The organism is Thauera sedimentorum (assembly GCF_014489115.1).
GTDB classification, from domain to species: domain Bacteria; phylum Pseudomonadota; class Gammaproteobacteria; order Burkholderiales; family Rhodocyclaceae; genus Pseudothauera; species Pseudothauera sedimentorum.
In genome coordinates this window covers 168,234-223,160 of sequence record NZ_JACTAH010000003.1, presented here as the reverse complement: position 1 = coordinate 223,160, position 54,927 = coordinate 168,234, and the positions used below count along the sequence as shown (strand labels likewise).

Sequence of the window (54,927 nt, the reverse complement as noted above, 5' to 3'; positions counted from 1 at the left end):
CGGTGGGCTTGCCGCGGCGCAGGACGTCGTCGTCCATGCAGGGCATGTCGTCGTGCACCAGGGAGTAGACATGGATCAGCTCCACCGCACAGGCGATGCGATCCAGCCGGTCGGGCGCGGCGTCGACCAGATGTCCGGCGGCGTGCACCAGCAGGGGGCGAACCCGCTTGCCGCCGCCCAGCGCGGCATAGCGCATGGCCTCGTGCAGGCGTGTGGGCGCCTGGGAGGAGGGCGGGAGAAAAACGCCCAGCGCCGTTTCGGTGCGTTGCTGCACCGCGGCCATCCAGCGCGGAAAATCGGAATCGGTGCTCATGTGCTGCTGTCGTCCGCCGGCGCCATCGGCTGCAGGGTGTCCGCCTCCAGGATGCGGATGCGGTCCTCGGCGCGGGCGAGGGTCTTCTGGCAGAACTTCAGCAAGCCGACACCTCTCTGATAACGCTCGAGGGCTTGTTCCAGAGGGAGTTCGCCGCTCTCCATGTCGCGCACGATGGCTTCAAGTTCGGAGACGGCGGATTCGAAATTTTCGGGGGCAGGCGCCGCTCGGGCCATGGATCAATACCGTCCTGCGTAAAGGGGGAAAAATAACCGATCGCACTATTGGCGGTCAAACAGCCTCTGGCTTAAACTAGCCCGTTTATTTTTCCGGATTTCTGGCTCACAAGAGGAGGTTCGGGGATGTCCGACATCGCTTCCAAGGCTCGACTCGCCCCGGCTGTTTCGCAACTGCCGGTTTCCTGGTACTTCGACGAGAAGATCTTCGACCTGGAGAAGAAGCTGCTCTTCGATGCCGGCCCGGGGTACGTCGGCCACGAGCTGATGGTACCGGAAGTCGGCAGCTACCGTTCGCTCGAGTGGCTGGATCATTCCAAGCTGCTGTTCCGCACCGGCGCTGGCGTGCATCAGTTGTCCAACATCTGCCGCCACCGCCAGGCCATCATGCTGCAGGGAGCCGGCAAGACCGACAACATCGTCTGCCCGATCCACCGCTGGACCTACGACCAGCAGGGCTCCTTGCTGGGTGCGCCGCATTTTCCGGAGAACCCCTGCCTGAATCTCAAGCGCGATGCGCTGGAGAACTGGAATGGGCTGCTGTTCAAGGGGCCGCGCTCGGCCAACGCCGACCTCGCCGGCATGCAGGTGGCGGGCGAGTTCGATTTTTCCGGCTACAAGCTCGATCACGTCGAGATCCACGAGTGCAACTACAACTGGAAGACCTTCATCGAGGTCTATCTGGAGGACTACCACGTCGTGCCCTACCACCCGGGGCTGGGCAACTTCGTCACCTGTGACGATCTCACCTGGCAGTTCGGCGAGTGGTACTCGGTGCAGCGCGTGGGCATTACCTCGCTGCTCAAGTCGGGCTCCCCGGCGTACGAGAAGTGGCAGAAGGCGGTGCTCGACTACTACGGCGAGAACAAGCCGGCGCAGGGCGCGGTGTGGCTGACCTACTACCCCAACATCATGGTGGAGTGGTATCCGCACGTGCTGGTGGTGAGTACGCTGATCCCGACCGACATCAACAAGACGACCAACGTGGTGGAGTTCTACTACCCGGAGGAGATCGTCGAGTTCGAGCGCGAGTTCGTCGAGGCCGAGCAGGCCGCCTACATGGAAACCGCCATCGAGGACGACGACATCGGCGAGCGCATGGACCGCGGGCGCCTGGCGCTGCTGAAGGAAGGGCGCAACGAGGTGGGGCCCTACCAGTCGCCGTTCGAGGACGGCATGCAGCACTTCCACGAGTTCTACCGCGGGATCATCGAGCCGCATCTCTGATGCGGTTCCGACCCAAGCGAAAAGGCCGGGCACTGCCCGGCCTTTCTTCTTGCGGCAACTGCGCCGGTTACGCTCCCTGCTGCAGTTCCTTCGGCAGCGGAAAGGTGACCTTTTCGGGTACGCCATCGAGCTGACGCACGGATCCGGCCCCGAGTTGCTTCAGCCGCTCGATGACTGCCGCGACCAGCACCTCCGGTGCGGAGGCGCCCGCGGTCACGCCGATGCGGCGTTTGCCGGCCAGCCAGGCGGGGTCAATGCCGCCGGCGTTGTCGACCAGATAGGCCGGCACGCCACGCAGCTCGGCGACCTCGCGCAGGCGGTTGGAGTTGGAGCTGTTCCTGGAGCCGACCACGAAGACCACGTCGGCCTGCGGCACCATGATTTTCACCGCGTCCTGGCGGTTCTGCGTGGCGTAGCAGATGTCGTCCTTCTTCGGCCCGACGATGGCCGGGAAGCGTTCGCGCAGGGCGGTGACGATGGCCGCGGCGTCGTCCATCGACAATGTGGTCTGGGTGACGTAGGCGAGCTGCTCGGGGTTGGCGACCTGCAGGCCGGCGACGTCGGCGGCCGACTCCACCAGGTGGATGCCGTCGCCCACCTGGCCCATCGTGCCTTCGACCTCAGGGTGGCCCTTGTGGCCGATCATGACGATCTCGCGGCCGGCCTCGCGCATGCGCGCTACCTCGATGTGCACCTTGGTGACCAGCGGGCAGGTGGCGTCGAACACGCGCAGGCCGCGGCGCTCGGCCTCGGCGCGCACCGCCAGCGAGACGCCGTGGGCGCTGAAGATCACCGTGTTGCCGGCCGGCACTTCGTCCAGTTCCTCGACGAACACCGCGCCCTTGGCGCGCAGGTCGTCCACCACGAACTTGTTGTGCACCACTTCGTGGCGCACGTAGATCGGCGCGCCGAAGCGCGCCAGCGCGCGCTCGACGATCTCGATGGCGCGCTCCACGCCGGCGCAGAAGCCGCGCGGGTTGGCGAGCAGCACTTCCTTGTCGTTCATTGCCTCTTGCTCTCTCTGGGGTCCGCCGCTTACAGGATGCCGATCACTTCCACCTCGAAGCGGATGGGTTTGCCGGCCAGCGGATGGTTGAAGTCGATCAGTGCGGATTGCGCGTCGATCTCGCGCACCAGGCCGGGGTAGCGCGAGCCGTCCGGGGCGGTGAACTCCATGATGCTCATCGGCTCGATCTCCTCGTCCGGCATGTGCTCGCGGCGCACACGCTCGACCAGCTCGTCGCGGTAGGGGCCGAAGGCCTGCTCGGCGGCGAGTTCAAACACCTTGCGCTCGCCCACCTGCAGGCCGGCGATCAGTGCTTCCAGCGAGGGCAGCAACTCGCCCGCGCCCAGCTGCAGCGTGGCCGGGGTGCCGTCGAAGGTGTTGATCAGCGGCTGACCGTTGTCCAGCGCGATGCGGTAGTGCAGGGTGACGAGGTTGTTGGCTTGGACGGTCTGGGTCACGCGTGGTTCTCCTTGGCGGGGTCGTTGGAGTGCGGTCGGAAGCTGGACCACAGCATCAGGGCCACACCGACGGTGATCGCCGAATCGGCGAGGTTGAAGGCCGGCCAGCTGAAGCGGCCGACGTAGAAGTGCAGGAAATCCACCACCGCGCCGTGCATCAGGCGGTCGACCACATTGCCCACCGCACCGCCGATGATCAACACGAAGGCCGCCGGCAGCAGGCGCTCGTGCTGGTGGCGGCGCAGCAGCACGGTGAGCCAGGTGCAGATCACCGCGGCCAGGCCGGTGAAGAACCAGCGTTGCCAGCCGGGCTGGTTGGCGAGGAAGCTGAAGGCCGCGCCCGGGTTATAGACCAGCACGATGTCGAAGAAGGGCGTGACCGGCACCGCCTCGCCGTAGCGCAGGCTGGCCAGCACCAGCTGCTTGGTGAGCTGGTCGGCCAGCGCCACCGCTGCGGCCAGCGCCAGCCAGCCCGCCATGCGGGCCGACAGCAGGCCTTGCTCAGGCATGGCGGCGCTGCTCGCCCGCGCCGTACAGGTTGCCGGCGCAGCGCCCGCACAGCGTGGGATGTTCGGCGTCGGCGCCGACGTCCGCGACGTAGTGCCAGCAGCGCTCGCACTTGGCGTGGGTGCTGGGTGTGGCGACGATCTGCGGGCTGTCCTCCTCGGCGGCCTGCGCCAGGCTGACGCGCGAGGTCATCATGACGAACTTGAGGTCGTCGCCGAGCGAGGCCAGTGCGTTGTAGGCATCCTCGTGCACCCGCAGGTCGAGTTCCGCCTGCAGCGAGGCGCCCACCTTGCCGTCGCTACGCAGCGCCTCGATGACCTTGAGCGCCTCGGCGCGCACGCTGCGGATGATCTCCCAGCGCGCCAGCAGGCCGGCCTCGCCGCCTTGTTCGGGCAGGGCGTGGAAGGTGTGCAGCATCACGCTGTCTTCCTCGTCGCCGCCGTTCATCACCGCCCAGGCTTCCTCTGCGGTGAAGGAAAGCACCGGCGCCATCAGCCGCACCAGGGTCTGGGTGATGTGCCAGAGCGCGGTCTGCGCCGAGCGGCGCGCAGCCGAGCCGGGCTGGGTGGTGTACAGGCGGTCCTTGAGGATGTCGAGGTAGAAGGCGCCGAGATCCTCGGAGCAGAACACCTGCAGGGCCTGCACCACGCGGTGGAACTCGAACTTCTCGTAGTCGGCCTCGCACTGGTCGGCCAGCTTGCGGGTGAAGGCCAGCGCGTAGCGGTCGATGTCCAGCCACTGCTCGAGCGGCAGCGCATCCTTGCCGATGTCGAAGTCGGCGGTGTTGGCGAGCAGGAAGCGCAGGGTGTTGCGGATGCGGCGGTACACCTCGACCACGCGGTCGAGGATCTCCTTGCTGATCGACAGCTCGCCCGAGTAGTCGGTAGAGGCAACCCACAGGCGCAGGATCTCGGCGCCCAGTTTGCCGGTGACTTCCTGCGGCACCACGACGTTGCCGAGCGACTTGCTCATCTTGCGCCCGGCACCGTCCACCGCGAAACCGTGGGTCAGCAGACCCTTGTAAGGCGCGTGGCCGTCGATCGCGCAGCCGGTGAGCAGCGAGGAGTGGAACCAGCCGCGATGCTGGTCCGAGCCTTCCAGGTAGAGGTCGGCGCGCGGGCCTTCCGCATGGCCGTCCGGGTGCGAGCCGCGCAGCACGTGCCAGTGGGTGGTGCCGGAGTCGAACCACACGTCCAGGGTGTCGGAGATCTTGTCGTAGTGGGCGGCCTCGTCGCCGAGCAGCTCGGCGGCGTCGAGCTTGAACCAGGCTTCGATGCCTTCCTGCTCGACCCGTTTGGCGACCTCTTCCATCAGTTCGACGGTGCGCGGGTGCAGTTCGCCGCTCTCCTTGTGCAGGAAGAAGGGGATGGGCACGCCCCAGTTGCGCTGGCGCGAGATGCACCAGTCGGGGCGGTTGGCGATCATCGCGTGCAGGCGGGCCTGGCCCCAGGCAGGGTAGAAGCGGGTGGCCTCCACGCCGCGCAGCGCGCGCTCGCGCAGCGTGGAACCGTCGGTGACCTGCTTGTCCATGCCCACGAACCACTGCGCCGTGGCGCGGTAGATCAGCGGCGTCTTGTGGCGCCAGCAGTGCATGTAGCTGTGCGTGATCTTCGCGTCGGCGAGCAGGCAGCCGACCTCGCGCAGCTTGGCGAGGATCTCCGGGCCGGCCTTCCAGATGTTCATGCCGCCGAAGAAGGGCAGGTCGGCGGCGAAGTGGCCGTCGCCGGTGACCGGGGTGAGGATCTCGTCCATGGCCATGCCGTTGGCGCGGCAGGACTGGAAGTCCTCCAGGCCGTAGGCCGGCGCGCTGTGCACGATGCCGGTGCCGGCGTCCAGGGTGACGTAGTCGCCCAGATAGACCGGCGACTGGCGGTCGTAGAACGGATGGTGGAAACGTACCTGGTCCAGCGCCGCGCCCTTGACCGAGGCGACGATGCGCCCGGTCAGGCCGTAGCGCTCCAGGCAGGCGCCGACCAGGTCGTGGGCGAGCAGCAGGTAGCGCTCGCCGGTATCGACCAGCGCGTAGTCGATGTCCGGATGCAGGTTGAGCGCCTGGTTGGAGGGGATGGTCCACGGGGTGGTGGTCCAGATCACCGCCAGCACCGGGCGGGTCAGGGTGCCGACGCCGAAGATGTCGGCCAGGCGTTCGGGTTCGTCACAGGGGAAGCCCACGTCGATCGCCGGCGACTGCTTGTCGGCGTACTCGACCTCGGCTTCGGCCAGCGCCGAGCCGCAGTCGAAGCACCAGTTGACCGGCTTCAGGCCCTTGAACACGTAACCGGCCCTGACCATCTCGGCGAGCGCGCGGATCTCACCGGCCTCGTTGGCGAAGGCCATGGTCTTGTAGGGATTGTCCCAGTCGCCCAGCACGCCCAGGCGGATGAAGTCGGTCTTCTGGCCCTCGATCTGCTCGGCGGCGTAGGCGCGGCACAGCTCGCGCACCTTGTCGGCCGGCAGGTTCTTGCCGTGGGTGACTTCCACCTTGTGCTCGATCGGCAGACCGTGGCAGTCCCAGCCCGGCACGTAGGGCGCGTCGAAGCCGGCCATGGTGCGCGAGCGCACGATGATGTCCTTGAGGATCTTGTTCAGCGCGTGGCCGATGTGGATGTTGCCGTTGGCGTAGGGCGGGCCGTCGTGCAGGATGAACTTGGGACGGCCGGCGGAAGCCTGGCGGATCTTCTGGTAGAGCTTCTTCTGCTGCCACTGGGCGATCCAGCCCGGCTCCCGCTTGGCGAGATCGCCGCGCATCGGGAAGGGGGTGTCGGGCAGGTTCAGGGTCTTGCGGTAGTCAGCCATGGCGGTCTTCTTTCAGCCTTGGGGAGCGGTGGAGTTCGGATGGGCGGCAAACCAGGCGCGTGCCGCCTCGGCGTCGCGGCTGATCTGCGCAGTGAGCGCTTCAAGCGAGTCGAAGCGCACCTGGTCGCGCAGCTTGTGCAGGAAGTGCACCCGCAGGTGGGCACCGTAGCAGTCCTGTTTCCAGTCGAAAAGGTGCACTTCCAGTGTGGGGCGGCCGGCATTGGTCACCGTGGGGCGCACGCCGACGCTGGCCGCGCCGGTGACCGGGTGGTCGGCCAGGCCTTCGACGCTGACTGCGAACACGCCCGACAGGGCGGGCTTGCGGTGCTTCATCTGGATGTTGGCGGTGGGGTAGCCCAGGGTGCGCCCCAGCTTTTCGCCGTGGATCACCCGCCCGGCGATGTTGTAGGGGCGGCCCAGCAGGCGCTCGGCATGGCGCATGTCGCCGTCGGCCAGTGCGGCGCGTACCGCGGAGCTGGAGACGCGTTCGCCCGCGACATCCAGGGTGGGCATGGATTCGACGCCGAAGCCGTTGTGCGTGCCGGCTGCCGCGAGCATGGCGAAGTCACCCTGGCGGCGGGCGCCGAAGCGGAAATCGTCACCGATGAACAGGTGGCGTACGCCCAGGCCGGCGATCAGGATGTCGTCGATGAAGGCCCTGGCGGACAGTGCGGCAAAGCGGGCATCGAAGCGGCAGACGTGGACGCGGTCGACACCGGCCGCGGCCAGCAGCAGCAGTTTTTCGCGCAGGGTGGACAGGCGTGCGGGGGCGTCGGCGGGCGAGAAGAACTCGCGCGGATGCGGCTCGAAGCTGAGCACGACCGCGGGCAGGCCGAGCGCCCGGGCCTTGGCCGTGAGCAGCTGCAGCAGTGCCTGATGGCCGCGGTGCACGCCATCGAAATTGCCGATGGTGAGAACCGAAGCCTGCGATGCCAGGGGCGGAATCCCGCGAAAAACCTGCATAACCGCCTGATAAAAAAGCCGCAATTATAGCGGCAAAGGCGGGGCGGCGGCGATCCGCCTTACGCCGCCGCGGCGGTTCAGTCCAGACGGGCCACGCGGGTGCGGGTGACGCCCGGATTCTCCTCGAAGTAGCGCTTGATGCCGCGCAGGATGGCGTCGGCCATCTTGTCCTGGTAGGCGTTGTCGTTGAGGCGGCGCTCTTCCTCCGGGTTGCTGATGAAGGCGGTCTCGACCAGCACCGAGGGAATGTCCGGTGCCTTGAGCACCGCGAAGTTGGCCTGCTCCACCTCGGCCTTGTGCAGGGTGTTGATGCCGCCCAGCTCGCCGAGTACGGCACGGCCGAGCTTGAGGCTGTCGTTGATGGTGGCGGTCTGCGAGAGGTCGAGCAGGGTGCGGGCGAGGTGGCCCTCCTGCTTGGCGAGATTCACCCCGCCGATCAGGTCGGCGTCGTTCTCCTTCTGCGCCAGCCAGCGGGCGGCGGAGCTCGTGGCGCCACGCTCGGAGAGCACGAACACCGAACTGCCGCGCGCCTCCGGGCGGACGAAGGCGTCGGCGTGGATGGAGACGAAGAGGTCGGCCTGCACGCGCCGGGCGCGGGACACGCGCTGGTACAGCGGAACGAAGTAATCGCCGTCGCGGGTGAGAACCGCCCGCATGCCGGGGTCGGCGTCGATCTTGCGCTTGAGGCGGCGGGCGATCGACAGGGTGACGTTCTTCTCGTAGCTGCCACGCCGCCCGATGGCGCCGGGGTCTTCGCCGCCATGTCCGGGGTCCAGGGCGACGGTGTAGATGCGGTTGGCCTGCGGGGGGCGCCGGCGCGGCGCGGGCGACTCGTCGGTGGCGACCGTGCGGGGGGCCTCGCCGCTGCCCTCGGTGCCGTCGCTGCCCGAGGCGGCCTCCATCGGGGACGATTTCTCGATCAGCGCGAGCAGCGGGTCCACCGGGCGTGCCGGGTACAGGTCGAGCACCAGCCTGTGGCCGTAGTCGCCGACCGGCTGCAGGGTGAACACCTGCGGATTGATCTCCGCCTTCAGCTCGAGCACCACGCGGACCACACCCGGACGGTTCTGGCCGGCGCGCACCAGGCCGATGTAGGGATCGCTCTCGAGCACCTTGGACGGCAGGCTCTCGAGCACGCTGTTGAGCTCCACGCCCTCCAGGTCGATCACCAGGCGCTCGGGGTTCTGCAGGGTGAGGTACTTGTAGCGCAGTTCGCGCCCGGCTTCCAGCGTGACCCGGGTGTAATCGGGCGCCGGCCACACGCGCACTGCCAGCAGGCTGGTGCTCGCCGCATAGCCGACCGGGCTGACCAGCAGGGTCAGCGAGGCACCGGCGAACTTCAGCAGGGCGCGCCGGCTCAGCCGGGCGGCCGGCTGCCCTGCAGGGCTGTCATCAATTCGTTCAGACATGTTCGTCCCGCCTCCGTCCGCGCGGTCAGTTCGGCCTGCCGGCCGGAGCCGGCCAGGGTGAGTGACACTTCGAGGTCGGGCGGCGCCAGATAGGGCTGCGCCTTGTCCGGCCATTCGACCAAACAAGCCCCTTGTCCTGCGAAGTATTCGTCCAGCCCAGCATCGATGAATTCGTCGGGTGAGGTGAAGCGATAAAAATCAAAGTGATATAAGTCTAATCTAGAAACTACGTAAGGTTCAATCAAGGTGTATGTCGGGCTCTTCACGCTGCCTGCGTGACCGAGTGCGCGCAGCAGCCCGCGCACCAGGGTGGTCTTGCCCGCACCGAGGTCGCCTTGCAGGTAGATCACCAGCCCGGGGCGCAGCGCTGCCGCCAGCGCGGCGCCCAGCGCGGTGGTGTCGGATTCGGCCGGCAAGTGCAGTTTCGGGCCGGCCCCGCTATCATCGGCGGGGTGCACAAGGTCGATCATCGGAACCTCTCGGAACAGCCGCCCGCGGATGCCGCCGCGCTGCAGACTCTCAAGCAGCGCATCCAGGCTTGGGGCAGGGAACTCGGGTTCGACGCCATCGGGGTGAGCGGCGTCGATCTGGGCGCGGCCGAGCCTGGCCTCGCGGCCTGGCTCGAAGCCGGTTTTCACGGCGAGATGGATTATATGGCGCGCCACGGCATGAAGCGCGCCCGTCCGGCCGAACTGCTGCCGGGCACGCTGCGGGTGATCAGCGCACGGATGAACTACTGGCCCGAGGCCGCCGACGCCGCGGAGAACCTCGCCGATGGCCGGCGTGCCTACGTGTCGCGCTACGCCCTGGGGCGCGACTACCACAAGGTGCTGCGCAACCGCCTGCAGAAGCTCGCCGAGCGCATCGGCGCCGAACTGCCGCATGGCTACCGGGTGTTCGTCGATTCGGCGCCGGTACTGGAGGTGGAAGTCGCCACCCGTGCGGCGCTCGGCTGGCGGGGCAAGCACAGCCTGCTGCTCGATCGCGAGGCGGGCTCATGGTTCTTTCTCGGCGAGATCTTCACCGACCTGCCGCTGCCGGAGGATGAATCCCCGGCGCCGCACTGCGGGCGCTGCACCGCCTGCCTCGACGCCTGCCCGACCGGTGCGATCGTCGCGCCCTACCAGGTCGATGCGCGGCGCTGCATCTCCTATCTCACCATCGAACTGCACGGGCCGATTCCCGAGGCGCTGCGCCCGGCCATCGGCAATCGCATCTACGGCTGCGACGACTGCCAGCTGGCTTGCCCGTGGAACCGCTTCGCGCAACTCGGCGCGGAGATGGACTACGCCCCGCGGCACGGGCTGGATCGCGCGAGCCTGGTGGAGCTGTTCGCCTGGTCGGCGGAGGATTTCGCCGCCCGCATGGCCGGCAGCCCGATCTATCGCATCGGCTACGAGCGTTGGCTGCGCAACCTGGCGGTGGCGCTGGGCAACGCGCCGCATTCGCCGGAGGTGGTCGCCGCGCTGCGCGCGCGGGCGGACGATGCCTCGGCGCTGGTGCGCGAGCACGTGGCCTGGGCGCTGGCCCGGCACGCCGCGTGAGCGGCCTCGTCGAGGACGGCAAACGGCGTAGAATGCCGGCCTTTCCACCGCAGCCCGCGAGCCCGTGTCCATGGATGCTTCCCGCCCGATAGGCGTATTCGACTCCGGCGTCGGCGGCCTGACCGTGGTCAGGGCGCTGATGGAGCGCCTGCCGCTGGAGAACATCGTCTATTTCGGCGACACCGCGCGGGTGCCCTACGGGGTCAAGTCGGTGGCGACCATCGAGCACTTCACCGGGCAGATCGTCGACTACCTGCTCGGCCAGCAGGTGAAGATGCTGATCGTCGCCTGCAACACCATGGCAGCGGTGGCGGCCCACGTGGTCAAGGCGCGGGCGGGCGACATCCCGGTGCTGGACGTGATCGAGGCCGGGGCGCAGGCTGCGGTGCGCGACTCCGGCCTGCGCGGCATTGGCGTGATCGGCACGCCGACCACCGTCAACAGCAACGCCTACGCGCGCCGCATGCACCAGCTCGACCCCGGCGTGCGGGTGTATTCACAGGCCTGCCCGTTGTTCGTGCCGCTGGTCGAAGAGGGCTGGCTCGACCATCCCGTGACCCGGCTGACCGCGCAGGAGTATCTCAAGCCGGTGCTGGCCGAGGAGGTCGACAGCCTGGTGTTGGGCTGCACCCACTACCCGCTGCTCAAGCCGCTGCTCAAGGACGTGGTCGGCGAGGGCGTGCGGCTGGTGGATTCCGCCACCACCACTGCCGAGCTGGCCGCATTGCGGCTGCATGAACTGGGTCTTGCCAGCCGCGGGGAGCGGCCGGCGGATTACCGCTTCGTGGTCACCGACGTGCCGCTGCGCTTCCAGACCATAGGCGAGCGCTTCCTGGGCCGTTCGCTGGGCCGCGTCGAACGCCTGGAGTGGTAGGCGCGGCTACTGCGCGCCGGTGGCCACCGGGCGCGCGGGGTCGGCGCACCACTCGCTCCAGGAACCCGGATACAGGCGCGCGCCGCTCAGGCCCGCGCTCTCCATGGCCAGCAGGTTGTGACAGGCGGTCACCCCGGAGCCGCACTGGTGCACCACCTTGCGCGGGTCGCGCCCGCGCAGCAGGTTGCCGAACTCCTCGCGCAGTACCGAAGCCTGCTTGAAACGGCCGTCCGGCCCGAGGTTGTCCTTGAAGAAGCGGTTGATCGCGCCGGGAATGTGGCCGGCGACCGGGTCGAGGTTCTCGTTCTCGCCGCGGAAACGGTCCGGGCTGCGTGCATCGATCAGCACCATGTCCGCGCTGCTCAGGTGCTGCTCGACGAAGGCCGCGTTGACCGCGTTGCCTTGCAGGGCGGGCAGGTAGCGGGTTGGTGTGGCACGCGGCAATTCGGTGGTCAGCACCTTGGCCGCCGCGCACCAGGCCTGGAAGCCGCCATCGAGCACGGCAACCGCCTGGTGCCCCATCCAGCGCATCAGCCACCACAGGCGGGCGGCGTACATCCCGCCCGCATCGTCGTAGGCCACTACCTGGGTGTCGCGGTCGATGCCGCAGGCGCCCAGGCGGTGCGCCAGGCGGTCCGGGTCGGGCAGCGGATGGCGGCCGTTGGTGCCGGTCAGCGGTCCGGAAAGATCCTCGTCGAGGTTGAGAAACCAGGCGCCGGGCAGATGGCCGCGCTCGTAGGCCTCGCGACCGAAGGCCGGATTGGCGAGATCGTGGCGGCAGTCGATCAGGCACCAGCGCGGCTCGCCGAGGTGGCGGGCCAGTTCGTTGGCATCGATCAAGGTGGTGTAGGAGCTGCTCACTGCGCCTGCGCCTCCGCTTCGTTCAGCCAGGCGCGGGCTTCCTCTTCCTCAGGGAAGACGAGCACGTCGGCGTCGACGAAGATCTGCGTCAGCCACGCGCTCCAGGTGAGCCACTGGTCCTCGGTCAGTACCGCGATGCGCCCGAAGTCGTTGGCGTGCTCGCGGGAGAATTTGAGCTCCTCCCAGGCCACGTCCAGGGTGAAGCCGACCATCTCGCGCAGGTCGAAGAGCAGGTTCACCGGGCCTTCGAACTTGACCTTGTAATTGACCAGTTCTTCGAACTCCTTGAAGTCGGCCAGGGTGAATTCCCCGAAGACCGAGACCTCGACGAGGTTCGGACCGTGCTCGATGCTGATCATGGCGGCCTCCCGCTGACGGATGGATCGTGCGGACTACTATATCCCTGGCCGCAGGGGCGTTCAATTGCCGCGCCTTGGCGCGGTGGCGCTGCTGCGTGTGGCGAGACTGGTCATCAGCCCGCTGGCGACGATCAGTGCAATCGCCGCCAGCGCCGAGGCGGGCAGGGTCTCGTCCCACAGCAAGAGGCCGAACAGGCTGGCGAACACCACCGTGGTGTAGGCCAGGCTGGCCGACACCAGGGTCTTGCCCAGCCGGTAGGCGCGGGTCATGGCCAGTTGCGCGCAACCGCCGAACAGCCCGATGCCGAGCAGGATCGCCACCGCGTGCAGATCGAGGCTGGTGGCCAGCCCGCCGCCCAGCGTCCACGGCAGGCCGAGCACCGCGGTCAGCGCGGAGAACCAGAACACCGTGCGCACTTCCGGCTCGCCGGCCCGCCCCAGTTCGCGCACGCTGACGTAGGCCAGGCTGGAGACCAGCCCCGCGCCCAGGCCGACCAGGGCGCCGAACCACTGGTCGGCCTGCAGCGTGGGGCGCAACAGCAGCACGATGCCGACGAAACCCGCGCCGACCGCCAGCAGCGCGCGCAGGCGCAGCGGTTCGCCGAAGAACGCGGCGAGCAGCAGCGCGACGAAGATCGGCGAGGTGTAGGACAGCGTGACCGCGGTGGCCAGCGGCAGCAGGCCGATGGCGACGAAGTAGCAGATCAGCGCGAAGGAGCCGGACAGCCCGCGGGCCAGCTGCAGGCGCCACAGCGGCGTGGCCAGGCGCACCCCTTGCAGGCGGGCGAGCAGCACCATCATCAACACGCCGACGAGACCGCGCGCAAAGACCATCTCACCCGCCGAGAACAGCGCGCTGCCCAGCTTCACGCACACGCCCATGCAGGCGAACAAGAGACTGGCGGCGATCATCCACAGCGATTGCATGGGGTCCGGTTGCGTTGCAGCAAAGCGCCGATCATAGCCGCTCGGGCCGGTGCGGTGTGACACGGCCCATGGAAGGCGGCGACGCTTTCGGGGTAAGCTGAAAACATCCAAGGGAGGAACGCGCATGCGCTATCTGCTGGCCCTGGACCAGGGCACCACGAGTTCCCGGGCGATGGTGTTCGATGCCGACGGCAAGGTCCGCGGCGTCGCCCAGCGCGAGTTCGCCCAGCACTACCCGCGCCCCGGCTGGGTGGAGCACGACCCGCAGGAAATCCTCGATACGCAATTCCATTGCGCGCGCGCCGCGCTGGCCGACGCCGGCATCGCGGCCGCCGAGCTGGCCGCGCTGGGCATCACCAACCAGCGCGAAACCACCCTCCTGTGGGAGCGCGCCAGCGGGCGCGCGCTGGCGCCGGCCATCGTCTGGCAGGACCGCCGTACCGCCGCGGCGTGCGACCGCCTGCGCGACCAGGGCCTGGCGCAGACGGTGCGCGAACGCACCGGCCTGGAGCTCGACCCCTATTTCTCCGCCACCAAGCTCGCCTGGCTGCTGGACCACGTGCCGGGCGCGCGCGCGCGCGCCGAAGCCGGCGAGCTGGCCTTCGGCACGGTGGACAGCTGGCTGGTCTGGCATCTCACCGGTGGTCGCCTGCATGTCACCGATTGCGGCAACGCCTCGCGCACCATGCTCTACAACATCCATGAAGGCTGCTGGGACGAGGCGCTGTGCGCCGCGCTGCGCATCCCCCCTGCGGTGCTGCCGCGGGTGGTGGACAGCATCGGCGTGTGCGGGGAGACCGATACCGCGGTGCTGGGCGCGGCGGTGCCGATCGCCGGCATCGGCGGCGATCAGCAGGCCGCCACCTTCGGGCAGGCCTGCTTTGCACCGGGCATGGCCAAGAATACCTACGGCACCGGCTGCTTCCTGCTGATGAACACCGGCGCCCAGCCGGTCGTCTCGCACAAGCGCCTGCTCACCACGGTGGGCTGGCGCGGCAAGGGGCTGTCGGCCTTTGCGCTGGAAGGCAGCATCTTCATGGGCGGGGCGATCGTGCAGTGGCTGCGCGACGGCCTCGGGCTCATCCGCAGCGCCGCCGAGATCGAGACGCTGGCCGGCAGCGTGGCGGACAGCGGCGGCGTGGTGCTGGTGCCGGCCTTCACCGGGCTGGGTGCGCCGTGGTGGGACTCCTACGCGCGCGGCACCTTGTTCGGCCTCACCCGCGGCAGCGGCGCGGCGCAGATCGCCCGTGCGGCGCTGGAGGCGATCGCGCTGCAGACCGTGGATCTGGTCGAGGCGATGAAGGGCGACGGCGCCGGACCGCTCTCGGAACTGCGGGTCGATGGCGGGGCGGCGGCCAACGACCTGCTGATGCAGATCCAGGCCGACTTGCTGGGCGTGCCGGTGGTGCGCCCGCACATGCTGGAAACCACCGCGCTGGGCGCGGCCTACATGGCCGGCGTGGGCGTGGGTGTGTGGCGCGGGACGGACGAACTGGCCGCGCACTGGCAGGCCGACCGGCGCTTCGAACCGGCGATGGCGCCCGCGCAACGCGAGGCGCTGATCGCCCGCTGGCACCGGGCGGTCGAGCGTACCCGCGGCTGGGCGGCCGACGACGGCGCATGAACACGGCGGCGGCGCTGACCCGCGAGGCCCTGCTCGCCCGCCTGGCCGAGCCGAAGACCTGGGACGTGGTGGTCATCGGCGGCGGTGCCACCGGCCTGGGCTGTGCGGTCGATGCGGCCGCGCGCGGCTATTCCACGCTGCTGCTGGAGGCGCACGACTTCGCCAAGGGCACCAGTTCGCGAGCGACCAAGCTGATCCACGGCGGGGTGCGTTACCTGGCCCAGGGCAATTTGCCGCTGGTGCGCGAGGCGCTTGCCGAGCGCGCGCTGCTGCTCGCCAATGCGCCGCACCTGGTGCATCCGCAGCGCTTCGTGGTGCCCGCCTATCGCTGGCATGAGAAGCCGATGCTGGCCGCCGGGCTGGCGATGTACGACCTGCTGGCCGGCACGCACGGCATCGAGCGCAGCCGCCTGCTCGATGCGGCGCGCACGGTCGCCGCGCTGCCGAACGTCCGCACCGAGGGCTTGCGCGGCGGTATCGCCTACTGGGATGCGCGCTTCGACGATGCGCGCCTCGCGGTGACGCTGATGCGTACCCTGTTCGATTTGGGCGGGCTGGCGCTCAACTACGCTCCGGTCGGCGATCTGCTGATCGATGGGGGCAAGGTGACGGGCGTGCAGGTCGCGGACGCCGAGCGCGGTACCGAATACCGTGTTTCGGCCCGCGTGGTGATCAACGCTACTGGCGTATGGGCCGACGTCCTGCGTCGTCGGGAGCGTCCGCAGGCGGCGGCGTTGCTGCGCCCCAGCCAGGGCGTGCACCTGGTGGTGGGGCGCGAGTTCCTGCCCGGCGATGACGCCATGCTGGTGCCAAAGACCGAGGACGGCCGGGTGCTGTTCGCCATTCCCTGGCAAGGCAGGGTGCTGCTCGGCACCACCGACACCCCGCGCGCCGACTTGCCGCTGGAGCCCGCGCCGCTGGACGACGAGGTCGGCTTCATCCTGCGCACCGCCGCGTGCTACCTGCGTCGCGCGCCTACCGTCGCCGATGTTTCCAGCGTGTTCGTCGGCCTGCGCCCGCTGATCGGCGCGGGCGACGCCTCGCCCACTCGCGGCCTGTCGCGCGAACACCTGATCGAAGTGTCGCCCGGCGGGCTGGTCAGCATCACCGGCGGCAAATGGACCACCTACCGGCGCATGGGCGCGGATGCGGTGGAGGCCGCACGCTCGGTCGCCGGCCTGCCCGCGCGTGCCGAGGCGACCGCCGGGTTGCGCCTGCATGGCGCACCGGCCATGCCGTGCAGCGATGTGTTCGGTGCCGAGCGCGAAGCGGTGAACAGCCTGCCCGGCGCGGGTGAGCGGGTCCAGGACGGGCTGGATCTCACCGCGGCGGAGGTGCGCTTCGCGGTGCGGCATGAACTGGCGCGCACCGTGGAGGACGTGCTCGCCCGGCGCCACCGCGCGCTGTTCGTCGATGCCGCGCTGGCGGTCGCCGCGGCACCGCGGGTGGCGGCGCTGATGGCCGAAGAGCTCGGCTGCGATGCCGACTGGGCGGCCCACCAGGTCGCCGCTTTCGGCGAACTGGCGGCGCGCTACAAGGCGGACTGAGTGCCGGCTGCCGGACGGCGGGGCAGGCTGACGGTCGCCTCCAGTCCGCCGCCCGGAGGGTTTGCGAGGCGCACTTCGCCGCCTTGGGCGCGCACGAGGTTGCGCGCGATCGCCAGCCCCAGGCCGGTGCCGCCGGTCTCGCGGTTGCGCGAGGCTTCGGTGCGGTAGAAGGGTTCGAAAACCCTTTCCAGCTCCGCCTCGGGCAGGCCGGGACCGTGGTCGCGAATGCGCACCACCGCACATGCCGGCGTGTCTTCGATGGCGATATCCACGCGTTCGCCGAACTTGATCCCGTTTTCCACCAGATTCCACAGCGCGCGGCGCAGCGCCACAGGTTGTGCGGGGCAGGGTGCGGCGGCGTGACCGTGGAGCTCGACCGGCCAGCCCATGTCGGCGGCGTCGCTGCGCAGCGCTTCCAGCAGTCCGTTGAGATCCACAGGTTGGAGCGGCGCTGCACTGTCGCGGCTGCGCGCGTAGTCCAGGCCCTCGCGCACCAGCGCCTGCATGGCGTCGAGGTCGGCCTGGAAGCGGGCGCGCAGGGTCTCGTCCTCGACCATCTCGGCGCGCAGGCGCAGGCGGGTGATCGGGGTCTGCAGGTCGTGCGAGATCGCGGCGAGGATGCGGGTGCGCTCGGCGATGTGCTCGCGCACGCGCTGCTGCATGTGGTTAAAGGCGCCGGCGGCCTGGGCCACTTCGGTGGGGCCGCGGGTATCCAGTGGCGGGCTGTGGTCCGGGGCGTCGCCCAGGCGGCGGGCCGCTTCGGCCATGCGCGACAGCGGGCGGGTGGCGATGCGCACCGCCACCCAGGTGAGGCCGAGCACGCCGCCGATCAAGGCCGCGAGCGCGGCGAGCAGGCGGCCGGGCGCAGGCATGGGGAAGTCGGGTGCCGGTGGGATGCCCGGCAGGCGCACGTGCAGCGGGCTGCCGTCGGCCAGCCGCACCGCGATCAGCAGCGCGCCATGGGGGCCTTCGCCGCGGTGATGAACGTAAAGGGCCACCTCGCGTTCCGGCATTGCAGCGCGCAAGGCGGGCAGGAGCGGATGATCGACCGGCAGCGGGCGGGTGCGCTCGGGCAGCGGGCGCAGCGACAGGCGCAGGCGGCGCCGGCCGAGTTCGTCCATCCAGCGCTCGCGCTCGCCCGGGGTGAGACGGTCGAGGACGTCGGCGGTGGCGGCAACCTCCTGGGCAATGCCCTCGAACAGGGCGCTGCGACCGATGCGCTCGCGCTCGCCGACGAACAGCGCGAAGCTCACCGCCAGCACCAGGGCGATGCCGACCAGCCAGATCAGCATCAGGCGGGCGAACAGGCTGCGCGGCCAGGGCAGTTTCATTGCTCGCTCTCGCCCCGGCCCACCGGCGTGACCTCGCAGGCGAGTACATAGCCTTCATTGCGCACCGTCTTGATGATGGCCGGTTCGCGCGCGTTGTCGCCCAGGCGCTGGCGCAGGCGGCTGACCAGCAGGTCGATTGAGCGGTCGAACACGTCCGCCTCCCGCCCCTGGGTGAGCTCCATCAGCTGGTCGCGGCTGAGCACGCGCTGCGGGTGGGCGAGGAACACGCCCAGCATGCGGTACTCGGCGCCGGACAGCGGCACCACGGTGCCGGCGGTGTCGATCAGGTGGCGGTTGATCGTGTCCAGCCGCCAGTGGGCGAAGTGCAGCTCGCGCGCGTTGGCCGGCGGCGCGGCATCCAGATTGGGCGGCAGGGCGCGCGCGCGCCGCAGGATGGCGCGGATGCGCGCGTACAACTCGCGCGGCACGAAAGGCTTGGGCAGGTAGTCGTCGGCGCCCATCTCCAGGCCGAGGATGCGGTCCATGTCCTCGCCGCGCGCGGTGAGCATGAGGATGGGCGTATTGGCCTGGGGGCCGCCGCCGGCGCGCAGGTTGCGGCACAGGGTAAGGCCGTCCTCGCCGGGCATCATCACGTCGAGCACGATCAGGTCGACGCGGTGGCGTTCCAGCGCGGCCTTCATCTCGCGCCCGTCGGCGGCGGTGCTGCAGCGCAGGCCCTGCTTTTCCAGATAGTCGGCGAGCAGGCCGCGGATCTCGCGGTCGTCGTCGACGATCAGCACGTGGTCTTGCTGGTTGCTCATGTGCGCATTCTCCTTGGCCGGCATCTTAAGCCGGGCGCGGGGCGGTTTTGTATCCCAGCGTATCTGTGCGCGGCGCTGAGACACGGCGGTGCAATACGGCCGGCTGGAGACAAATCCGGCTTACATGCGGGTGTTCAAATGGCCTCGTCGCCCGGAAGGCCGGGCACAGGCAATCGACAACGCAAAGGAGAACATCATGAAAACCTGGATGAAAACCACCATCGCCGCCTCGCTGATCGCAGTCACCGGCGTCGGCGCCACCGCCGCGCTGGCACGCGGTGGCGAGTGCGACGGCTTCGGGCCGCAGGGCAAGGCTGGCGTACAGCGCATGGCACCCCAAGACATGCAGGCCCGCATGGCGCAGCGCGCCGACCTGCAACTGGCGCGGCTTGAACTGGCGTTGGCGCTCACGCCCGAGCAGCAGCCCGCCTGGAATGCGTTCAAGAGCGCGATGAGCGAGCGTGCGGGCAAGATGGCCGAGCAGATGCAGCAGCGCTTCAAGGACGGCGCGCCGCAGACCGCGGTCGAGCGCCTGCAGCGCATGGAGGAGATGGGCAAGCTGCGCCAGGCCGAGATGGCCGAGACCCGCAAGGCGGTGGAGCGCTTCTACGGCGCCCTGTCCGATGCGCAGAAGAAGGTGTTCGATGCCGACTTCGGCGCGATGGGACACAAAGGCCGCCACGGTGGCTTCGGCATGGGGCCGGGGCGCGATGACGGCCCGCGCGGCGAACGCGGTCGCGGCTGATCTTCCTGACCTGAAATGCAGAACGGCCACCGCATGCGGTGGCCGTTCTTGTATCGACCGCTTCGGTGCCGGGCGAACCGGCACCGATGTCTTGCCGATTAGTGGAACTGCTCTTCTTCGGTGGAACCGGTCAGGGCCTTCACGGAGGAAGAACCGCCCTGGATCACGGTGGTCACGTCGTCGAAGTAACCGGTGCCCACTTCCTGCTGGTGGGAAACGAAGGTGTAACCCTTCTCGCGAGCGGCAAATTCCGGCTCCTGCACCATTTCCACATAGTGCTTCATGCCTTCGCCGCGAGCGTAGGCGTGGGCGAACTGGAAGGTGTTGTACCAGTTGACGTGGATACCAGCCAGGGTGATGAACTGGTACTTGTAGCCCAGCGCGGACAGCTCTTCCTGGAAGGAAGCGATCTGGGAGTCGTTCAGGTTCTTCTTCCAGTTGAAGGACGGCGAGCAGTTGTAGGACAGCAGCTTGCCCGGGCAGGCGGCCAGAACGGCCTGGGCGAATTCACGGGCGAAGCCGATATCGGGCACGCCGGTTTCGCACCACACCAGGTCGGCGTAGGGCGCGTAAGCCACGCCACGGGAGATCGACTGCTCCAGGCCGTTCTTGACGCGGAAGAAGCCTTCCTGGGTACGCTCGCCGGTGAGGAAGGGCTTGTCGTTGGCGTCGTAGTCGGAGGTGATCAGGTTGGCGGCTTCGGCGTCGGTACGGGCCAGGATCAGGGTCGGCACGCCCATCACGTCGGCAGCGAAACGGGCGGAGATCAGCTTCTCGACCGCTTCACGGGTCGGCACCAGCACCTTGCCACCCATGTGGCCGCACTTCTTGGCGGCAGCCAGCTGGTCTTCGAAGTGAACGCCAGCGGCACCGGCGGCGATCATGTTCTTCATCAGTTCGAAGGCGTTCAGCACGCCACCGAAACCGGCTTCCGCGTCGGCCACGATCGGCAGGAAGTAGTCGATGAAGCCTTCGTCGCCCGGGTTGATGCCGCGCGACCACTGGATCTCGTCAGCGCGCTTGAAGGTGTTGTTGATGCGGCGAACCATGGTCGGCACGGAGTCGTAGGCGTACAGCGACTGGTCCGGATACATGGTTTCCGAGGTGTTGCCGTCGGCGGCGACCTGCCAGCCGGACAGATACACGGCTTCGAGGCCAGCCTTGGCCTGCTGCATCGCCTGGCCGGCGGTGATGGCGCCGAAGGCATTCACGTAGCCCTTCTTGGCACCACCGTTGACCTTTTCCCACAGGACCTTGGCGCCACGCTGGGCCAGGGTGTACTCCGGCTGCAGGCTGCCGCGCAGGCGGACCACGTCAGCTGCGGTGTAGCCGCGCTTGACGTTCTTCCAACGGGGATTTTCGGCCCAATCCTTCTCGAGGGCGGCGACTTGCTGTTCGCGGGTCAGAGTCATGTCTATTCCTTACTGGCTGACGATGGATGGGGAAGGGCGTCGTCGATCCCGGCCGTGGCCGGTGCGAGCGCTCCGTCTCGATGTCGTTGCGGTGCAGGCCGGAGCGGCATCGGATGGATCACAGTATAGGAAGATTCTGGCCCTGCAGCAATAAGTCTTATATAAGATATAAGAAAAAAAGTTTTCTCGAAATTACAGTTACTTGCTTGTGAAATTCCATATTGCGAAAAGAAAACCAGCTTTGTGAAACGTCTTGCTGGTGCACCGCGCAAGACCAAGGCCCGGTCGGTCCTGCGCGGTGGCCGGTTTACAGCAGCGCCTGTTCCGAGACGATCACGCCATCCTCGTCCGCATAGACGTAGTGGCCGGGAACGAAGGTCACGCCGCCGAAGGTGACCGGAATGTCGCGCTCGCCCACGCCCTTCTTGATGCTCTTGAGCGGGTGGGTGGCGAGCGCGAAGGCGCCGATGTCCATCGTGCCGATGGCCTTCGAGTCACGGATGCAGCCATAGACGATCACGCCGGCCCAGCCGTTCTTCACGCCGAGCAGGGCCAGCTGGTCGCCGACCAGCGCGCAGCGCAGCGAGCCGCCGCCGTCGACCACCAGCACGCGGCCCTCGCCGGGGCTCTCCAGCGCACTGCGGACCAGGGAGTTGTCCTCGAATACCTTGAGCGTGGCGATCGGCCCGCCGAACGCACGGCGTCCGCCGTAGCTGCGGAACATGGGCATGACGATGCGCACTCGGCCCTCGTTGGCGTCGCACAGGTCGGCGGTCTGGATGTTCATGGCATCTCCTGGATGGGTTGGAAATGCGCGGATGATAAACCACGCGCGCGCATGAAAAGAAAGAAGGCGGCCCGGTCCGGGCCGCCTTCGTGCGGTGTCCTGCAGGAGGGGAGGGTTCAGGCCGTGGCCACTTCTTTCTCGTCGAACAGCAGCTTCACCTTGCGCTGGTCGTCCAGGTCGATGGTGACCTTGCCGCCGTTCACCAGGCGGCCGAACAGCAGCTCGTCGGCCAGTGCGGCACGGATGGTGTCCTGGATAAGGCGGGCCATCGGGCGGGCGCCCATCAGCGGATCGAAGCCGTTCTCGGCCAGCCAGGCCTTGAGCTCGTCGGTGAAGTGGGCCTCCACCTTCTTCTCGTGCAACTGGGCTTCCAGTTCGATGAGGAACTTGTCCACCACCCGCAGGATGATCTCGTCGTCCAGCGCCTTGAAGGAGATCGTCGCGTCCAGGCGGTTGCGGAACTCCGGCGAGAACATGCGCTTGATCTCTTCCATCTCGTCGCCGGCCTCGCGCTTGGCGGAGAAGCCGATCACCGACTTCTGCATCTGCTCGGCACCCGCATTGGTGGTCATGATCAGGATCACGTTGCGGAAGTCGGCCTGGCGGCCGTTGTTGTCGGTCAGTGTGCCGTGGTCCATGACCTGCAGCAGGATGTTGTAGATGTCCGGATGGGCCTTCTCGATCTCGTCGAGCAGCAGCACGCAATGCGGCTTCTTGGTGATCTGCTCGGTGAGCAGGCCGCCCTGGTCGAAGCCGACGTAGCCCGGCGGCGCGCCGATCAGGCGGCTCACCGCATGGCGTTCCATGTACTCCGACATGTCGAAGCGCACCAGTTCGATGCCCAGGGTGTAGGCGAGCTGGCGGGCGACCTCGGTCTTGCCGACGCCGGTCGGGCCGGAGAACAGGAAGGAGCCGATCGGCTTGGCCGGGTTGCCCAGGCCGGAGCGCGACATCTTGATCGCCTTGGCCAGCGCGTCGATGGCCTCGTCCTGGCCGAAGACCACGTTCTTCAGGTCGCGGTCGAGCGTCTTCAGTGCGGCCTTGTCGTCGTTGGACACGGTGCGCGGCGGGATGCGCGCGATCTTGGCGACGATCTCCTCGATCTCGTTCTTGCCGATGGTCTTCTTCTGCTTGGACTTCGGCAGGATGCGCTGCGCGGCGCCGGCCTCGTCGATGACGTCGATGGCCTTGTCCGGCAGGTGGCGGTCATTGATGTACTTGGCCGACAGTTCGGCCGCGCTGGACAGCGCCGCGGACGAATACTTGATGCCGTGGTGCTCCTCGAAGCGGCTCTTGAGGCCCTTGAGGATCTCCACGGTCTCGGCCACGGTCGGCTCGACCACGTCGATCTTCTGGAAGCGGCGCGACAGCGCGTGGTCCTTCTCGAAGATCTGCCGGTACTCGGTGTAGGTGGTTGCGCCGATGCACTTCAGCTGGCCGGAGGACAGCGCCGGTTTGAGCAGGTTGGAAGCATCCAGCGTGCCGCCCGACGCGGCGCCGGCGCCGATCAGGGTGTGGATTTCGTCGATGAACAGGATCGCACCCTGCTGCTCGACCAGTTGCTTGAGCACCGCCTTCAGGCGCTGCTCGAAATCGCCGCGGTACTTGGTGCCGGCCAGCAGCGCACCCATGTCGAGTGCGTAGACCTGGGCGTTCTCGAGGATCTCCGGCACGCGACCTTCGACGATGCGGCGCGCCAGGCCTTCGGCGATCGCGGTCTTGCCCACGCCGGCCTCGCCGACCAGCAGCGGGTTGTTCTTGCGCCGCCGGCACAGGGTCTGGATGACGCGTTCGACTTCCTTCTCGCGGCCGATCAGCGGATCGATCTTGCCCACCAGCGCCTGCTGGTTGAGATTCTGGGTGTAGTTTTCCAGGGCCCCGCCAGCCGCCTGGGACTCCTGTTCCTGCTCGGCCTGCTCCGCGTCGCCCCGGTTCGGTGCGCCTGCACCCTGCTGGGGCGTCTTGGCGATGCCGTGGGAGATGAAGTTCACCACGTCGAGGCGGGAGATGTTCTGGCGCTGGAGGAAGTACACCGCATGCGAATCCTTCTCGCCGAAGATCGCCACCAGCACGTTGGCGCCGGTGACCTCCTTCTTGCCGGAGGATTGCACGTGCAGGATCGCGCGCTGGATGACGCGCTGGAAACCCAGGGTGGGCTGCGTGTCGATCTCGTCGCTGCCTTCCACCTTGGGTGTGTGCTCGTTGATGAAGCCGGTCAGCTCACGGCGCAATTCGTCGATGTTGGCGTTGCATGCACGCAACACCTCGGCAGCCGACGGATTGTCGAGCAGCGCGAGCAGCAGATGCTCCACGGTGATGAACTCGTGGCGCTTCTGACGGGCCTCGACGAAGGCCATGTGCAGGCTGACTTCAAGCTCTTGCGCGATCATTCAGTTTTCCTCCATCACGCATGCCAGCGGATGCTGGTGCTGGCGAGCAAAGGAGACGACCTGCTCCACCTTGGTCGATGCGATGTCCCTTGGGAAGACGCCGCATACCCCCATGCCCTCTCTGTGGACTTGGAGCATGACCCGCGTGGCACGTTCGCGGTCCATGCCGAAAAATTTCTGCAGAACGATGACGACAAAATCCATGGGCGTGAAGTCGTCGTTCAGCAAAAGCACCTTGTATAACGGCGGAGGTCTGGTGCGTGTACGTTCCGCCTCGAGTACGAACTCGTCCTGCTTGTGCGTGGCCATGCGACCCATTCTAATCAAGTCGAAGCAGAGTGCAACCGAGCTGCCACGGTGGGTATTTGGGGGTGTTGTGCCGAAATACAACAGCGCGTGAACAGGGGTGGCGCTGCAGTGCAAGAACGACCATCCCCGATGAGTACAAGCCAGTCCCGTGCCAGTTCGCCGGGATACCGCTACATGGCGTGAAACCTTGTTGCGGCGCGCAATCCACCGGCGACATGAAATGCTTGACGCTGTCGTTCCAGTTGCGTAAAAGCACTTCCGTATGTCGTGCAAGGTGCAACGCGCTGGCTCTGTCTGGTGTGGCTGCGCAAGCGGCCCGCATCAGGGGGCTGCGTCGGTTTCTCCGTTGCGGCAGTGCTGGTTCCGGGTCCTTCGCATCGACATGCTCGCCGGGTCACCCGGTTTGTTTTGTGCACTCTTGAAGGATTGACGCAATATGGCAACTGGCACTGTTAAGTGGTTCAACGACGCCAAGGGTTTTGGCTTCATTACCCCGGACGACGGCAGCGAAGATCTCTTCGCGCATTTTTCCGCGATCAACATGGGTGGTTTCAAGACCCTGAAGGAAGGCGAAAAGGTCTCCTTCGAGGTCACCCAGGGCCCGAAGGGCAAGCAGGCTTCCAACATCCAGAAGGTGTAAGAAGTCTGACGTAGTCGCGGAGTGCCGTACCGCAGCGCACCAGTTGCCAGGTACGGTTTCCAAAGACAAGAGGCCGCCGGATTTCCGGCGGCCTCTTGTTTTCTGGAGCTGCTGTGCTGCCCGAAACGGGCGGACTGCTTACTTCAGCTTGATTTCCTTGTACAGGACATGCTTTCGCGCAACCGGGTCGTACTTCTTGAACTCGAGCTTCTGCGGCGTGGTGCGCTTGTTCTTCGAGGTGGTGTAGAAGTGACCGGTGCCGGCAGTCGATTCCAGCTTGATCTTCTCGCGAATGCCTTTTGCCATCTTGCTCTCCGTTCAGTGCGTGGCGGGTCCGAGGGGAAGCCTCAGACCTTCTCGCCGCGGGCGCGAAGTTCGGCAACGACTTCGTCAATACCCTTCTTGTCAATGGTACGCAGACCGGCGTTGGAAACACGCAGGCTGATCCAGCGGTTCTCGGCCTCGCTCCAGAACCGGCGGTTCTGCAGGTTGGGGAGGAAACGACGCTTGGTTTTGTTGTTGGCGTGGGAAACGTGATTTCCCACCATCGGTGCTTTACCGGTCACTTGGCAGACGCGAGCCATACGATGCTCCAGGGAATTCGGATTGCGAAAAGCCCCGGAGAATACTCCACTTGACCGGTAAGGCGCAAGTCCTTCGGGAGAAAACTCTTGGAAACGGCCCGGCTGCGAGGGGCTACAGCAGTCCTCGTTCGGCGAAGGACAGTGGCCGGCCATGGGCGGTGACCACGAAATGGTCGAGAACGCGTACGTCCACCAGTGCAAGCGCCTGCTTCAGGTTGCGGGTCAGCAGTTCGTCCGCCTGGCTCGGCTCGCAGGCCCCCGACGGGTGATTGTGGGCGAGGATGACCGCCGCGGCGTTGTGCGCCAAGGCGAGCTTGACCACCTCCCGGGGGTAGACGCTGGTCTGCGTGAGCGTGCCGCGAAACAGTTCGACCGCATCGACCAGACGGTTGCGCGCGTCGAGCAGCAGGATGGTGAACACTTCGTGGGGGAGGCTGCCCAGGCGGAGGCGCAGCCAGTTGCGGACCGCTTCCGGGTTGTCCAGCACGTCCCGCTCGGCCATTTCCTCGGCCAGTGCGCGTCGCGCCAGTTCCATCACTGCCTGCAGTTGGGCATACTTCGCGAGCCCCATGCCGGGAATGCGCGCGAACTCGGCGGCTGGGGCGTTGCACAACCGGTTCAGGGAGCCGAAGTGGCCGAGCAGGTTGCGACCGAGGTCCACCGCGCTGCGGCCGCGTACGCCGACGCGCAGGAACAGCGCCAGCAGCTCGGCATCGCTCAGTACCTGCGCGCCGCGGGCGAGCAGTTTTTCCCGCGGGCGCTCGTCCGCGGGCCAGTCGGTGATCGCCATGCTTGACCTGATTGCCGGAATCCGTTGAATTTGCAGTTGTACCCTAATGTCATGAATGAACTCAAGGGCAGGAAGCTCGTACTCGGGGTAACCGGAGGGGTTGCGGCCTACAAGGCGGCGGAACTGACCCGCCTGCTGGTCAAGGCGGGCGCCGAGGTTCACGTGGTCATGACCGAAGCCGGCACGCGCTTCGTCACGCCGGTGACTTTCCAGGCCCTGTCCGGGCGAACGGTGTGGACCGACTTGTGGGACGGGCGCATGGGCAACAACATGGCGCATATCGACCTGACCCGCGGCGCCGACGGCATCCTGATCGCGCCGGCCTCGGCGGATACCATCGCCAAGCTGGTGCATGGTTTCGCGGACGATCTGCTGTCCACGCTGTGTCTGGCGCGCGAGTGTCCGCTGATGGTGGCGCCGGCCATGAACCGGCAGATGTGGGAGAACCCCGCCACGCAGCGCAACGTGGCGCAGCTGCGGGCCGACGGCGTGGCGGTGTTCGGCCCCGACGAGGGCGACCAGGCCTGTGGCGAGACCGGCCCGGGACGCATGCTGGAACCCGAGGATCTGCTCGAATCGGTGGTCGCGCACTTCCAGCCCAAGTTGCTCGCCGGGTGCAAGGTGGTGATGACCGCGGGGCCGACTTTCGAGCCGATCGATCCGGTGCGCGGCATCACCAACGCCAGTTCCGGCAAGATGGGCTACGCGCTGGCCCGCGCCTGTGCCCGTGCCGGGGCCGAGGTGGTGCTGGTGAGCGGCCCGGTGTCGCTGCCGGTACCGCCGGGCGTACGCCGCGTGGCGGTGCAGAGCGCGCTGCAGATGCGCGATGCCGTGCTGGCCGAAGTGCCGGGCGCGACGGTGTTCATCGGCGTCGCGGCGGTGGCCGACTACCGCCCTGCGCAGACGGCCGAGCACAAGATCAAGAAGTCGGGCGACACGATGCAGCTGGTGCTGACGCCCAATCCGGACATCCTTGCCGAAGTGGCCGCGCTGCCGCAGCCGCCGTTCTGCGTGGGTTTCGCTGCCGAGAGTCGCGAGCTCGATGCCTATGCCGCCGCCAAGCGCGCTGCCAAGCGCGTGCCGCTGCTGGTCGGCAACCTGGTGCAGGACGGACTGGGCGGCGACGACAACGAAGTGGTGCTGTACGACGACAACGGCCGCTATCCGCTCGGTCGGGCGTCGAAGACGGAACTGGCCAAGCGCATCGTCGATCACCTGGCGGACTTGCTGGTCGATGGCGCGAAACGGGAGGAATAGGATGCACAAGATCGACGTCAAGCTCATCGACCCGCGCCTGCGCAGCCATGCGCCGGCTTATGCGACGCCGGGAGCGGCCGGCCTGGACCTGCGGGCCTGCGTGGAGGTGCCGCTGACCCTGCACCCGGGCGAGACCGCGCTGGTGCCCAGCGGCCTGGCCATCCACCTGGCCGATCCGGGTCTGGCGGCGATGATCCTGCCGCGCTCGGGTCTCGGCCACAAGCACGGCATCGTGCTCGGCAACCTGGTCGGCTTGATCGATTCCGACTACCAGGGACAGATCTTCGTCTCGGTGTGGAATCGCGGACGGGAGACCTTCACCATCCAGCCGATGGAGCGCATCGCGCAGCTGGTGGTGGTGCCGGTGCTGCAGGTCGGCTTCAACGTGGTCGATGATTTCGCGCGCAGCGAGCGCGGCGGCAACGGCTTCGGCAGCACCGGCAAGCACTGATGGCGGCAGGGCGGCATGCCGGCATCCCGGTCGGGGTGCACGTGGTGCTGGAGCGTGACGGCCGGGTGCTGATGATGCGTCGCGCGGGGACGGGCTTCTTCGACGGCCTGTTCAGTCTGCCGGGCGGTCATGTGGAGCCCGGCGAATCGATCCGCGCCACCGCGGTGCGCGAGATGGGCGAGGAGATTGGCCTGGCGCTCGATCCCGACGCCTTGCGCACGCTCGGCGTGGTGCATCGGCTGTCCGACTCGAACCGCATCGACTTCTTCCTGGCGGCGACGCGCTGGTCGGGCGAGCCGCGGATCTGCGAACCCCACAAGTGCGACCGGCTCGACTGGTTTCCCCGCGATGCGCTGCCTGCGGATTCGGTGCCCTATGTCCTTCGTGCGCTCGAGGCGGGGGACGGCCCCTGGGTCCTGGAGCTGGGCTGGTGATCCAGCCCGCCGGTGTTCAGCGTATTAACGGATTCTGATAATCTCTTTGCCCTTGCTCACGGCAAGGTTATAGGCAAGAAGAGGAGAGGGGACGTGAAAGGAATCAAGTTCAAGCTGGCGGGACTGGCGATGGCGATGCTCCCGCTCGCGGCGGCGGCCGAGGATTACCCGGATGTCGATCTGGCGCGTGCCGAGGAAATCGTCATGGGGCGCTGCTTCCTGTGCCATGGGGCCGAGGGCGAGAGTTCGACCGCGCTCTATCCGCGGCTCGCGGGCCAGCACTACCAGTACATCGCCAAGCAGCTGGCCGACTTCCAGGCCGGGCGCCGCAAGAGCGACACCATGGTGAGCATGGTCGAAGGGCTGACCTCCGAAGAGATGGTGGCGCTGGGCGTGTTCTTCGAGAAGAAGCCGACCGAGGCGCGACCCGCCACCGACAAGCAGCTTGCGGCGGTGGGCGAATTCATCTTCCACCGCGGCAACGAATACTCTGGCGTGGCAGCCTGTGCATCCTGTCACGGCGACCGCGGGCTGGGTTCGCCGCAGCTGCCGCGGCTGGCGGGGCAGGGGCGCAAGTACACCGAAAGCCAGCTGGCGTCGTTCAACAAGCGCGAGCGTACCAACGACAACGCGGTGATGCATTCGATCGCCTCCAAGCTCACCGAGCTGGAGATCAAGGCGGTGGCGCTCTACATCAGCACGCTGGACTGACGCGTTCGTCGAAGGCGGCCGAGCGCCGCCAGCAAAGAAAACGGGGCCTTGCGGCCCCGTTCTTACATCCGGCGCTGCACGCCGTCAGGCGAGCATGTCGGCCCAGATGTTCTTCGCCCAGCCCAGCGCGTACTTGCCTTCGAGTTCGCTCGCGGCCACCGATACGCCGCCCGCGCCGCTGACCGGCAGGAAGGTCTTCTTCTCGGCATCGTACTGGTGCACCGAGGCCACGTGGATGACGTTCTTGCTGTCGACGAAGCTGTAGCAGGTGTTCATCACCACCGGGGTGGGGCTCGGCGCCTTGCCTTCGAGCAGGTTGAGGACGGCTGCCGCGGCGAGCTTGGCGTGCTGGTTGGCCATGTGCCCGGACTTGGGCATGGTCGGCGCCGGGAAGATGGCGTCGCCCAGCACATGAACCCCCGGCACGCCCTTGGCTTCCATGGTGAGCCAGTCGACGTCCACCCAGCGGTCGTTGATCAGCGGCAGGCCCGCCTTGGTGGCGATGTCGCCGGCACGCATCGGCGGGATCACGTTGAGCACGTCGGCCTTGACGTCGGAGAACTCGAGCTTGGCCACGCGGTTCTTCGCGTCCACCTCCAGGATCGTGCTGTTCGGGCGGTACTCGATGATGTCCTTGTAGGCACCGTTGAAAGCGCGCAGGAACAGCCCCTTCTTGGACTGGATGTCGCCGTTGGCGTCGAGGATGAGGACCTTGGACTTGGGCTTGGCGGTCTTGAAGTAGTTGGCCACCAGGCAGGCGCGTTCATACGGCCCGGGCGGGCAGCGGTACGGCGCCTTGGGGATCTGGATGGCGTACACGCCGCCGTCCTTCATCGACTCGAGTTGCTTGCGCAGCAGCACGGTCTGCGCGCCGGCCTTCCAGGCGTGCGGGATCAGTTCGGTATTGCCGGCGAGCCCGCCGATCTCGTCGTACATGAAGTCGACGCCCGGGGAGAGCACCACGCGGTCGTAGCTGAGCGTGCCGCCCTGGGCCAGGCGCACTTCGCGCTTGGCGGGGTCGAGGCCGACGACCTCGTCCTTGATGACCTTGACGCCCCAGGTGGACTTCAGCCCGTCGTAGCTGACGGTGATGTCCGACATGGTCTTCACGCCGCCGATGACCAGGTTGGAGATCGGGCAGGAGATGAATTCCGGGTTGCGCTCGACCAGGGTCACGGCAACGTTGCCCTTGCTCCACATGCGCAGGTACTTGGCCACCGTGGCGCCGCCGTAGCCGCCGCCGATGACCACCACGTGGCCACCCTTGCCGCCGCCCATGCCGGCGCAGCCCGCCAGGCCGCCGACAACCGAAGTGCCGGCCGCAACGGCGCCCAGCGACTTGATGAAATCGCGTCTGTTCAGCATTGTTCTTCCTCCCCTGTTCTTATTTCTGCGCGGCGAAGTAATCGACGATCAGCCCGAGCTGTTCGTCGGTGTACCCCTTGGCGATCTGATGCATGATGGACGCGGGCTTCTCGCCGCTCCTGAAGTCCATCAGCTTCTGCATCAGCTTGTCCCGGGGTTCGCCGGCCAGGCTGTCCATGCCGCCGACGCTCTTGCCGTTGGTGCCGTGGCAGTTGGCACAGGTGGCCGCAAGGTTGCGGGCGAGATTGGGATCCTGGGCGTGTGCCAGGCCGCTTGCGCCGAGAACGCAAACGGTGGCCAGTGCGAGTTTCAGCTTCACGACTTTCCTCCTCTCCATTATTCGATTTGCATCGTTTGCCGTGGCGATGATCTCGCCGCTATCGGGCTGTGCCACTGGCATCGCGCCGGGGCAGTATATCCCACGATGAAAAGAGGGCAATAAACTTGACCTAGGTCATTGCAAGCACCGCGAAACATGACGCGGCGCAGCAATATTAGCTGTTGACCATATGAGTGCATGGTTATACAGTTGTGAAATCATAAGCTGATTTTCGGGGCGGCGATGGACGAGCTGAACAAGGTTTTCGAGAGCGTTGCCGAGTACTTCGGCCTGCTCGCCGAGCCGACCCGCCTGAAAATCCTGCACTGCCTGTGCGGCGGTGAGCTGGCGGTGAACGAGGTGGTGGAGGCGGTCGGCCTGACCCAGGCCAACGCCTCCCGTCACTTGAACCTGCTCTATCGCGCGGGCGTCGTCGACCGGCGGCGCGAGGGCAGCCAGGTCTTCTACCGCATCGTCGATCCGAATTTTACCGATCTGTGCCGTACCGTCTGCGTGAGCATCGCTGCGCGCACCGACACCAGTTCGCCGCGCCGCGAGTCCTTGCTCCGCCTGGAGCAGGATCTCGGTTCCGGCCAGTAAGCAAGCCGCAGTACATACAAAGCACCTAGGGGGAGCGTTCGCATGGCACTCGATGATGTCCGGCTCGGCCGGATCAAGCCTGCGCCGGAGAATTTCCTGTCCGACGAGGATATCCAGTCGGTCAAGGAAGGCAGGCGCGATTTTCTTCGCAAGGCGTTCGTGGCGGCCGGTGCGGCCGTGGCGGCGCCGGCGGTGGCCAATGCCCAGTCGGCCGGCGATCCGGCCATCCTGGAACTGCCGCCGTGGTCCAAGATGCTCGGCAAGCCGGTGGCCGCGAATCCGTACGGCATGCCGTCGATGTACGAGAAGAACCTGGTACGCCGCGAGAGCCCGGGTCTGACCCGCGTGTCCGGCTCCTCGGTGGCCTTCACCCCGTTGCAGGGTCTGTTCGGCATCATCACCCCGTCCGGCCTGCACTTCGAGCGCCACCACCAGGGCTGGGTCGATGTGGACCCCAACAAGCACCGGCTGATGATCAACGGCCTGGTGAAGACCAACGCGGTGTTCACCATGGACGACATCATGCGTCTGCCCTCGGTGTCGCGCATCCACTTCATCGAGTGCGGCGCCAACACCGGCATGGAGTGGGGCAACGTGGCGGTGCCCACCGTGCAGTACTCCCACGGCATGCTGTCCTGTTCCGAGTTCACCGGCGTGCCGCTGAAGGCCATCCTCGACATGTGCGGCGCCGACTACAAGAAGGGCCGCTTCATCCTCGCCGAAGGCGCGGACGGTTCCTCGATGACCCGCACCATTCCGATGGAGATGGTGGAGTCGGGCGAGGTGCTGGTGGCCTACGGCATGAACGGCGAGATGCTGCGTCCGGAGAACGGCTACCCGCTGCGCCTGGTGGTGCCGGGCGTGCAGGGCGTGAGCTGGGTCAAGTGGCTGCGCCGCATCGAGGTGGGCGACAAGCCCTGGGCGACCAAGGACGAGGCGGTGCACTACATCGACCTGATGCCGGACGGCCTGCATCGCCAGTATTCCTCGATCCAGGAATGCAAGTCGGTGATCACCACCCCGTCGGGCGGACAGCTGCTCCTCGACAAGGGCTTCTACAACGTCTCGGGCCTGGCCTGGTCGGGCCGCGGCAAGATCACCCGCGTGGACGTATCCACCGACGGCGGCGTCAACTGGCGCACCGCACGGCTGGAGACGCCGGTGCTGTCCAAGGCGCTCACCCGCTTCAACATCGACTGGGTGTGGGACGGCAAGCCCGCCATCCTGCAGTCGCGCGCGGTGGATGAAACCGGCTACGTGCAGCCGTCCTACGGCCAGCTGCGCGCGGTGCGCGGCACCAAGTCGATCTATCACAACAATGCCATCCAGTCGTGGAAGGTGGTCGAATCGGGAGAGGTGAGCAATGTCCAGGTTCTCTAAGACGCTGATCGCGCTGGCGCTGGCCGTGGGTGCCACGGGCTCCGCGCTGGCCTTCGATCGTTACCAGGGCATCGGCCGTCCGGCGACCGCGGCCGAGGTCCAGGCCTGGGACATCGACGTGCGGCCGGATTTCGCCGGTCTGCCGAAAGGCTCCGGCAATGCCGACCGCGGCATGGAGATCTGGGAGACGCAGTGCGCGTCCTGCCACGGCTTCTTCGCCGAATCGAACGAGGTGTTCACCCCGCTGGTGGGCGGCACCTCGCTGAAGGACATCGAAACCGGCCGGGTCGCGGCGCTGACCAACAACAGCTTCCCCCAGCGCACCACGCTGATGAAGGTGCCCACCGTCTCCACGCTGTGGGACTATATCCACCGTGCGATGCCGTGGACCGCGCCGAAGTCCTTGTCGCCCGACGACGTATACTCCCTGGTGGCCTTCCTGCTGAACCTTGCGGAGGTCATTCCGGCGGACTACGAACTCAATCAGGACACCATCCGCGAGGTGCAGGAACGCATGCCCAACCGCAACGGCATGACCACCGACCACGGCATGTGGCCGGGCGCGTCCGAGCGCAAGGGTGGCATCGGCAACGGCGGCAAGCCCGACGTGAAGGCCACCGCGTGCATGAAGGACTGCAAGAAGGAAGTCGTGCTGGCCTCCGCGCTGCCCGAGCATGCGCAGGATGCACACGGCAACCTGGCCGAGCAGAACCGCCCGGTGGGCGGCGTGCGCGGCGTGCAGACCGGCGCTCCGTCGGCCGAGCAGGGCGCTGCGGCCGGTGGTGACCCGATGCTGGCCCTGGCCACCGAGAAGGGCTGCATGGCCTGTCACGGCGTGGCCAACAAGATCGTCGGTCCGGGCTACAACGAGATCGCCGCCAAGTACAAGGGTCAGGCGGAAGCGGTGCGGATGCTGTCCGGCAAGGTCAAGAACGGTGGGCATGGCACCTGGGGTGCGATCCCCATGCCCCCGAACAGCCACGTGAAGGACGACGAGATCGAACAGCTCGTCCAGTGGATTTTGTCTGGCGCGAAAGCGCAGTAAGCAACACTTCTAACAGAAGGAGAGACGGGATGAACAATCAACGCAGGGATGCCCTCAAGGCCGGTGGCGGTCTGGGCGTGTTCGGTCTGCTGGCCGCGGCCGGTCTGATCACTCCGGGGATGGCGCAGGCGGCCTGGAACAAGGCTGCCTTCGACGCCAAGAACATGGAGTCGGCGCTGGGTGCGATCGGCGCCGGCAAGCCGGCCGACAGCGCCGACGTGCAGATCACCGCACCGGACATCGCCGAGAACGGCGCCGTGGTGCCGGTGGGCGTGGTCAGCAACCTGCCCAACACCGAGTACGTGGCCATCATGGTCGAGAAGAACCCGGCCATGCTGGCCGCGTCCTTCGAGATCCCGGCAGGTACCGTGGCCGACGTGCAGACCCGCATCAAGATGGGCCAGACCTCGGACGTGTTCGCGGTGGTCAAGGCCGACGGCAAGTTCTACATGACCAAGAAGGAAGTCAAGGTCACCCTCGGCGGCTGCGGCGGCTGAGCGGCAACAACCGGATACAGGAGATAGATCAATGGCAAGTCCGATGCGTATTCGCGCCGCCGCCAAGGAAGGCGTGACCGAAGTCCGTGTGCTGATGTCGCACCCGATGGAAACCGGCCAGCGGAAGGATTCTTCCGGCAATCCGATCCCGGCCCACCACATCACCGAGCTGACCGCCAAGCACAACGACAAGGTCGTGCTCAGCGCCCAGTTCGGCCCCTCGGTGTCCACCAACCCCTACCTGGCGTTCAAGTTCCAGGGCGGCGCCAAGGGCGACAAGGTTGTCGTGAGCTGGGTGGACAACAAGGGTGAAAGCCGTACCGACGAAGTCCAGGTGAGCTGACGGCGTATGGCGGCGGCCGCATGGCCGCCGCCCTGTGCCTCGGCCACACAACAACAAGACAGGCAACACCCGTCCCGGCGGCAGTTTCGCCGGGGCAAACCGGGCAATCCCGCCCCGCTCCTGGAGGAGAGACAATGAAAAGGAAACTGATTGCGGCAGCGCTGTGCGCGTCCGCGGTGGTCGCAGTGCCGACGGCCGCTACCGCGCAGGACCTCAATTTCGACGAGTACCGCCAGATGCTTGCCGACGGCAACCCGGCGGAGCTCTACGAGATGGAGGGCGAGGAGTTGTGGAAGACCGCCCGCGGTCCCAAGAACGCCACGCTCGAGAAATGCGACCTCGGCCTCGGCCCCGGTGTGGTCGAAGGTGCCGCGGCGCAGCTGCCGCGCTTCTTTGCCGATACCGGCAAGGTGCAGGACCTCGAATCCCGCCTGATGACCTGCATGGAGAACCAGCAGGGCATCGACCCCGCGGAGATCGTCAAGGGCTCGTTCGGCAAGGGCGAGCGCGCCAAGGTGGCGGCCCTGGTCGCCTACGTCGTCGGCCAGTCCAAGGGCAAACCGATCCAGGTCGACCTGTCGCACCCGAAGATGAAGGAAATGTACGCCCTGGGCGAGAAGGCCTTCTTCTACCGCACCGGCGCCATGGACTTTGCCTGTTCGTCCTGCCACAGCCAGGATGGCAAGCGCATCCGTGCCACCTCGCTGCCCAACATCACCACTGCCAAGGGCGCGGCCGAGGGCTGGGGTTCGTGGCCGGCCTACCGGGTGTCCAACTCGCAGTTTTGGACCATGCAGCATCGCCTGTGGGACTGCTTCCGCCAGCAGCGCACCGCGGAGCCGATCTTCGCGTCCGACGTGACCATCGCGCTGTCCGTGTTCATGGCGGGCAAGGGCAATGGGCATGAAGCGGTGTGGCCCGGTGTGAAGCGCTGAAGGGGAGACGGAACATGAAGAAGACTCTGTTGCTGGCGCCCCTGGCGCTGTTCGCCGGTGCGGTTGCGGCCGCCGACCTGGACGCCCAGGTCGCCGAGATGATGAAGACCTCGTTCAAGGCCACCGGCATCGCCACCCTGGACCGCCAGGTTCAGGACGAGGTGCAGAAGGCCTGCTCGAGCCCGACGCAACCCGACGCCGCCACCATGAAACGCCTCGAAGAGGCGCAGCTGAAGACCATCCAGTGGCCGTCCGACGGCAACTACACCGGCGGTGACTGGAAGCAGGGCGCCAAGATCGCGATCAGCGGCCGTGGCCTGACCTGGCGCGACCCGGCCGATTTCGTCAATGGCGGCGGCTGCTACAACTGCCATGCGATGGACCCGAACGAGGTCTCCGCCGGCACCATCGGGCCCAGCCTGGTGGGTTACGCCACGCTGCGCGGCAGGTCCGAGGAAGTGGTCAAGTACACCTGGGGCAAGCTGTGGAACGCCAAGGCCTACAACGCGTGCAGCGACATGCCGCGCAACGGCTACGGCAAGATCCTGACCGAGGAGCAGATCCGCCATGTGATGGCCTATCTGTTCGACCCCGAATCTCCGGTCAATCAGCCGCCCAAGAGCAAGTAAGGCGGTCTGGGCAAGGGCCCGTGGCGCAGGCCGCGGGCCCCTTTTTTGCCCGCATTTTTCTGCGCTGTACGTAAAGTTCCTTTTAAAACAGTCATCTGGAAGGTCTCACCATGTCGATGAATCGTCGTGAGTTCATGCAGGTCCTCGCCGTGGCTGCGGCTGGCGGGATGACGCTGCATACCGATTTCGCCCGTGCCGCCAAGGCCGCCGAGGCCATGTACGATCTGCCGCCCTTCGGCAACGTCAGCCTGCTGCACATGACCGACTGCCATGCGCAGTTGCTGCCGATCTACTTCCGCGAGCCCAGCGTGAACCTCGGCATCGGCGACATGCTGGGCAATGCCCCGCACCTGGTGGGCGAGCGCCTGCTCAAGCACTTCGGCCTGCAGCCGGGCAGCATCGAGGCGCACGCCTTCAGCTACCTGAACTTCACCGAAGCGGCGAAGACCTACGGCAAGGTCGGCGGCTTCGCGCACCTGTCCACCCTGGTCAAGAAGATGAAGGCCAGCCGCCCCGGGGCGCTGCTGCTCGACGGCGGCGACACCTGGCAGGGTTCTGGCACCGCGCTGTGGACCAACGCGCAGGACATGGTCGACGCCTGCAAGCTGCTGGGGGTGGACGTGATGACCCTGCACTGGGAATCGACCTACGGCGCCGACCGGGTGAAGGAGATCGAGGAGAAGGACTTCGCCGGGCAGATCGACATCGTCGCGCAGAACGTGAAGACCACCGACTTCGAGGACCCGGTCTTCAAGCCCTACGTGATCAAGAACATCAACGGGGTGCCGGTGGCCATCGTCGGCCAGGCCTTCCCGTACACGCCGATCGCCAACCCGCGCTGGCAGACGCCGGACTGGAGCTTCGGCATCCGCGACGACGAGATGCAGCAGGCGGTCGATGCCGCGCGCGCCGAGGGCGCCCAGGTGGTGGTGGTGCTGTCGCACAACGGCATGGACGTTGACCTCAAGATGGCCAGCCGGGTGACCGGCATCGACGCCATCTTCGGCGGCCATACCCACGACGGCATGCCGGCGCCCACCGTGGTGCAGAACCCCGGCGGCAAGACCCTGGTGACCAACGCCGGCTCCAACGGCAAGTTCCTCGGCGTGATGGACTTCGACGTCAAGAACGGCAAGGTGGTCGACTTCCGCTACAAGCTGCTGCCGGTGTTCGCCAACCTGCTGCCGGCCGACGCCGGGATGGCCGCCTTCATCGACAAGGTGCGCGCGCCCTTCATCGAGAAGCTGTCCGAGAAGCTGGCGGTGTCAGAAGGCCTGCTCTACCGCCGCGGCAACTTCAACGGCTCCTGGGACCAGCTCATCGTCGATGCGCTGATCGCCGAGATGGATGCCGACATCGCCTTCTCGCCCGGCTTCCGCTGGGGCACCACCATCCTGCCGGGCGACACCATCACGATGGAGCACCTGCTGGACCAGACCGCGATCACCTATCCGTGGACCACGCTCACCGAGATGAGCGGCGAGACCATCAAGACCATCCTGGAGGACGTCGCCGACAACCTGTTCAACCCGGACCCCTACTACCAGCAGGGCGGCGACATGGTGCGCGTGGGCGGCATGCAGTACAGCTTCAACCCGACCGCGGCGATGGGCAAGCGGGTGGACAACATGATGCTCCACGGCAAGCGCATCGAGGCCAACAAGGTCTACAAGGTGGCCGGCTGGGCGCCGGTGTCCGAAGAGGCGCGCGACTCCGGTCCGGCGGTGTGGGACGTGGTGGCGCGCTACCTGCGCGGGCAGAAGGTGGTGCGCCAGATCACCCCCAACATGCCCAAGCTGGTCGGCATGGACGGCAATCCGGGCATTGCCTGAGTCCGGCACATGGCACATGAACGGGGCGCCTGCGGGCGCCCCGTTTGCTTCGGCCCCTGGTGGCGTCAGGGCGTGACCGGGCAGGCGCTGCCGGCTTCGCCGAACAGCTCGCGGAAACGGATCTCCTGCGGATAGGGGAAGAAGTCCTCGACGTAGCCACTGCGGATCGTCTCCTGCGCCTGCTGCCAGAAGCCCGGCTCCAGCAGGTCGCGGTGGTGCTTGAGGAAGGCCTTGCGCACCCGCGGCGAGCCCAGCAGGAAGGTGGCGAACTCCTCGGGGAACACGTCCATCGGGCTGGCGGAATACCAGGGCTCGCCAGAGAGCTCCATCTCCGGGTAGGGCGCGGGCGGAATGCGGCGGAAGTTCATGTCGGTCATGAACTCGATCTCGTCGTAGTCGTAGAACACCACCCGGCCGTAGCGCGTGACGCCGAAGTTCTTCCACAGCATGTCGCCGGGGAAGATGTTGGCGATCGCCAGTTCGCGGATCGCGTTGCCGTACTCGCGCACCGCGTGCTCCACCTCGTCGTCGGTGGCCTTCTCCAGGTAGATGTTGAGCGGCGTCATGCGGCGCTCGATGTAGAGGTGCTTGATGATCACCGAGTCGCCCTCGACCTCGAAGGAGGAGGGCGCCTGCTGCGCCAGTTCCTTGAGAAGTTCCGGGTCGAAACGCGCGAGCGGCAGCGCGGCGTTGGAGTACTCCAGGGTGTCCGCCATGCGGCCCACGCGGTCCACCTGCTTGACCATCAGGTACTTGCGCTTGACCGTGGCGCGGTCCATGTTCTTCGAGCTGCCGAACACGTCCTTGATGATCTTGAACACGTAGGGATAGGACGGCAGGGTGAACACCAGCATCACCATGCCCCGGATGCCTGGCGCGACGATGAAGCGGTCGTTGGAATGGCGCAGGTGGGCGACGAGGTCGCGGAAGAACATGGTCTTGCCCTGCTTGCCCAGCCCCAGCATGGTGTAGAGCTCGCTGCGCGGCTTGTTGGGCATGATGCTGCGCAGGAAATGCACATAGCCCGAGGGCACTTCCATGTCGGCCAGGAAGTAGGCGCGCGACAGCGAGAACAGCACCGAGATGCGCCAGGGGTCGAGGATGATCGTGTCGATGTAGAGCATCCCCGCGGCGTTGTGGCGCACCGCCAGCGCGAAGGGCGTCTCCTGGTAGCCGTTGATCGCCTTGCCGATGATGTAGGCGGTCTTGTTGCGGTAGAAGGCCGAGTACAGCACCTGGATCTGGCAGTTCACCTCCATCGCCGGCCATGCGCCCAGGTAGTGCACCGTGGCGCGCAGCAGGTGGTCCACGTCGCGGTCGAGGTCCTCGAACGGGCGCTGCCAGTCGAAGTCCTCGACGATGCGCCGCACCGTGGCGCGCAGGCCTTCGTCGCGCGGGTAGTAGCTGCTGTACACCGGCGGGAAGGACTCGATGTACTCGGTGGCGATCGCCGGGCGGGCGAAGATGTAGTCGTTGTTGTAGTAGGTGCGGTGCAGGATCTTGCAGCACACCGAGTTGAAGAAGGTCTCGGCCAGCTCCGGCTGCTTGTGGCGGATCAGCATGCCGATGTAGTGCAGCTTGACCTGCTGCCAGGTGGCGTCGTCCAGCGAGTCGGCGTCGAACTCCTGGCGCAGGCGCTGGACCGCCTCGTCCACCCGCTCGTCGTAGAACTGCACGCGCTCGCGCACCGCATCGAGCTGACCCTGCCAGTCCGCAGCCTCGAAGCTCTCCTTGGCCCGCCGGCTGGTCTCGCGGAAGATGCGGTAGTGCTTGTTGAAGCCTTCGATCAGCGCCTGGGCGATTGCCTGGGCAACCGGATTCTCGCCGGACACCGGGTCCATTGCTGTCTCCCTGCAGGTCGGATGGACGAGCGTAAGTGTCGCACCGGCCCAGGCGGAAGGGCTAGAGGGCGTTCCGGTCTTTGTCGTGGGTGTAGGAGCGGCCTTGGCCGCGATCCGGCGCTTCCCTGAACCGACGCCGCCCCATCGCGGCCAAGACCATGTCTACCAGTCTTCTATCATTTATCTATTTCATGATGTGAGACGTCTTTTTACAAAGATCGATGAACACGTCCGGCGGCGCTATAATGCGGCGGTCGAAAAGTCGGTTGGGAGTCGCGCGGCGGTGTCCGGCGGGGTCGTGCCCCGGGCTCGTTCGCAGTGGCGGCGCGGAAGACCGGGCCAGGCGCGAGGGGGCGTGCCTGCCGGGCGTGAATCCGCCGAGCCCAATGTCTTTCAACGCGCCCGGCGCGGCCCTGCCTTCCGCGCGTCGTACCCTGGCTGCGCCTTGACGCAGCGGCCAGCCCTATCAAGACCACGAGGGAGAGTGAAGCAATGTCATCGCAGCAGCCGACCATCATCTACACCATCACCGACGAAGCGCCCATGCTGGCCACTGCGGCCTTCCTGCCGGTGGTCCGCAGCTTCGCCGGCGCCGCCGGCATCCGCATCGAAGAGGCCGACATCTCGGTCGCTGCCCGCGTGCTGGCGGAATTCCCCGAGTACCTGAGCGACGAGCAGAAGGTGCCGAACACCCTGGCCGAGCTGGGCAAGAAGACCCTGGAGCCGGACGCCAACATCATCAAGCTGCCCAACATCAGCGCCTCGGTGGCCCAGCTCAAGTCCTGCATCAAGGAGCTTCAGGAAAAGGGCTACAAGATCCCCGATTTCCCGGAAGACCCGAAGAACGACGAAGAGAAGGCCATCAAGGCCCGCTACGCCAAGTGCCTCGGCTCCGCGGTGAACCCGGTGCTGCGCGAAGGCAACTCCGACCGCCGCGCGCCCGCCGCGGTGAAGAACTACGCCAAGAAGAACCCGCATTCGATGGGCGAATGGAAGCAGTGGTCGCAGACCCACGTCTCCCACATGCACCACGGCGACTTCTACCACGGCGAGAAGTCGATGACGCTGGACCGCGCGCGCGACGTGAAGATGGAGCTGATCACCAAGTCCGGCAAGACCATCGTGCTCAAGCCCAAGGTCGCGCTGCAGGACGGCGAGATCATCGACTCGATGTTCATGAGCAAGAAGGCGCTGTGCGAGTTCTACGAGAAGGAACTGGAGGACTGCCGCCAGGCCGGCATCCTGTTCTCGCTGCACGTCAAGGCCACCATGATGAAGGTCTCGCACCCCATCGTCTTCGGCCACTGCGTCAAGATCTACTACAAGGACGCCTTCGAGAAGCACGGCAAGCTGTTCGACGAGCTGGGCATCAACGTCAATAACGGCATGGTCGACCTCTACGACAAGATCAAGACCCTGCCGGAGTCGGTGCGCGACGAGGTCATCCGCGACCTGCACGCCTGCCAGGAGCACCGCCCCGAGCTGGCGATGGTGGACTCCGCCAAGGGCATCACCAACTTCCACTCGCCCAACGACATCATCGTCGACGCCTCCATGCCGGCGATGATCCGCCAGGGCGGCAAGATGTGGGGCGCCGACGGCAAGCCCTACGACGCCAAGGCGGTGATGCCGGAGTCGACCTTCGCCCGTATCTACCAGGAGATGATCAACTTCTGCAAATGGCACGGCAACTTCGACCCGCGCACCATGGGCACCGTGCCCAACGTCGGCCTGATGGCGCAGAAGGCCGAAGAGTACGGCTCTCACGACAAGACCTTCGAGATCCCGGAAGACGGCGTGGCCAACATCACCGACCTGGCCACCGGCGAGGTGCTGCTGAGCCAGAACGTGGAAGCCGGCGACATCTGGCGCATGTGCCAGGTCAAGGACGCGCCGATCCGTGACTGGGTCAAGCTCGCGGTGACCCGCGCGCGCAACTCCGGCATGCCGGCGGTGTTCTGGCTGGACCCCTATCGTCCGCACGAGAACGAGCTGATCAAGAAGGTGAAGACCTACCTCAAGGATCACGACACCTCGGGCCTGGACATCCAGATCATGAGCCAGGTGCGCGCCATGCGCTTCACCCTGGAGCGCGTCGCCCGCGGCCTGGACACCATCTCGGTGACCGGCAACATCCTGCGCGACTACCTCACCGATCTGTTCCCCATCATGGAGCTGGGCACCAGCGCCAAGATGCTCTCCATCGTCCCGCTGATGAACGGCGGCGGCATGTACGAGACCGGTGCCGGCGGCTCCGCGCCCAAGCACGTGCAGCAGCTGGTTGAAGAGAACCACCTGCGCTGGGATTCGCTGGGTGAGTTCCTCGCCCTGGCGGTGTCCTTCGAGGACCTCGGCATCAAGGAGAACAACGCCCGCGCCAAGCTGCTGGCCAAGACCCTGGACGAGGCTACCGGCAAGCTGCTGGACGAGAACAAGTCGCCCTCGCGCCGCACCGGCGAGCTGGACAACCGCGGCAGCCAGTTCTACCTGTCCATGTACTGGGCCCAGGCGCTGGCCGCGCAGACCGAGGACGCCGAACTGGCGGCCAAGTTCGCCCCGCTCGCCAAGGCCCTGGCCGAGAACGAGCAGAAGATCGTCGACGAGCTCAAGGCAGTGCAGGGCAAGGCGGTCGACATCGGCGGCTACTACCTGCCGGACAGCGCCAAGTGCGCCGCGGTGATGCGCCCGAGCGCCACCTTCAACGCCGTCATCGAGTCCGCCGCGGCCTGATCGCCGACCGGCTCATGCAAGCACCGACGCCGGGGTTCGCCCCGGCGTTTTTTTTCGTCCCGCACGGGGCGGCCGGGCCTTCGGATGAGGCGGCGTTTTCATGGATAATCGTCGGGCAGTCATCGCGCGGTCAGGGCCGTCGCCAAGGGCTCGAACGCGCAACGGTCACACCCACGCCAAACAGGAGGGAGTACGTATGAGCGCATCCAAGATCACCGTGCCGGCCGGCGGCCAGAAGATCGTCCCGGGCCAGCCGATTCCCGACAACCCCATCATCCCGTTCATCGAAGGCGACGGCATCGGCGTGGACATCACCCCGGTGATGACCAAGGTCATCGACGCCGCAGTGGACAAGGCCTACGGCGGCAAGAAGAAGATCCACTGGATGGAGGTCTATGCGGGCGAAAAATCCACCCGCATCTACGGCCCGGACGAGTGGCTGCCCAAGGAAACCTTCGACGCCCTCAAGGAGTTCTCGGTCTCCATCAAGGGGCCGATGACCACCCCAGTGGGCGGCGGCATCCGCTCGCTCAACGTCGCCCTGCGCCAGGAACTGGATCTCTACCAGTGCGTGCGCCCGGTGCGCTACTTCAAGGGCGTGCCCAGCCCGCTGAAAAACCCGGAACTGACCGACATGGTCATCTTCCGCGAGAACACCGAGGACATCTACGCCGGTATCGAATGGCAGGCGCAGTCCGACGGCGCCAAGAAGCTCATCGGCTTCCTGCAGAACGAGATGGGCGTGCGCAAGATCCGCTTCCCCGACACCTCCGGCATCGGTATCAAGCCGGTGTCGATCGAGGGCACCAGCCGCATCGTGCGTGCCGCCATCCGCTATGCGATCGACAACGACCGCAAGTCGGTGACCCTGGTGCACAAGGGCAACATCATGAAGTTCACCGAAGGCCTGTTCCGCGACACCGGCTACAAGGTGGCGCAGGAGGAGTTCGGCGCACAGCCTATCGACGGCGGCCCGTGGTGCAGCTTCAAGAACCCGAACACCGGCCGCGAGATCGTCGTCAAGGACGCCATTGCGGATGCCTTCCTGCAGCAGATCCTGCTGCGCCCGGCCGAATACGACGTGATCGCCACGCTCAACCTCAACGGCGACTACATTTCCGATGCGCTGGCCGCGCAGGTGGGCGGCATCGGCATCGCCCCGGGGGCCAACATCTCCGACCAGTACGCCTGCTTCGAGGCCACCCACGGCACCGCACCCAAGTACGCCGGGCTGGACAAGGTGAACCCCGGCTCGCTGATCCTCTCGGCCGAGATGATGCTGCGCCACCTGGGCTGGAAGGAAGCGGCCGACCTGGTGATCAAGGGCATGGAGGCGGCGATTGCCGACAAGCAGGTCACCTACGACTTCGCCCGCCTGATGGAGGGTGCCAACGAGGTGTCGTGCTCGGCCTTTGGCGATGCGATGATCGCGCGCATGTAGGCGAGCGTGGCGGCACTACGCCATGCGCAAAGCCCCCGACAAGGGGGCTTCTTTTCATCCGCGTCGCGGCCGACGGCCGCGCCGAAGGCGGGAGCGCCCCGCCGCTCAGCCGTAGCGGCGCGCGGCCTCGACCGCCAGTCCGGCGCCGATGCTGCCGTAGAGGTCGCCTTCCACGCTGCGCGCTGCGGGTAGCTCGGCGGCGATCCGCGCGCGCAGTTGCGGTACGCCGCTGGCACCGCCGGTGAAGTAGAGCGTATCCACCTGCTCGCGGCGCAACCCGGCTTGGGTGAGCAGGTCCGCAACGCAGCGGCCGACCTGTTCGACCAGGTTCCGGCTGGCGTGGGCGAAGTCCTCGCGTGTCACCTCATGGGCGAGCCCGTGGTCCAGGCGGTCCAGTTGCAGCGTGGCGCTCGGCGCCTTGGACAGCTCGATCTTGGCGGCTTCCACCTGCAAGGCCAGCCAGTGGCCTTCGCGCCGGCTCACCACGCGGCCCAGACGGTCCAGCTCGGTGCGTGCTGCTGCGTCGCGGTAGATGTGCTGCAAATCGCTCCAGACCTGGCGGGTATAGGCGAAGTTGATGGTGTGCCAGGTGGCGAGCTGGAAGAAGATGCTGGAGGGCAGTTCCGCGCCGTTCTTCATGCGGCCGCGGTAGCCGAGCAGGGGCATCACGCATTCCAGACTCAGCACGCGGTCGAAGTCGGTGCCGCCGATATGGATGCCGGCATGGCCGAGCAGGTCGTCAGCGCGCTCGGCGCGGGCGGCGCGTTCGGGCGAGAGGCGGACCAGCGAGAAGTCCGCGGTGCCGCCGCCGATGTCGGCGACCAGCACCAGCTCTTCCGTCGCGAGCGAGCCTTCGTAGTGCAGCGCGGCGCCGATCGGTTCGAACTGGAAGCTCACCTCGGCGAAACCGACCTGGCGCGCGATGGCCTCCAGGGTGTCCTGGGCACGCCGGTCGGCCGTCGGGTCGTCGTCGACGAAGTGCACCGGGCGGCCGAACACCGCATGCTCGAAGCGGCGTCCCGCCTGGGCCTCCGCGCGCCGCTTGAGTTCGCCGATGAAGCTGGCGAGCAGGTCGCGGAAGGGCAGGGCGCGGCCGTTTACTTCGGTATGGCCATCCATCAGGCTGCTGCCGAGCAGGCTCTTGAGCGCACGCATCAGCCGGCCTTCATAGCCCTCCAGGTACTCCGCCAGCGCCGCCCGGCCGAACACGGTGTGCTCCTCGTCGGCGTTGAAGAACACGGTGGACGGCAGCGTGACCTTGCCGTCCTCGAGCGCCAGCAGCACCGGCGCATCCGGGCGCAGCCAGCCGACGGTGGAGTTGGACGTGCCGAAGTCGACGGCGCAGGCGCGGGCGGGGGTGAGCATGGGCGAAGGAGTCGTGAAACAAGGAGGCCGCAGTCCTGTCGCGCGCGCGGCTTGCAGCGCGGGAAGGCGGAGGCTTAAGGGGGGCGGGCCGTCATGAGACGGCCCGGTGGTGTGTGCGGACTCAGCCTGCGGCGATCAGGTGCTGCTCGGCATAGGCGCGGTGGGCGGCCGAGACGGCCTCGCCGGGGCGCAGCGCATGGCCGGCGGCCGGCAGGACCTGTTCCAGCGCGGCCAGCGCGGCCATCACGTTCTCTTCGCGGCAGGAATAGCCCATCAGGCCGAAGCGCCAGATCTTCCCGGCCAGCGGCCCGAGGCCGGCGCCGATCTCCACCGCGTGTTCCTGCAGCAGGGTGCGGCGCACGTTGAGGTCGTCCACGCCCTCGGGGATGCGCACCGCGTTCATCTGCGGCAGGCGGGCGGCCTCCGGCACGACCAGCTCCAGCCCCATCGCCTCCAGGCCGGCCTTCAGCGCTGCGTGGTGGCGGCGGTGGCGGGTCCAGGTGTTCTCCAGCCCTTCCTCGGCCAGCAGGCGCAGGGCTTCGTGCAGGCCGTACAGGCTGTTGCCCGGTGCGGTGTGGTGGTAGGTGCGCTGGGTGGCGCCCCAGTAGTCGAGCACCAGGTTGAGGTCCATGAACCAGCTCTGCACCCGGGACTTGCGTGCGCGCACCTTGTCGATGGCCGCGGCGCTGAAGGTCACCGGCGACAGCCCGGGCGTGCACGACAGGCACTTCTGGCTGCCGGAATAGACCGCGTCCGCGCCCCATTCGTCCACCAGCACCGGCGTGCCGCCGAGCGAAGTGACGGTGTCCACGATGGACAGGCAGCCGTGGCGGCGGGCGATGCCGCACAGCGTGGCGGCGTCCGATTGCGCGCCAGTGGAAGTCTCCGCATGCACGAAGGCGACCACGCGGGCCTCGGGATGCGCGCGCAGCGCGTCCTCCAGCTTCTGCGGGTCGATCGGCAGGCCCCATTCCTCTTCCACCACCACCGCGGTGCCGCCGCAGCGCTCGACGTTCTCGATCATGCGTCCGCCGAACACGCCGTTGCGGCAGACGATGACGGTGTCGCCCGGCTCGACCAGGTTCACGAAGCAGGTTTCCATGCCCACCGAACCGGGGCCGGAGAGCGGGAAGGTGAGCGGGTTGCCGGTCTGGAAGGCGTAGCGCAGCAGGGACTTGAGTTCCTCCATCATGCCGACGAAGACCGGGTCGAGATAGCCGACCACGGTCTGGCCGAGCGCGGCCATCACGCGCGGATGGAGGTCCGACGGGCCGGGGCCCAGCAGGATGCGGCGGGGTGGGTGGAAAGCGCCGATGGTGGGCAGCGGCGCGGGGCTGGTGTTGTGCATGTCTCCTCCTGAACTTCTCGCGGGTTCCTGAGGATCATAGCAGCCGGCCGGCGGCTGTCGCAGCGTTCAATCGCCCGTAGGAGCGGCCTTGGCCGCGATGCGTCGACCGTTCTCCGCGGATCGCATCGCGGGCAAGCCCGCTCCTGCCGGCGACGATCAGTCCGTTCGCGGGCCTGTCAGTGCGGGCTGCGCACGATGAGCACGGATACCGCGACCTTGCGCACCAGGTTCTCGGCCACGCTGCCCAGCAGCAGGCGCTGGAAGCCGCGGCGGCCGTGAGAGCCGACGATCAGCAGATCGGCGCCGGAGTCGGCGACCGCCTTGGCGATCTGGTCGGCGGCGTGCAGGTCCTCGGAGGCCAGGAAGCGGCGGCGGGGCTTGAGGCCGGCTTCCTCGGCGGCGCGAACGGCCTCGTCCAGCGTGCTCTCGCCGCTGTCGAGCAGGGCGTGCTGCATCTTCTTGGCGTCGGCCAGCGCCACGCCGTGGTTGGAGAAGGTCTGCAGCAGGGATTCGTCCACCGCGTGGGCGATCTCCAGCTCCGCGCCGTGCAGCTTGGCCAGGGCGATGGCTTCTTCGAGGGCCTTCTTCGAGGTCCTGCTGTCGTCGACCGCGACCAGGATGTGCTTGTACATCTTTGCTCCTTGAGATGGGACGAAATTCCGCGGCAAGCCTAGCATTGCTCAGGGGTGCCCGGCATCCGCGTTTTCCTGTAAGCCGGCCCCCTGTGCACCCTCGCGCAGCAGGAAATCGAGGAAGGTCGCCGCCGTCAGGCTAAGGCGCTTGCCGGCCAGGTGCACCGCATGCCACATGCGCGCCAGCGGGAAACCTTCCACCGGCAACTGTACGATGCGGCCGGTCTCCAATTCCAGCTCCAGCCCCGAGCGCGACATCACCGACACCCCCAGCCCGGCCATCACCCCGTGCTTGATCGCTTCGCTGGAACCCAGCTCGATGTACACCTGCGCTTCCAGTCCGGCCCCGGCGAACAGGCGCTCGGTGGCGGCGCGCGTGCCCGAGCCGCGCTCGCGCATCAGGAAACGCTCGGCGGCGAAGCGCGCCAGCGGGATGGCGGATTCGCGCGCCAGCGGGTGGTCCGGGTGGGCGATCGGCACCAGCGGGTTTTCCAGGAAGGGATGCACGGTCAGCGGCAGCTGTTCCGGCACCCGGCCCATGATGACGAAGTCGTCCTCGTTGGCGGCCAGGCGCTCGATGACGCTGGCGCGGTTGGTCACCGTGAGCTGGGGCTGTACCTCGGGCCAGGCGCGCAGGAAGCGGCCGAGGAAGTCCGGCATGAAGTAGGTGGTGGAGGACACCGCCGCCACCTTCAGCGGGCCGGCCACCTTGCCCTTCATGTCGGCCACCGCGCCGGCCAGCGCGCGCAGGCGGCCGACCACGTCGCCCGCGGCGGCGAATACTTCCTCGCCGGCGCGGGTCAGGAAGAGCTTCTTGCCGACCTGCTCGAACAGCGGCAGGCCGATGCTGCCCTCCAGGCGTTTGACCTGGATGGACACCGCCGGTTGGCTGAGGTGCAGTTCCTCGGCGGCGCGGGTGAAGCTGCGGTGGCGCGCCACCGCTTCGAACAGGCGCAGTTGCTGCAGGGTCCAGTGGTGAATCATGGTTCGCTCCCGGATTCGGTGAGGCGTGATGGTTCGGGGTGGCCTGGGGCGGGGAGCGAAGAGGCATCCCCACGGCGGGATCGGTTCCGTTTACGCCCGATGACAGGCCGCCTCCGTTTCCAGCCGTGCGGGGTACGCGGCCGGCAACGATTTCGGCACGCATGAGGCGCCGGCCGCGTACCCCGCACGGCCACCTCGAACCCGAGCATCTCAATGGACAGAATCGCCCTCACGCCAGGATCCCAAAGCACAAGAGCATTGACGAAAGTATATGATTTCCATTTGAACAATTAACTGTTGTTTATCCATCGACCTCCCTAAAGTCAAGTCCGAGCCCACGACAGCCGTGGCGAGCGAAAACGACAGACCTAAGGAGCGAGACATGTCCAAGACCTACCAGGCGGGCGTCAAGGAATACCGCGAGATGTACTGGGAGCCGAGCTACACGCCGAAGGAGTCCGACGTGCTGGCGGTGTTCAAGATCGTGCCGCAGACCGGCGTGCCGCGCGAGGAGGCCGCCGCCGCAGTGGCCGCGGAATCCTCCACCGCCACCTGGACCACGGTGTGGACCGACCTGCTCACCGATCTCTACTACTACAAGGGCCGCGCCTACGCGATCGAGGACGTGCCGGGCGACGACGAGGCCTTCTACGCCTTCATCGCCTACCCGATGGGGCTGTTCGAGGAAGGTTCGGTGGTGAACATCTTCACCTCGCTGGTCGGCAACGTGTTCGGCTTCAAGGCGGTGCGCGCGCTGCGCCTGGAGGACGTGCGCTTTCCGCTGTGGTTCGTCACCACCTGCCCGGGGCCCCCGCACGGCATCCAGGTCGAGCGCGACAAGCTCAACAAGTACGGCCGGCCGATGCTGGGCTGCACCATCAAGCCCAAGCTCGGACTCTCCGCCAAGAACTACGGCCGCGCGGTGTACGAATGCCTGCGCGGCGGGCTGGACTTCACCAAGGACGACGAAAACGTCAACTCCCAGCCCTTCATGCGCTGGCGCGACCGCTTCGCCTTCTGCCAGGAGGCCATCGACAAGGCCGAGGCCGAGACCGGCGAGCACAAGGGCCACTACCTCAACGTCACCGGCCCGACCATGGAGGAGATCTACAAGCGCGCCGAGTTCGCCAAGGAGATCGGCTCGAAGATCATCATGAGCGACTACCTCACCGTGGGCTGGGCGGCGCACACCAGCCTGTCCAAGTGGTGTCGCGACAACGGCATGCTGCTGCACGTGCATCGCGCCATGCACGCGGTGATCGACCGCAATCCGCGCCACGGCATCAACTTCCGCGTGCTCACCAAGATGCTGCGCCTGATGGGCGGCGACCACCTGCATTCGGGCACCGTGGTCGGCAAGCTGGAAGGCGACCGCGAGGCCACCATCGGCTGGATCGACATGATGCGCGACCGCTACACCAAGGAGGACCGCTCGCGCGGCATCTTCTTCGACCAGGACTGGGGGCAGATGCCCGGCGTGCTGCCGGTGGCCTCGGGCGGCATTCATGTGTGGCACATGCCGGCGCTGGTCTCCATCTTCGGCGACGACTCGGTGCTGCAGTTCGGCGGCGGCACGCTCGGCCACCCCTGGGGCAACGCCGCCGGCGCGGCGGCCAACCGGGTGGCGCTGGAAGCCTGCGTGCAGGCGCGCAACGAAGGCCGCCAGCTCGAGAAGGAAGGCAAGGAGGTGCTGCTGCGTGCGGCCGAATCCAGCCCCGAACTGAAGATCGCCATGGAGACCTGGAAGGAGATCAAGTTCGAGTTCGACACGGTGGACAAGCTCGACGTGGCCCACCGCTGATCCCCCAAGCAGACACCCAAGACAATCAGGAGACCGACCATGAGCGAAGTGCAGGACTACCCCTCCCGCCTGGGCGATGCGGCCAGCCGCCGCTTCGAGACCTTTTCCTACCTGCCGGCCATGAGCGAGGAGGCGCTGCGCAGGCAGGTCGCCTACATCGTCGAGCGCGGCTGGAATCCGGCGGTCGAACACTGCGAGCCGGAGAACGCCATGAAGCACTACTGGTACATGTGGAAGCTGCCGCTGTTCGGCGAGACCGATGTCGACCGCATCCTCCATGAGTGCCGGTGCTGTCGCGACGCCAACCCGGGCCACCTGGTCAAGCTGATCGGCTACGACAACCAGCGCCAGACCCAGGGGACGGCGATGCTGATCTTCCGTCCGGAAGGCGGAGCCGGGCAATGAACTCGCCGGCCGAGCCCACCGCCCGGGCCGCCGACCCGGCCGCGCGCTACCGGGTGCGTACCCAGCCCTGGTACCGCCCGGTGGGCGCCGAGGTCGAACAGTTCGAGGCCGCCTGGGGCGCGCGCATGCCGATGATGCTCAAGGGCCCCACCGGCTGCGGCAAGTCGCGCTTCGTCGAGTACATGGCCTGGCGGCTGGAGCGTCCGCTGGTGACCGTGGCCTGCAACGAGGACATGACCGCCGCCGATCTGGTCGGCCGCTTCCTGCTCGACCGCGACGGCACCCGCTGGCAGGACGGCCCGCTGACCCTGGCCGCGCGCATCGGCGCGATCTGCTATCTCGACGAGGTGGTCGAGGCGCGCCAGGACACGGTGGTGGTCATCCACCCGCTCACCGACCACCGCCGCGTGCTGCCGCTGGACAAGAAGGGCGAGCTGGTCGAGGCGCACCCGGACTTCCAGCTGGTGATCTCCTACAACCCCGGCTACCAGTCGCTGATGAAGGCGCTCAAGCCCTCCACCCGGCAGCGCTTCGGCGCGCTGGACTTCGACTACCCGGACGCCGAGGCCGAAGCCGAGGTGGTGGCCCACGAAGGCGGCGTGCCGGCCGAGCTGGCCGCCCGGCTGGTGCAGGTGGCCGCGCGCTCGCGCAACCTCAAGGGCCACGGGCTGGACGAGGGCATCTCCACCCGCCTGCTGGTGTATGCCGCCACGCTGATCGCGCGCGGCATCCCGGCGCCCGAGGCCTGCCGCATCGCCCTGGTGCGCCCGCTCACCGACGACCCGGACATGCGCGAAGCGCTGGACGCCGCGGTCGCCACCTTCTTCGCCTGAACGGAGGCCGGGCGATGACGCTGGCCGCCGAGCTCGACGATCCCTGCCGCGCGGCGCTGCCCGGGGCGCTGCAGCCCGCCTACGATGCCGGCGTGCGCGCCGCGGCACGCAGCCTGGGGCCGCAGGGCCTGGCCGACTACCGCACCGGCGCCCGCGCCCTGGCCGGCCTGGGGCGTGGCGAGGCGCCGGTGCTGGCCTGGCTGGAAGCCATGCCGGAAGTCGGCCGCGAGCTGGGCGACGAGCTGGTGGCCGACAGCGCGGCCGCGGCGCTGAAGCTCGCATCGATGACCTCGGGCGAGGTCATCGCCCTGCACCTGGCCAGCCTGCCGGTGGCCGCACGCCGCCTGGCGGACGCAGAACTCTTCCGCGCCTACCTGCAGTTCATCCACCAGCTCGCCGCCCGCGCGCCGCGCGCGTTGCGGCCGATGCTCGGCATCCTCGACGAGCTGCTCGCCCGCCTCACCCTCGGCGGCCTGCGCCGCTGGGCGGCCTTCGGCGCCGAGGCGCATCGCACCGACCTGCCGGCGCAACTGGCCTACTTCGCGCTGCACACCCCCGACAGCCAGGCGGTGCTGGCGCGCGAACGGCGCGGCGTGCTGTTCATCGACCGCCAGCGCACGCTCGCCGCCACGCTGCGCGCGCTGTGGGGGCGGGACTTCTGGCTGCGCCCGGCGGCCGCCGAGCTGGAAGGTTTCCGCCCGTGGATAGACGGCTTCGTGCTGCATCTGCCGGATGCCGCCGACGCGCTCGGCGGGCTGGACGGCGGTGCGGTGTACCAGGCCATGGCCGCGCACATGGCCGCACATCTGGTCTACACCCCGCGGGCGGTGAATCCGCGCGGGTTGGCGCCGGCACAGAAGGCGCTGATCGGCCTGTTCGAGGATGCCCGCGTCGAATGCTGTGCGCTGCGCGAACTGCCGGGACTCGCCCGCCTGTGGCGCCCGCTGCTGGCGCTGCCGCGGCCGGTGCCGGCAGAGCACCCGGCGCAGACGGCGCTGGAGGCGCTGGCCCGCCATCTGTCCGACCCGCAGGCGCCCACCGGCGACGCGCAGATCGATGCGCTGGCCGCGCGCTTCCATGCGCAGGCCTGCGCCCGCGCGCTGGATGTCGAGCTCTCGCGCGAGCTCGGGCTGCAGCTTCACGCGCTGCTGCAGGGCAGGGGGGCGCTGCCCGCGCTGCGCCAGCTCGACGCGCTGTACCTGCCCTACCGCGACGACAACCGTTATCCCTGGACGGTGGAGGACTTCTCCTGGCAGCGCGGCGCCGACATCCTCGCCGGCCGCCCGCCGCTGCGCCGGCGCATGCCGCTGACCGCCTTCCTCAACGAGGTGGAGGTCGAGACCGCCGGCGACGATGCGCAGGAGATCTGGACGCCCGAACACGACATCGTGGACGACGACGGCATCAGCTTCGGCCAGAAGTACGGCCGCGAAGCGCCGCCCGAGCCGCATCTCTACCCCGAATGGGACTACCGCGTGCAGCTGCACCGGCCCGACTGGGTCACCGTCTACGAGCCGCGCGCGCCGCTGGGCGACCCTGCCGGACTCGACGCCCTGCTCGCGCGCTACCGGGGCGAGGCGGCCCGTTTGCGCCGCATCGTCGAACGCCTGCGCCCGCAGGGCGTGGTGCGCCAGCGCAAGCTCGAGGACGGCGACGAGCTGGATCTCAATGCCGCGGTCGATGCGGCGGTGGCGATGCGCAGCGGGCAGCCGGCCGACACGCGCGTGACCATGCGCCATGTCGTGCAGCGGCGCGACGTGGCGGTGCTGGTGCTGCTGGATCTCTCCGCCTCCACCAATGATCCGGCCGCCGGCGGGGGCGACACCGTGCTGGCGCTGACCCGTGCCGCGGCGGCCCTGCTGGCCGATGCGGTGCACGCGGTGGGCGACCCCTTCGCCCTGCACGGTTTCTGCTCGGACGGCCGCCACGACGTGCGCTACCACCGCATCAAGGATTTCGCCGCCCCGCTGGACGAGGCGGTACGCGCACGCCTGGCGGGCCTGCGCGGCGAGTTCTCCACCCGCATGGGCGCGGCCCTGCGCCACGCCGGGCGGCACCTGGCGCGCCAGCCGCAGCGCCGCCGCCTGCTGCTGGTGGTCACCGACGGCGAGCCGGCCGACATCGACGAGCGCGACCCGCAGTACCTGCGCCAGGATGCGCGCAAGGCAGTGGAGGAGTTGCGCGCGCAGGGCGTGCATTCCTTCTGCCTGACCCTGGACCCCAGGGCCGATCAGTACGTGGCGCGCATCTTCGGCGCGTCCGGCTACGCAGTCGTAGACCGCGTGGAACGGCTGCCGGAAAAGCTCCCCGCCCTGTTCGCCTCGCTCACCGGCTGAGCGCCACCGGATCGACGCCGCTGACATAAACGCAAGACTTTTGCGTGAGCCCGCATGCCGGGCAGAAATGCTGCAGTGCGGCGAAAAACCTTGTCTGGCGCGGATCTCGGCGCTCTGACCTCTCCGGGAAAAATCGTCACCGCTTGTAAGCAACGAGTAAGAACCCGCTTCCTATAATCGCCCCGCTGTCTTGTAGTCCGATGGGTGCGTCCGTGTACGGCGTACCCGGCAACAACCATCACGAGGAGACGTTATGGATAACAACAGTGCAGCCTACTGGAAGGCGACACTGGGCCTGCTGACCAAGATCCTGGTCATCTGGTTCGTCGTGTCGTTTGGCGCGGGCATCCTTCTTGCCCCGGCTCTCAACTCCATCAGTCTGGGCGGCTACCCGCTCGGTTTCTGGTTCGCTCAGCAAGGTTCGATCTACGTGTTCATCGCGCTGATCTTCTACTACGCGAAGGCAATGGGCGATATCGACCGCAAGTTCGACGTGCACGAAGACTGAGAGAGGACGACACATGGATCTGCAAACTCTAACCTACCTGGTCGTCGGCGCGTCCTTCGCGCTGTACATCGGTATCGCCATCTGGGCGCGTGCCGGTTCCACCAGCGATTTCTACGTGGCCGGCGGCGGCGTTCACCCCGTCACCAACGGCATGGCGACCGCGGCAGACTGGATGTCCGCGGCCTCCTTCATCTCCATGGCCGGCCTGATTTCCAACATGGGCTACGGCGGCGGCCTGTTCCTGATGGGCTGGACCGGCGGCTACGTTCTGCTGGCCATGCTGCTGGCTCCGTACCTGCGCAAGTTCGGCAAGTTCACCGTGCCGCAGTTCATCGGTGACCGCTTCTACTCGAAGACGGCCTCCACCGTGGCGGTGCTCTGCCTGCTGACCGCTTCCATCACCTACATCATCGGCCAGATGACCGGTGTCGGTGTGGCGTTCTCGCGCTTCCTCGGCGTGTCGAACGAAGTCGGCATCTACGTCGGTATGGGCATCGTGTTCATG

Annotated in this window: 55 protein-coding genes (2 of these 55 running past the window's edge); 27 read left to right on the top strand and 28 right to left on the bottom strand. The window is 67.2% G+C overall.

The window, feature by feature from the left end:
- Together IAI53_RS18375 and IAI53_RS18370 are read right to left on the bottom strand one after the other, a co-directional pair.
- Positions 1-313, bottom strand: the beginning of a protein-coding gene (locus IAI53_RS18375; protein WP_187719676.1) for a polyprenyl synthetase family protein. Its footprint begins 587 nt before the window's first position; 313 of the gene's 900 nt are visible here — the first part of the coding sequence; the start codon lies at positions 311-313; its stop codon lies beyond the left edge, outside the window.
- Complete coding sequence (locus IAI53_RS18370; RefSeq protein ID WP_187719675.1) at positions 310-549, bottom strand: exodeoxyribonuclease VII small subunit; 240 nt, start codon at positions 547-549, stop codon at positions 310-312. The genes IAI53_RS18375 and IAI53_RS18370 overlap by 4 nt, the downstream gene beginning before the upstream one ends.
- A gap of 126 nt (positions 550-675) precedes the next feature.
- Between IAI53_RS18370 and IAI53_RS18365 the strand changes: the two genes are divergently transcribed.
- Positions 676-1,776, top strand: a complete 1,101-nt coding sequence (locus IAI53_RS18365) for an aromatic ring-hydroxylating oxygenase subunit alpha (RefSeq protein WP_187719674.1) — start codon at positions 676-678, stop codon at positions 1,774-1,776.
- Positions 1,777-1,843: 67 nt separating this feature from the next.
- On the opposite strand, the gene ispH is transcribed toward IAI53_RS18365, so the two are convergent.
- The 7 genes from ispH to tsaE form a co-directional block, all read right to left on the bottom strand.
- A complete protein-coding gene (gene ispH, locus IAI53_RS18360; RefSeq protein ID WP_187719673.1) occupies positions 1,844-2,782 on the bottom strand; it encodes a 4-hydroxy-3-methylbut-2-enyl diphosphate reductase in 939 nt (312 codons plus the stop codon).
- Between the two features lie 29 nt (positions 2,783-2,811).
- Positions 2,812-3,240, bottom strand: a complete 429-nt coding sequence (locus tag IAI53_RS18355; RefSeq protein WP_187719672.1) for an FKBP-type peptidyl-prolyl cis-trans isomerase — start codon at positions 3,238-3,240, stop codon at positions 2,812-2,814.
- On the bottom strand, positions 3,237-3,749 hold the full coding sequence (gene lspA, locus IAI53_RS18350) for a signal peptidase II (RefSeq protein ID WP_225433404.1): 513 nt from the start codon (positions 3,747-3,749) through the stop codon (positions 3,237-3,239). Before lspA ends, IAI53_RS18355 begins: the two co-directional genes overlap by 4 nt.
- A complete protein-coding gene (gene ileS / locus IAI53_RS18345; RefSeq protein ID WP_187719671.1) occupies positions 3,742-6,543 on the bottom strand; it encodes an isoleucine--tRNA ligase in 2,802 nt (933 codons plus the stop codon). The genes lspA and ileS overlap by 8 nt, the downstream gene beginning before the upstream one ends.
- Before the next feature lie 12 nt (positions 6,544-6,555).
- Positions 6,556-7,506: a bifunctional riboflavin kinase/FAD synthetase gene (locus IAI53_RS18340; protein WP_187719670.1), complete on the bottom strand. Its 951-nt coding sequence runs from the start codon at positions 7,504-7,506 to the stop codon at positions 6,556-6,558.
- Positions 7,507-7,583: 77 nt separating this feature from the next.
- Positions 7,584-8,915, bottom strand: coding sequence for an N-acetylmuramoyl-L-alanine amidase (locus tag IAI53_RS18335; RefSeq protein WP_187719669.1), 1,332 nt, complete (start codon positions 8,913-8,915; stop codon positions 7,584-7,586).
- A complete protein-coding gene (tsaE, locus tag IAI53_RS18330) occupies positions 8,864-9,385 on the bottom strand; it encodes a tRNA (adenosine(37)-N6)-threonylcarbamoyltransferase complex ATPase subunit type 1 TsaE (protein WP_187719668.1) in 522 nt (173 codons plus the stop codon). The genes IAI53_RS18335 and tsaE overlap by 52 nt, the downstream gene beginning before the upstream one ends.
- Positions 9,386-9,424: 39 nt before the next feature.
- On the opposite strand from tsaE, the gene queG reads away from it, so the two are divergent.
- Both queG and murI read left to right on the top strand, forming a co-directional pair.
- Entirely contained in the window at positions 9,425-10,459 is a 1,035-nt protein-coding gene (queG, locus tag IAI53_RS18325; protein WP_222948415.1) for a tRNA epoxyqueuosine(34) reductase QueG, read from the top strand.
- 70 nt (positions 10,460-10,529) lie between these two features.
- Positions 10,530-11,333, top strand: a complete 804-nt coding sequence (gene murI, locus IAI53_RS18320; RefSeq protein ID WP_187719666.1) for a glutamate racemase — start codon at positions 10,530-10,532, stop codon at positions 11,331-11,333.
- A 6-nt stretch (positions 11,334-11,339) separates the two neighbouring features.
- Here murI and IAI53_RS18315 read toward each other — a convergent pair whose 3' ends face one another.
- From IAI53_RS18315 to IAI53_RS18305, 3 genes are read right to left on the bottom strand one after another with little or no spacing between them, the layout of a single operon-like run.
- Positions 11,340-12,194: a sulfurtransferase gene (locus tag IAI53_RS18315; RefSeq protein WP_187719665.1), complete on the bottom strand. Its 855-nt coding sequence runs from the start codon at positions 12,192-12,194 to the stop codon at positions 11,340-11,342.
- Entirely contained in the window at positions 12,191-12,553 is a 363-nt protein-coding gene (locus tag IAI53_RS18310) for a SpoIIAA family protein (protein ID WP_187719664.1), read from the bottom strand. Before IAI53_RS18310 ends, IAI53_RS18315 begins: the two co-directional genes overlap by 4 nt.
- A 60-nt stretch (positions 12,554-12,613) precedes the next feature.
- Positions 12,614-13,480 (bottom strand): DMT family transporter, encoded by an 867-nt coding sequence (locus tag IAI53_RS18305; RefSeq protein WP_187719663.1) that lies wholly within the window; start codon positions 13,478-13,480, stop codon positions 12,614-12,616.
- A 124-nt stretch (positions 13,481-13,604) separates the two neighbouring features.
- Here IAI53_RS18305 and glpK point away from each other — a divergent pair, with 124 nt between their 5' ends.
- Entirely contained in the window at positions 13,605-15,104 is a 1,500-nt protein-coding gene (glpK, locus tag IAI53_RS18300; protein WP_187719662.1) for a glycerol kinase GlpK, read from the top strand.
- Positions 15,101-16,651 (top strand): glycerol-3-phosphate dehydrogenase/oxidase, encoded by a 1,551-nt coding sequence (locus IAI53_RS18295; RefSeq protein WP_187719661.1) that lies wholly within the window; start codon positions 15,101-15,103, stop codon positions 16,649-16,651. The genes glpK and IAI53_RS18295 overlap by 4 nt, the downstream gene beginning before the upstream one ends.
- Here the strand turns inward: IAI53_RS18295 and IAI53_RS18290 are convergent.
- Entirely contained in the window at positions 16,636-17,982 is a 1,347-nt protein-coding gene (locus IAI53_RS18290; RefSeq protein WP_187719660.1) for an ATP-binding protein, read from the bottom strand. The two genes, IAI53_RS18295 and IAI53_RS18290, sit on opposite strands and share 16 nt — an antisense overlap.
- On the bottom strand, positions 17,979-18,743 hold the full coding sequence (locus IAI53_RS18285; protein ID WP_187719659.1) for a response regulator: 765 nt from the start codon (positions 18,741-18,743) through the stop codon (positions 17,979-17,981). Before IAI53_RS18285 ends, IAI53_RS18290 begins: the two co-directional genes overlap by 4 nt.
- A 196-nt stretch (positions 18,744-18,939) precedes the next feature.
- Between IAI53_RS18285 and IAI53_RS18280 the strand changes: the two genes are divergently transcribed.
- Positions 18,940-19,488 (top strand): Spy/CpxP family protein refolding chaperone, encoded by a 549-nt coding sequence (locus tag IAI53_RS18280; RefSeq protein WP_187719658.1) that lies wholly within the window; start codon positions 18,940-18,942, stop codon positions 19,486-19,488.
- 98 nt (positions 19,489-19,586) lie between these two features.
- Here IAI53_RS18280 and aceA read toward each other — a convergent pair whose 3' ends face one another.
- The 4 genes from aceA to clpS all read right to left on the bottom strand — a co-directional run bounded on the left by aceA (position 19,587) and on the right by clpS (position 24,386).
- Complete coding sequence (aceA, locus tag IAI53_RS18275; RefSeq protein ID WP_187719657.1) at positions 19,587-20,900, bottom strand: isocitrate lyase; 1,314 nt, start codon at positions 20,898-20,900, stop codon at positions 19,587-19,589.
- Positions 20,901-21,207: 307 nt separating this feature from the next.
- The gene (rraA, locus tag IAI53_RS18270) at positions 21,208-21,687 is read right to left on the bottom strand and encodes a ribonuclease E activity regulator RraA (RefSeq protein WP_187719656.1); all 480 of its coding nucleotides are present in this window, start codon (positions 21,685-21,687) and stop codon (positions 21,208-21,210) included.
- A gap of 116 nt (positions 21,688-21,803) precedes the next feature.
- Complete coding sequence (clpA, locus tag IAI53_RS18265; RefSeq protein WP_187719655.1) at positions 21,804-24,077, bottom strand: ATP-dependent Clp protease ATP-binding subunit ClpA; 2,274 nt, start codon at positions 24,075-24,077, stop codon at positions 21,804-21,806.
- On the bottom strand, positions 24,078-24,386 hold the full coding sequence (gene clpS / locus IAI53_RS18260) for an ATP-dependent Clp protease adapter ClpS (protein WP_187719654.1): 309 nt from the start codon (positions 24,384-24,386) through the stop codon (positions 24,078-24,080).
- Between the two features lie 436 nt (positions 24,387-24,822).
- Between clpS and IAI53_RS18255 the strand changes: the two genes are divergently transcribed.
- The gene (locus IAI53_RS18255; protein WP_136385352.1) at positions 24,823-25,026 is read left to right on the top strand and encodes a cold-shock protein; all 204 of its coding nucleotides are present in this window, start codon (positions 24,823-24,825) and stop codon (positions 25,024-25,026) included.
- Positions 25,027-25,164: 138 nt separating this feature from the next.
- Here the strand turns inward: IAI53_RS18255 and rpmG are convergent, their stop codons facing one another.
- The 3 genes from rpmG to radC all read right to left on the bottom strand — a co-directional run bounded on the left by rpmG (position 25,165) and on the right by radC (position 26,400).
- Positions 25,165-25,332, bottom strand: coding sequence for a 50S ribosomal protein L33 (gene rpmG / locus IAI53_RS18250; protein ID WP_107493707.1), 168 nt, complete (start codon positions 25,330-25,332; stop codon positions 25,165-25,167).
- A gap of 41 nt (positions 25,333-25,373) precedes the next feature.
- Positions 25,374-25,610, bottom strand: a complete 237-nt coding sequence (gene rpmB, locus IAI53_RS18245; RefSeq protein ID WP_102041067.1) for a 50S ribosomal protein L28 — start codon at positions 25,608-25,610, stop codon at positions 25,374-25,376.
- Between the two features lie 112 nt (positions 25,611-25,722).
- Entirely contained in the window at positions 25,723-26,400 is a 678-nt protein-coding gene (gene radC, locus IAI53_RS18240; protein WP_187719653.1) for a RadC family protein, read from the bottom strand.
- A gap of 51 nt (positions 26,401-26,451) precedes the next feature.
- Here radC and coaBC point away from each other — a divergent pair, with 51 nt between their 5' ends.
- The 4 genes from coaBC to IAI53_RS18220 all read left to right on the top strand — a co-directional run bounded on the left by coaBC (position 26,452) and on the right by IAI53_RS18220 (position 29,253).
- Positions 26,452-27,657, top strand: coding sequence for a bifunctional phosphopantothenoylcysteine decarboxylase/phosphopantothenate--cysteine ligase CoaBC (gene coaBC / locus IAI53_RS18235; RefSeq protein ID WP_187719652.1), 1,206 nt, complete (start codon positions 26,452-26,454; stop codon positions 27,655-27,657).
- Between the two features lies 1 nt (position 27,658).
- Positions 27,659-28,108 carry a dUTP diphosphatase gene (dut, locus tag IAI53_RS18230; RefSeq protein ID WP_187719651.1) on the top strand — a complete coding sequence of 150 codons (450 nt, stop codon included), beginning with the start codon at positions 27,659-27,661 and terminating at the stop codon, positions 28,106-28,108.
- On the top strand, positions 28,108-28,542 hold the full coding sequence (locus tag IAI53_RS18225; protein ID WP_187719650.1) for an NUDIX hydrolase: 435 nt from the start codon (positions 28,108-28,110) through the stop codon (positions 28,540-28,542). The genes dut and IAI53_RS18225 overlap by 1 nt, the downstream gene beginning before the upstream one ends.
- Positions 28,543-28,635: 93 nt before the next feature.
- Positions 28,636-29,253 (top strand): c-type cytochrome, encoded by a 618-nt coding sequence (locus IAI53_RS18220; RefSeq protein WP_349771950.1) that lies wholly within the window; start codon positions 28,636-28,638, stop codon positions 29,251-29,253.
- Positions 29,254-29,337: 84 nt separating this feature from the next.
- Here IAI53_RS18220 and IAI53_RS18215 read toward each other — a convergent pair whose 3' ends face one another.
- Together IAI53_RS18215 and IAI53_RS18210 are read right to left on the bottom strand one after the other, a co-directional pair.
- On the bottom strand, positions 29,338-30,618 hold the full coding sequence (locus IAI53_RS18215; RefSeq protein WP_187719649.1) for an FCSD flavin-binding domain-containing protein: 1,281 nt from the start codon (positions 30,616-30,618) through the stop codon (positions 29,338-29,340).
- Positions 30,619-30,637: 19 nt separating this feature from the next.
- A complete protein-coding gene (locus tag IAI53_RS18210) occupies positions 30,638-30,937 on the bottom strand; it encodes a c-type cytochrome (protein WP_187719648.1) in 300 nt (99 codons plus the stop codon).
- Positions 30,938-31,180: 243 nt separating this feature from the next.
- Here IAI53_RS18210 and IAI53_RS18205 point away from each other — a divergent pair, with 243 nt between their 5' ends.
- The 8 genes from IAI53_RS18205 (at position 31,181) to soxB (ending at position 38,198) form a co-directional block, all read left to right on the top strand.
- The gene (locus IAI53_RS18205; protein ID WP_187719647.1) at positions 31,181-31,537 is read left to right on the top strand and encodes an ArsR/SmtB family transcription factor; all 357 of its coding nucleotides are present in this window, start codon (positions 31,181-31,183) and stop codon (positions 31,535-31,537) included.
- A gap of 42 nt (positions 31,538-31,579) precedes the next feature.
- Positions 31,580-32,917 (top strand): sulfite dehydrogenase, encoded by a 1,338-nt coding sequence (gene soxC / locus IAI53_RS18200; protein ID WP_187719646.1) that lies wholly within the window; start codon positions 31,580-31,582, stop codon positions 32,915-32,917.
- Complete coding sequence (locus tag IAI53_RS18195; protein ID WP_187719645.1) at positions 32,901-33,962, top strand: c-type cytochrome; 1,062 nt, start codon at positions 32,901-32,903, stop codon at positions 33,960-33,962. The genes soxC and IAI53_RS18195 overlap by 17 nt, the downstream gene beginning before the upstream one ends.
- A gap of 29 nt (positions 33,963-33,991) precedes the next feature.
- A complete protein-coding gene (gene soxY, locus IAI53_RS18190; RefSeq protein WP_187719644.1) occupies positions 33,992-34,459 on the top strand; it encodes a thiosulfate oxidation carrier protein SoxY in 468 nt (155 codons plus the stop codon).
- Positions 34,460-34,490: 31 nt separating this feature from the next.
- Complete coding sequence (gene soxZ / locus IAI53_RS18185; protein WP_187719643.1) at positions 34,491-34,802, top strand: thiosulfate oxidation carrier complex protein SoxZ; 312 nt, start codon at positions 34,491-34,493, stop codon at positions 34,800-34,802.
- Positions 34,803-34,936: 134 nt separating this feature from the next.
- Positions 34,937-35,737 (top strand): sulfur oxidation c-type cytochrome SoxA, encoded by an 801-nt coding sequence (gene soxA / locus IAI53_RS18180; protein ID WP_187719642.1) that lies wholly within the window; start codon positions 34,937-34,939, stop codon positions 35,735-35,737.
- Positions 35,738-35,751: 14 nt separating this feature from the next.
- Complete coding sequence (soxX, locus tag IAI53_RS18175) at positions 35,752-36,366, top strand: sulfur oxidation c-type cytochrome SoxX (RefSeq protein ID WP_187719641.1); 615 nt, start codon at positions 35,752-35,754, stop codon at positions 36,364-36,366.
- 110 nt (positions 36,367-36,476) lie between these two features.
- Positions 36,477-38,198 carry a thiosulfohydrolase SoxB gene (gene soxB, locus IAI53_RS18170; RefSeq protein WP_187719640.1) on the top strand — a complete coding sequence of 574 codons (1,722 nt, stop codon included), beginning with the start codon at positions 36,477-36,479 and terminating at the stop codon, positions 38,196-38,198.
- Between the two features lie 65 nt (positions 38,199-38,263).
- Here soxB and aceK read toward each other — a convergent pair whose 3' ends face one another.
- Positions 38,264-40,039 carry a bifunctional isocitrate dehydrogenase kinase/phosphatase gene (aceK, locus tag IAI53_RS18165; RefSeq protein WP_187719639.1) on the bottom strand — a complete coding sequence of 592 codons (1,776 nt, stop codon included), beginning with the start codon at positions 40,037-40,039 and terminating at the stop codon, positions 38,264-38,266.
- A gap of 492 nt (positions 40,040-40,531) precedes the next feature.
- Between aceK and IAI53_RS18160 the strand changes: the two genes are divergently transcribed.
- Both IAI53_RS18160 and icd read left to right on the top strand, forming a co-directional pair.
- A complete protein-coding gene (locus tag IAI53_RS18160) occupies positions 40,532-42,769 on the top strand; it encodes an NADP-dependent isocitrate dehydrogenase (protein ID WP_187719638.1) in 2,238 nt (745 codons plus the stop codon).
- Between the two features lie 196 nt (positions 42,770-42,965).
- Positions 42,966-44,210: an NADP-dependent isocitrate dehydrogenase gene (icd, locus tag IAI53_RS18155; protein WP_187719637.1), complete on the top strand. Its 1,245-nt coding sequence runs from the start codon at positions 42,966-42,968 to the stop codon at positions 44,208-44,210.
- A gap of 105 nt (positions 44,211-44,315) precedes the next feature.
- Here the strand turns inward: icd and IAI53_RS18150 are convergent, their stop codons facing one another.
- The 4 genes from IAI53_RS18150 to IAI53_RS18135 all read right to left on the bottom strand — a co-directional run bounded on the left by IAI53_RS18150 (position 44,316) and on the right by IAI53_RS18135 (position 48,539).
- Positions 44,316-45,575, bottom strand: a complete 1,260-nt coding sequence (locus IAI53_RS18150; protein WP_187719636.1) for an Hsp70 family protein — start codon at positions 45,573-45,575, stop codon at positions 44,316-44,318.
- A gap of 121 nt (positions 45,576-45,696) precedes the next feature.
- On the bottom strand, positions 45,697-46,923 hold the full coding sequence (locus IAI53_RS18145; protein WP_187719635.1) for a pyridoxal-phosphate-dependent aminotransferase family protein: 1,227 nt from the start codon (positions 46,921-46,923) through the stop codon (positions 45,697-45,699).
- A gap of 176 nt (positions 46,924-47,099) precedes the next feature.
- Positions 47,100-47,555, bottom strand: coding sequence for a universal stress protein (locus tag IAI53_RS18140; RefSeq protein WP_187719634.1), 456 nt, complete (start codon positions 47,553-47,555; stop codon positions 47,100-47,102).
- A 48-nt stretch (positions 47,556-47,603) separates the two neighbouring features.
- Positions 47,604-48,539, bottom strand: coding sequence for a LysR family transcriptional regulator (locus IAI53_RS18135; protein ID WP_187719633.1), 936 nt, complete (start codon positions 48,537-48,539; stop codon positions 47,604-47,606).
- 382 nt (positions 48,540-48,921) lie between these two features.
- Here IAI53_RS18135 and IAI53_RS18130 point away from each other — a divergent pair, with 382 nt between their 5' ends.
- The 6 genes from IAI53_RS18130 to IAI53_RS18105 all read left to right on the top strand — a co-directional run.
- Positions 48,922-50,340 carry a form I ribulose bisphosphate carboxylase large subunit gene (locus IAI53_RS18130; RefSeq protein ID WP_187719632.1) on the top strand — a complete coding sequence of 473 codons (1,419 nt, stop codon included), beginning with the start codon at positions 48,922-48,924 and terminating at the stop codon, positions 50,338-50,340.
- A gap of 39 nt (positions 50,341-50,379) precedes the next feature.
- Entirely contained in the window at positions 50,380-50,745 is a 366-nt protein-coding gene (locus tag IAI53_RS18125; protein WP_187719631.1) for a ribulose bisphosphate carboxylase small subunit, read from the top strand.
- A complete protein-coding gene (locus IAI53_RS18120) occupies positions 50,742-51,578 on the top strand; it encodes a CbbQ/NirQ/NorQ/GpvN family protein (RefSeq protein ID WP_187719630.1) in 837 nt (278 codons plus the stop codon). Before IAI53_RS18125 ends, IAI53_RS18120 begins: the two co-directional genes overlap by 4 nt.
- A 14-nt stretch (positions 51,579-51,592) precedes the next feature.
- Positions 51,593-53,914 carry a VWA domain-containing protein gene (locus IAI53_RS18115; RefSeq protein WP_187719629.1) on the top strand — a complete coding sequence of 774 codons (2,322 nt, stop codon included), beginning with the start codon at positions 51,593-51,595 and terminating at the stop codon, positions 53,912-53,914.
- A 253-nt stretch (positions 53,915-54,167) separates the two neighbouring features.
- Positions 54,168-54,422, top strand: coding sequence for a DUF4212 domain-containing protein (locus tag IAI53_RS18110; protein ID WP_187719628.1), 255 nt, complete (start codon positions 54,168-54,170; stop codon positions 54,420-54,422).
- Positions 54,423-54,435: 13 nt separating this feature from the next.
- Positions 54,436-54,927: the start of a sodium:solute symporter family protein gene (locus IAI53_RS18105; RefSeq protein WP_187719627.1), read on the top strand. It continues 1,371 nt past the right edge of the window; 492 of the gene's 1,863 nt are visible here — the first part of the coding sequence; its start codon is at positions 54,436-54,438; the stop codon falls past the right edge of the window.

What these genes read in the sequence shown, in the direction of transcription:
- IAI53_RS18370 (WP_187719675.1), bottom strand. Translation starts at nt 549, where the DNA reads ATGGCCCGAGCGGCGCCTGCCCCCGAAAATTTCGAATCCGCCGTCTCC.
- IAI53_RS18365 (WP_187719674.1), top strand. Translation starts at nt 676, where the DNA reads ATGTCCGACATCGCTTCCAAGGCTCGACTCGCCCCGGCTGTTTCGCAA.
- ispH (WP_187719673.1), bottom strand. Translation starts at nt 2,782, where the DNA reads ATGAACGACAAGGAAGTGCTGCTCGCCAACCCGCGCGGCTTCTGCGCC.
- lspA (WP_225433404.1), bottom strand. Translation starts at nt 3,749, where the DNA reads ATGCCTGAGCAAGGCCTGCTGTCGGCCCGCATGGCGGGCTGGCTGGCG.
- ileS (WP_187719671.1), bottom strand. Translation starts at nt 6,543, where the DNA reads ATGGCTGACTACCGCAAGACCCTGAACCTGCCCGACACCCCCTTCCCG.
- IAI53_RS18340 (WP_187719670.1), bottom strand. Translation starts at nt 7,506, where the DNA reads ATGCAGGTTTTTCGCGGGATTCCGCCCCTGGCATCGCAGGCTTCGGTT.
- IAI53_RS18335 (WP_187719669.1), bottom strand. Translation starts at nt 8,915, where the DNA reads ATGTCTGAACGAATTGATGACAGCCCTGCAGGGCAGCCGGCCGCCCGG.
- tsaE (WP_187719668.1), bottom strand. Translation starts at nt 9,385, where the DNA reads ATGATCGACCTTGTGCACCCCGCCGATGATAGCGGGGCCGGCCCGAAA.
- murI (WP_187719666.1), top strand. Translation starts at nt 10,530, where the DNA reads ATGGATGCTTCCCGCCCGATAGGCGTATTCGACTCCGGCGTCGGCGGC.
- IAI53_RS18310 (WP_187719664.1), bottom strand. Translation starts at nt 12,553, where the DNA reads ATGATCAGCATCGAGCACGGTCCGAACCTCGTCGAGGTCTCGGTCTTC.
- IAI53_RS18305 (WP_187719663.1), bottom strand. Translation starts at nt 13,480, where the DNA reads ATGCAATCGCTGTGGATGATCGCCGCCAGTCTCTTGTTCGCCTGCATG.
- glpK (WP_187719662.1), top strand. Translation starts at nt 13,605, where the DNA reads ATGCGCTATCTGCTGGCCCTGGACCAGGGCACCACGAGTTCCCGGGCG.
- IAI53_RS18295 (WP_187719661.1), top strand. Translation starts at nt 15,101, where the DNA reads ATGAACACGGCGGCGGCGCTGACCCGCGAGGCCCTGCTCGCCCGCCTG.
- IAI53_RS18290 (WP_187719660.1), bottom strand. Translation starts at nt 17,982, where the DNA reads ATGAAACTGCCCTGGCCGCGCAGCCTGTTCGCCCGCCTGATGCTGATC.
- IAI53_RS18285 (WP_187719659.1), bottom strand. Translation starts at nt 18,743, where the DNA reads ATGAGCAACCAGCAAGACCACGTGCTGATCGTCGACGACGACCGCGAG.
- IAI53_RS18280 (WP_187719658.1), top strand. Translation starts at nt 18,940, where the DNA reads ATGAAAACCTGGATGAAAACCACCATCGCCGCCTCGCTGATCGCAGTC.
- aceA (WP_187719657.1), bottom strand. Translation starts at nt 20,900, where the DNA reads ATGACTCTGACCCGCGAACAGCAAGTCGCCGCCCTCGAGAAGGATTGG.
- rraA (WP_187719656.1), bottom strand. Translation starts at nt 21,687, where the DNA reads ATGAACATCCAGACCGCCGACCTGTGCGACGCCAACGAGGGCCGAGTG.
- clpA (WP_187719655.1), bottom strand. Translation starts at nt 24,077, where the DNA reads ATGATCGCGCAAGAGCTTGAAGTCAGCCTGCACATGGCCTTCGTCGAG.
- clpS (WP_187719654.1), bottom strand. Translation starts at nt 24,386, where the DNA reads ATGGCCACGCACAAGCAGGACGAGTTCGTACTCGAGGCGGAACGTACA.
- IAI53_RS18255 (WP_136385352.1), top strand. Translation starts at nt 24,823, where the DNA reads ATGGCAACTGGCACTGTTAAGTGGTTCAACGACGCCAAGGGTTTTGGC.
- rpmG (WP_107493707.1), bottom strand. Translation starts at nt 25,332, where the DNA reads ATGGCAAAAGGCATTCGCGAGAAGATCAAGCTGGAATCGACTGCCGGC.
- rpmB (WP_102041067.1), bottom strand. Translation starts at nt 25,610, where the DNA reads ATGGCTCGCGTCTGCCAAGTGACCGGTAAAGCACCGATGGTGGGAAAT.
- radC (WP_187719653.1), bottom strand. Translation starts at nt 26,400, where the DNA reads ATGGCGATCACCGACTGGCCCGCGGACGAGCGCCCGCGGGAAAAACTG.
- coaBC (WP_187719652.1), top strand. Translation starts at nt 26,452, where the DNA reads ATGAATGAACTCAAGGGCAGGAAGCTCGTACTCGGGGTAACCGGAGGG.
- dut (WP_187719651.1), top strand. Translation starts at nt 27,659, where the DNA reads ATGCACAAGATCGACGTCAAGCTCATCGACCCGCGCCTGCGCAGCCAT.
- IAI53_RS18225 (WP_187719650.1), top strand. Translation starts at nt 28,108, where the DNA reads ATGGCGGCAGGGCGGCATGCCGGCATCCCGGTCGGGGTGCACGTGGTG.
- IAI53_RS18215 (WP_187719649.1), bottom strand. Translation starts at nt 30,618, where the DNA reads ATGCTGAACAGACGCGATTTCATCAAGTCGCTGGGCGCCGTTGCGGCC.
- IAI53_RS18205 (WP_187719647.1), top strand. Translation starts at nt 31,181, where the DNA reads ATGGACGAGCTGAACAAGGTTTTCGAGAGCGTTGCCGAGTACTTCGGC.
- soxC (WP_187719646.1), top strand. Translation starts at nt 31,580, where the DNA reads ATGGCACTCGATGATGTCCGGCTCGGCCGGATCAAGCCTGCGCCGGAG.
- IAI53_RS18195 (WP_187719645.1), top strand. Translation starts at nt 32,901, where the DNA reads ATGTCCAGGTTCTCTAAGACGCTGATCGCGCTGGCGCTGGCCGTGGGT.
- soxY (WP_187719644.1), top strand. Translation starts at nt 33,992, where the DNA reads ATGAACAATCAACGCAGGGATGCCCTCAAGGCCGGTGGCGGTCTGGGC.
- soxZ (WP_187719643.1), top strand. Translation starts at nt 34,491, where the DNA reads ATGGCAAGTCCGATGCGTATTCGCGCCGCCGCCAAGGAAGGCGTGACC.
- soxA (WP_187719642.1), top strand. Translation starts at nt 34,937, where the DNA reads ATGAAAAGGAAACTGATTGCGGCAGCGCTGTGCGCGTCCGCGGTGGTC.
- soxX (WP_187719641.1), top strand. Translation starts at nt 35,752, where the DNA reads ATGAAGAAGACTCTGTTGCTGGCGCCCCTGGCGCTGTTCGCCGGTGCG.
- soxB (WP_187719640.1), top strand. Translation starts at nt 36,477, where the DNA reads ATGTCGATGAATCGTCGTGAGTTCATGCAGGTCCTCGCCGTGGCTGCG.
- aceK (WP_187719639.1), bottom strand. Translation starts at nt 40,039, where the DNA reads ATGGACCCGGTGTCCGGCGAGAATCCGGTTGCCCAGGCAATCGCCCAG.
- IAI53_RS18160 (WP_187719638.1), top strand. Translation starts at nt 40,532, where the DNA reads ATGTCATCGCAGCAGCCGACCATCATCTACACCATCACCGACGAAGCG.
- icd (WP_187719637.1), top strand. Translation starts at nt 42,966, where the DNA reads ATGAGCGCATCCAAGATCACCGTGCCGGCCGGCGGCCAGAAGATCGTC.
- IAI53_RS18150 (WP_187719636.1), bottom strand. Translation starts at nt 45,575, where the DNA reads ATGCTCACCCCCGCCCGCGCCTGCGCCGTCGACTTCGGCACGTCCAAC.
- IAI53_RS18145 (WP_187719635.1), bottom strand. Translation starts at nt 46,923, where the DNA reads ATGCACAACACCAGCCCCGCGCCGCTGCCCACCATCGGCGCTTTCCAC.
- IAI53_RS18140 (WP_187719634.1), bottom strand. Translation starts at nt 47,555, where the DNA reads ATGTACAAGCACATCCTGGTCGCGGTCGACGACAGCAGGACCTCGAAG.
- IAI53_RS18135 (WP_187719633.1), bottom strand. Translation starts at nt 48,539, where the DNA reads ATGATTCACCACTGGACCCTGCAGCAACTGCGCCTGTTCGAAGCGGTG.
- IAI53_RS18130 (WP_187719632.1), top strand. Translation starts at nt 48,922, where the DNA reads ATGTCCAAGACCTACCAGGCGGGCGTCAAGGAATACCGCGAGATGTAC.
- IAI53_RS18125 (WP_187719631.1), top strand. Translation starts at nt 50,380, where the DNA reads ATGAGCGAAGTGCAGGACTACCCCTCCCGCCTGGGCGATGCGGCCAGC.
- IAI53_RS18120 (WP_187719630.1), top strand. Translation starts at nt 50,742, where the DNA reads ATGAACTCGCCGGCCGAGCCCACCGCCCGGGCCGCCGACCCGGCCGCG.
- IAI53_RS18115 (WP_187719629.1), top strand. Translation starts at nt 51,593, where the DNA reads ATGACGCTGGCCGCCGAGCTCGACGATCCCTGCCGCGCGGCGCTGCCC.
- IAI53_RS18110 (WP_187719628.1), top strand. Translation starts at nt 54,168, where the DNA reads ATGGATAACAACAGTGCAGCCTACTGGAAGGCGACACTGGGCCTGCTG.